Origin of the sequence: Ruegeria atlantica (assembly GCF_013032005.1) — a bacterium.
In the GTDB taxonomy this organism is placed as follows: Bacteria; Pseudomonadota; Alphaproteobacteria; order Rhodobacterales; family Rhodobacteraceae; genus Ruegeria; species Ruegeria atlantica_A.
On the sequence record NZ_WQBE01000001.1, the window covers coordinates 56,941 to 111,619 of the forward strand.

63 protein-coding genes and 1 tRNA gene (1 of these 64 cut by a window edge) are annotated in these 54,679 nt (G+C 57.9%); 29 read left to right on the forward strand and 35 right to left on the reverse strand.

Features of this window, described 5'->3' with window-relative positions; all coding sequences use genetic code 11:
- Positions 1–71: 71 nt before the first annotated feature.
- Entirely contained in the window at positions 72–1,076 is a 1,005-nt protein-coding gene (locus GOX21_RS00280) for a helix-turn-helix domain-containing protein (protein ID WP_170374717.1), read from the reverse strand.
- Positions 1,077–1,399: 323 nt separating this feature from the next.
- Between GOX21_RS00280 and GOX21_RS00285 the strand changes: the two genes are divergently transcribed.
- The 6 genes from GOX21_RS00285 (at position 1,400) to ribD (ending at position 4,987) form a co-directional block, all read left to right on the forward strand.
- A complete protein-coding gene (locus GOX21_RS00285; RefSeq protein ID WP_170374718.1) occupies positions 1,400–1,837 on the forward strand; it encodes a thiol-disulfide oxidoreductase DCC family protein in 438 nt (145 codons plus the stop codon).
- A gap of 45 nt (positions 1,838–1,882) precedes the next feature.
- Positions 1,883–2,386: a DUF4166 domain-containing protein gene (locus tag GOX21_RS00290; RefSeq protein ID WP_367647915.1), complete on the forward strand. Its 504-nt coding sequence runs from the start codon at positions 1,883–1,885 to the stop codon at positions 2,384–2,386.
- Positions 2,387–2,464: 78 nt separating this feature from the next.
- Complete coding sequence (locus tag GOX21_RS00295) at positions 2,465–2,866, forward strand: hypothetical protein (protein ID WP_170348256.1); 402 nt, start codon at positions 2,465–2,467, stop codon at positions 2,864–2,866.
- Between the two features lie 18 nt (positions 2,867–2,884).
- Positions 2,885–3,298 (forward strand): secondary thiamine-phosphate synthase enzyme YjbQ, encoded by a 414-nt coding sequence (locus GOX21_RS00300; protein WP_170357802.1) that lies wholly within the window; start codon positions 2,885–2,887, stop codon positions 3,296–3,298.
- A gap of 121 nt (positions 3,299–3,419) precedes the next feature.
- Positions 3,420–3,890: a transcriptional regulator NrdR gene (gene nrdR / locus GOX21_RS00305; protein ID WP_005983889.1), complete on the forward strand. Its 471-nt coding sequence runs from the start codon at positions 3,420–3,422 to the stop codon at positions 3,888–3,890.
- Entirely contained in the window at positions 3,887–4,987 is a 1,101-nt protein-coding gene (gene ribD / locus GOX21_RS00310) for a bifunctional diaminohydroxyphosphoribosylaminopyrimidine deaminase/5-amino-6-(5-phosphoribosylamino)uracil reductase RibD (RefSeq protein WP_170374721.1), read from the forward strand. The genes nrdR and ribD overlap by 4 nt, the downstream gene beginning before the upstream one ends.
- On the opposite strand, the gene GOX21_RS00315 is transcribed toward ribD, so the two are convergent.
- From GOX21_RS00315 to GOX21_RS00325, 3 genes are all read right to left on the reverse strand, one after another.
- Positions 4,984–6,984, reverse strand: coding sequence for a capsular polysaccharide biosynthesis protein (locus GOX21_RS00315; RefSeq protein WP_170374723.1), 2,001 nt, complete (start codon positions 6,982–6,984; stop codon positions 4,984–4,986). The genes ribD and GOX21_RS00315 overlap by 4 nt on opposite strands.
- Positions 6,984–8,072: a polysaccharide biosynthesis/export family protein gene (locus tag GOX21_RS00320; protein WP_368039971.1), complete on the reverse strand. Its 1,089-nt coding sequence runs from the start codon at positions 8,070–8,072 to the stop codon at positions 6,984–6,986. Before GOX21_RS00320 ends, GOX21_RS00315 begins: the two co-directional genes overlap by 1 nt.
- A 134-nt stretch (positions 8,073–8,206) precedes the next feature.
- Positions 8,207–9,505, reverse strand: coding sequence for a capsule biosynthesis protein (locus GOX21_RS00325; protein ID WP_170374725.1), 1,299 nt, complete (start codon positions 9,503–9,505; stop codon positions 8,207–8,209).
- Between the two features lie 138 nt (positions 9,506–9,643).
- On the opposite strand from GOX21_RS00325, the gene GOX21_RS00330 reads away from it, so the two are divergent.
- The 5 genes from GOX21_RS00330 (at position 9,644) to GOX21_RS00350 (ending at position 12,853) form a co-directional block, all read left to right on the forward strand.
- Positions 9,644–10,231 carry a riboflavin synthase gene (locus tag GOX21_RS00330; protein WP_170374727.1) on the forward strand — a complete coding sequence of 196 codons (588 nt, stop codon included), beginning with the start codon at positions 9,644–9,646 and terminating at the stop codon, positions 10,229–10,231.
- A gap of 102 nt (positions 10,232–10,333) precedes the next feature.
- Positions 10,334–11,455, forward strand: a complete 1,122-nt coding sequence (gene ribB / locus GOX21_RS00335) for a 3,4-dihydroxy-2-butanone-4-phosphate synthase (RefSeq protein ID WP_170374729.1) — start codon at positions 10,334–10,336, stop codon at positions 11,453–11,455.
- 2 nt (positions 11,456–11,457) lie between these two features.
- The gene (locus GOX21_RS00340; RefSeq protein WP_170348264.1) at positions 11,458–12,009 is read left to right on the forward strand and encodes a 6,7-dimethyl-8-ribityllumazine synthase; all 552 of its coding nucleotides are present in this window, start codon (positions 11,458–11,460) and stop codon (positions 12,007–12,009) included.
- Complete coding sequence (gene nusB / locus GOX21_RS00345; RefSeq protein WP_170348265.1) at positions 12,006–12,488, forward strand: transcription antitermination factor NusB; 483 nt, start codon at positions 12,006–12,008, stop codon at positions 12,486–12,488. The genes GOX21_RS00340 and nusB overlap by 4 nt, the downstream gene beginning before the upstream one ends.
- Before the next feature lie 59 nt (positions 12,489–12,547).
- On the forward strand, positions 12,548–12,853 hold the full coding sequence (locus GOX21_RS00350; protein ID WP_170348266.1) for a hypothetical protein: 306 nt from the start codon (positions 12,548–12,550) through the stop codon (positions 12,851–12,853).
- 216 nt (positions 12,854–13,069) lie between these two features.
- Here the strand turns inward: GOX21_RS00350 and GOX21_RS00355 are convergent, their stop codons facing one another.
- Positions 13,070–13,495, reverse strand: coding sequence for an SRPBCC family protein (locus tag GOX21_RS00355; protein WP_170374732.1), 426 nt, complete (start codon positions 13,493–13,495; stop codon positions 13,070–13,072).
- The gene (locus GOX21_RS00360; protein WP_170348268.1) at positions 13,492–13,812 is read right to left on the reverse strand and encodes an ArsR/SmtB family transcription factor; all 321 of its coding nucleotides are present in this window, start codon (positions 13,810–13,812) and stop codon (positions 13,492–13,494) included. Before GOX21_RS00360 ends, GOX21_RS00355 begins: the two co-directional genes overlap by 4 nt.
- Positions 13,813–13,927: 115 nt before the next feature.
- Here GOX21_RS00360 and GOX21_RS00365 point away from each other — a divergent pair, with 115 nt between their 5' ends.
- Entirely contained in the window at positions 13,928–14,359 is a 432-nt protein-coding gene (locus tag GOX21_RS00365; RefSeq protein WP_170348269.1) for an MmcB family DNA repair protein, read from the forward strand.
- 4 nt (positions 14,360–14,363) lie between these two features.
- Here the strand turns inward: GOX21_RS00365 and GOX21_RS00370 are convergent, their stop codons facing one another.
- On the reverse strand, positions 14,364–14,552 hold the full coding sequence (locus GOX21_RS00370; protein ID WP_170348270.1) for a DUF6324 family protein: 189 nt from the start codon (positions 14,550–14,552) through the stop codon (positions 14,364–14,366).
- A gap of 77 nt (positions 14,553–14,629) precedes the next feature.
- On the opposite strand from GOX21_RS00370, the gene GOX21_RS00375 reads away from it, so the two are divergent.
- Complete coding sequence (locus GOX21_RS00375) at positions 14,630–15,112, forward strand: GNAT family N-acetyltransferase (RefSeq protein WP_170374733.1); 483 nt, start codon at positions 14,630–14,632, stop codon at positions 15,110–15,112.
- 47 nt (positions 15,113–15,159) lie between these two features.
- A tRNA-His gene (locus GOX21_RS00380) sits at positions 15,160–15,236 on the forward strand.
- Positions 15,237–15,340: 104 nt separating this feature from the next.
- Here GOX21_RS00380 and GOX21_RS00385 read toward each other — a convergent pair.
- The 10 genes from GOX21_RS00385 to secG all read right to left on the reverse strand — a co-directional run bounded on the left by GOX21_RS00385 (position 15,341) and on the right by secG (position 23,575).
- Entirely contained in the window at positions 15,341–16,147 is an 807-nt protein-coding gene (locus tag GOX21_RS00385; RefSeq protein WP_170374735.1) for an ABC transporter permease, read from the reverse strand.
- A complete protein-coding gene (locus GOX21_RS00390) occupies positions 16,144–17,031 on the reverse strand; it encodes an ABC transporter permease (protein ID WP_170349373.1) in 888 nt (295 codons plus the stop codon). Before GOX21_RS00390 ends, GOX21_RS00385 begins: the two co-directional genes overlap by 4 nt.
- A gap of 72 nt (positions 17,032–17,103) precedes the next feature.
- Positions 17,104–17,817, reverse strand: coding sequence for a transporter substrate-binding domain-containing protein (locus GOX21_RS00395; protein ID WP_170374737.1), 714 nt, complete (start codon positions 17,815–17,817; stop codon positions 17,104–17,106).
- Positions 17,818–17,851: 34 nt separating this feature from the next.
- Positions 17,852–18,628, reverse strand: coding sequence for an ABC transporter ATP-binding protein (locus tag GOX21_RS00400; RefSeq protein WP_170357811.1), 777 nt, complete (start codon positions 18,626–18,628; stop codon positions 17,852–17,854).
- 137 nt (positions 18,629–18,765) lie between these two features.
- A complete protein-coding gene (locus GOX21_RS00405) occupies positions 18,766–19,506 on the reverse strand; it encodes a phosphate/phosphite/phosphonate ABC transporter substrate-binding protein (protein WP_170374739.1) in 741 nt (246 codons plus the stop codon).
- Entirely contained in the window at positions 19,503–19,940 is a 438-nt protein-coding gene (locus GOX21_RS00410; protein WP_170348276.1) for a TerB family tellurite resistance protein, read from the reverse strand. The genes GOX21_RS00405 and GOX21_RS00410 overlap by 4 nt, the downstream gene beginning before the upstream one ends.
- Positions 19,941–19,960: 20 nt before the next feature.
- Positions 19,961–20,410: a TerB family tellurite resistance protein gene (locus tag GOX21_RS00415; RefSeq protein ID WP_170348277.1), complete on the reverse strand. Its 450-nt coding sequence runs from the start codon at positions 20,408–20,410 to the stop codon at positions 19,961–19,963.
- A gap of 121 nt (positions 20,411–20,531) precedes the next feature.
- On the reverse strand, positions 20,532–21,305 hold the full coding sequence (locus GOX21_RS00420) for an isocitrate lyase/PEP mutase family protein (RefSeq protein ID WP_170374741.1): 774 nt from the start codon (positions 21,303–21,305) through the stop codon (positions 20,532–20,534).
- Positions 21,306–21,406: 101 nt separating this feature from the next.
- Positions 21,407–23,050, reverse strand: a complete 1,644-nt coding sequence (locus tag GOX21_RS00425) for a CTP synthase (RefSeq protein ID WP_170357814.1) — start codon at positions 23,048–23,050, stop codon at positions 21,407–21,409.
- Between the two features lie 159 nt (positions 23,051–23,209).
- On the reverse strand, positions 23,210–23,575 hold the full coding sequence (gene secG / locus GOX21_RS00430) for a preprotein translocase subunit SecG (RefSeq protein ID WP_058280875.1): 366 nt from the start codon (positions 23,573–23,575) through the stop codon (positions 23,210–23,212).
- Positions 23,576–23,725: 150 nt separating this feature from the next.
- Between secG and nthA the strand changes: the two genes are divergently transcribed.
- From nthA to GOX21_RS00455, 5 genes are all read left to right on the forward strand, one after another.
- Entirely contained in the window at positions 23,726–24,340 is a 615-nt protein-coding gene (gene nthA, locus GOX21_RS00435) for a nitrile hydratase subunit alpha (RefSeq protein ID WP_170374743.1), read from the forward strand.
- Positions 24,337–25,014: a nitrile hydratase subunit beta gene (gene nthB / locus GOX21_RS00440; protein WP_170374745.1), complete on the forward strand. Its 678-nt coding sequence runs from the start codon at positions 24,337–24,339 to the stop codon at positions 25,012–25,014. Before nthA ends, nthB begins: the two co-directional genes overlap by 4 nt.
- Positions 25,011–25,349, forward strand: a complete 339-nt coding sequence (locus tag GOX21_RS00445) for a nitrile hydratase accessory protein (protein WP_170348283.1) — start codon at positions 25,011–25,013, stop codon at positions 25,347–25,349. The genes nthB and GOX21_RS00445 overlap by 4 nt, the downstream gene beginning before the upstream one ends.
- Positions 25,350–25,563: 214 nt before the next feature.
- Positions 25,564–26,859, forward strand: a complete 1,296-nt coding sequence (locus GOX21_RS00450; RefSeq protein ID WP_170348284.1) for an adenylosuccinate synthase — start codon at positions 25,564–25,566, stop codon at positions 26,857–26,859.
- Positions 26,859–27,101: a DUF2842 domain-containing protein gene (locus GOX21_RS00455; protein WP_170357820.1), complete on the forward strand. Its 243-nt coding sequence runs from the start codon at positions 26,859–26,861 to the stop codon at positions 27,099–27,101. The genes GOX21_RS00450 and GOX21_RS00455 overlap by 1 nt, the downstream gene beginning before the upstream one ends.
- Positions 27,102–27,179: 78 nt before the next feature.
- Here GOX21_RS00455 and GOX21_RS00460 read toward each other — a convergent pair whose 3' ends face one another.
- Positions 27,180–28,796 (reverse strand): hypothetical protein, encoded by a 1,617-nt coding sequence (locus tag GOX21_RS00460; RefSeq protein WP_170374747.1) that lies wholly within the window; start codon positions 28,794–28,796, stop codon positions 27,180–27,182.
- 121 nt (positions 28,797–28,917) lie between these two features.
- On the opposite strand from GOX21_RS00460, the gene GOX21_RS00465 reads away from it, so the two are divergent.
- Complete coding sequence (locus tag GOX21_RS00465) at positions 28,918–29,625, forward strand: thiamine diphosphokinase (RefSeq protein ID WP_170374749.1); 708 nt, start codon at positions 28,918–28,920, stop codon at positions 29,623–29,625.
- On the opposite strand, the gene GOX21_RS00470 is transcribed toward GOX21_RS00465, so the two are convergent.
- Genes GOX21_RS00470 through GOX21_RS00485 form a run of 4 tightly spaced genes read right to left on the reverse strand, consistent with a single transcriptional unit; the run spans position 29,570 to position 33,033 of the window.
- Positions 29,570–30,484: a DMT family transporter gene (locus tag GOX21_RS00470; protein ID WP_170374751.1), complete on the reverse strand. Its 915-nt coding sequence runs from the start codon at positions 30,482–30,484 to the stop codon at positions 29,570–29,572. The genes GOX21_RS00465 and GOX21_RS00470 overlap by 56 nt on opposite strands.
- Before the next feature lie 40 nt (positions 30,485–30,524).
- Positions 30,525–30,935: a GFA family protein gene (locus GOX21_RS00475; protein WP_170374753.1), complete on the reverse strand. Its 411-nt coding sequence runs from the start codon at positions 30,933–30,935 to the stop codon at positions 30,525–30,527.
- Between the two features lie 21 nt (positions 30,936–30,956).
- Positions 30,957–32,330: an L-serine ammonia-lyase gene (locus GOX21_RS00480; protein WP_170374755.1), complete on the reverse strand. Its 1,374-nt coding sequence runs from the start codon at positions 32,328–32,330 to the stop codon at positions 30,957–30,959.
- Position 32,331: 1 nt separating this feature from the next.
- On the reverse strand, positions 32,332–33,033 hold the full coding sequence (locus GOX21_RS00485; protein ID WP_170374757.1) for a glutathione S-transferase family protein: 702 nt from the start codon (positions 33,031–33,033) through the stop codon (positions 32,332–32,334).
- A gap of 167 nt (positions 33,034–33,200) precedes the next feature.
- Between GOX21_RS00485 and rpiA the strand changes: the two genes are divergently transcribed.
- The 6 genes from rpiA (at position 33,201) to GOX21_RS00515 (ending at position 39,524) form a co-directional block, all read left to right on the forward strand.
- The gene (gene rpiA, locus GOX21_RS00490) at positions 33,201–33,986 is read left to right on the forward strand and encodes a ribose-5-phosphate isomerase RpiA (protein WP_170348292.1); all 786 of its coding nucleotides are present in this window, start codon (positions 33,201–33,203) and stop codon (positions 33,984–33,986) included.
- Positions 33,987–34,256: 270 nt separating this feature from the next.
- Positions 34,257–35,615 (forward strand): glutathione-disulfide reductase, encoded by a 1,359-nt coding sequence (gor, locus tag GOX21_RS00495; protein WP_170374759.1) that lies wholly within the window; start codon positions 34,257–34,259, stop codon positions 35,613–35,615.
- Between the two features lie 72 nt (positions 35,616–35,687).
- A complete protein-coding gene (gene hflK / locus GOX21_RS00500; RefSeq protein ID WP_170374761.1) occupies positions 35,688–36,830 on the forward strand; it encodes an FtsH protease activity modulator HflK in 1,143 nt (380 codons plus the stop codon).
- On the forward strand, positions 36,830–37,708 hold the full coding sequence (gene hflC / locus GOX21_RS00505; protein ID WP_170348295.1) for a protease modulator HflC: 879 nt from the start codon (positions 36,830–36,832) through the stop codon (positions 37,706–37,708). Before hflK ends, hflC begins: the two co-directional genes overlap by 1 nt.
- Positions 37,708–37,902 carry a DUF2065 domain-containing protein gene (locus tag GOX21_RS00510; protein WP_170374763.1) on the forward strand — a complete coding sequence of 65 codons (195 nt, stop codon included), beginning with the start codon at positions 37,708–37,710 and terminating at the stop codon, positions 37,900–37,902. The genes hflC and GOX21_RS00510 overlap by 1 nt, the downstream gene beginning before the upstream one ends.
- A 185-nt stretch (positions 37,903–38,087) precedes the next feature.
- Positions 38,088–39,524: a DegQ family serine endoprotease gene (locus GOX21_RS00515; protein WP_174818786.1), complete on the forward strand. Its 1,437-nt coding sequence runs from the start codon at positions 38,088–38,090 to the stop codon at positions 39,522–39,524.
- A 218-nt stretch (positions 39,525–39,742) separates the two neighbouring features.
- Here the strand turns inward: GOX21_RS00515 and GOX21_RS00520 are convergent, their stop codons facing one another.
- From GOX21_RS00520 to GOX21_RS00540, 5 genes are all read right to left on the reverse strand, one after another.
- Positions 39,743–40,411 (reverse strand): Crp/Fnr family transcriptional regulator, encoded by a 669-nt coding sequence (locus tag GOX21_RS00520; protein WP_170348298.1) that lies wholly within the window; start codon positions 40,409–40,411, stop codon positions 39,743–39,745.
- A 140-nt stretch (positions 40,412–40,551) separates the two neighbouring features.
- Positions 40,552–41,157 carry an inner membrane-spanning protein YciB gene (locus tag GOX21_RS00525; RefSeq protein ID WP_170357834.1) on the reverse strand — a complete coding sequence of 202 codons (606 nt, stop codon included), beginning with the start codon at positions 41,155–41,157 and terminating at the stop codon, positions 40,552–40,554.
- A 16-nt stretch (positions 41,158–41,173) separates the two neighbouring features.
- Positions 41,174–42,076, reverse strand: a complete 903-nt coding sequence (locus tag GOX21_RS00530; protein WP_170374767.1) for an EamA family transporter — start codon at positions 42,074–42,076, stop codon at positions 41,174–41,176.
- A gap of 85 nt (positions 42,077–42,161) precedes the next feature.
- Positions 42,162–43,325 (reverse strand): signal recognition particle-docking protein FtsY, encoded by a 1,164-nt coding sequence (ftsY, locus tag GOX21_RS00535; protein WP_170348301.1) that lies wholly within the window; start codon positions 43,323–43,325, stop codon positions 42,162–42,164.
- 58 nt (positions 43,326–43,383) lie between these two features.
- Positions 43,384–44,022 carry a lysoplasmalogenase gene (locus GOX21_RS00540; RefSeq protein ID WP_170374768.1) on the reverse strand — a complete coding sequence of 213 codons (639 nt, stop codon included), beginning with the start codon at positions 44,020–44,022 and terminating at the stop codon, positions 43,384–43,386.
- Between the two features lie 124 nt (positions 44,023–44,146).
- Here GOX21_RS00540 and GOX21_RS00545 point away from each other — a divergent pair, with 124 nt between their 5' ends.
- Positions 44,147–44,542: a hypothetical protein gene (locus GOX21_RS00545; protein ID WP_170374770.1), complete on the forward strand. Its 396-nt coding sequence runs from the start codon at positions 44,147–44,149 to the stop codon at positions 44,540–44,542.
- Positions 44,543–44,549: 7 nt separating this feature from the next.
- Here the strand turns inward: GOX21_RS00545 and xseA are convergent, their stop codons facing one another.
- On the reverse strand, positions 44,550–46,043 hold the full coding sequence (gene xseA / locus GOX21_RS00550) for an exodeoxyribonuclease VII large subunit (protein WP_170374772.1): 1,494 nt from the start codon (positions 46,041–46,043) through the stop codon (positions 44,550–44,552).
- 75 nt (positions 46,044–46,118) lie between these two features.
- Here xseA and purD point away from each other — a divergent pair, with 75 nt between their 5' ends.
- A complete protein-coding gene (gene purD, locus GOX21_RS00555) occupies positions 46,119–47,381 on the forward strand; it encodes a phosphoribosylamine--glycine ligase (protein ID WP_170374774.1) in 1,263 nt (420 codons plus the stop codon).
- A gap of 92 nt (positions 47,382–47,473) precedes the next feature.
- Here the strand turns inward: purD and GOX21_RS00560 are convergent, their stop codons facing one another.
- The gene (locus GOX21_RS00560) at positions 47,474–48,262 is read right to left on the reverse strand and encodes an FG-GAP repeat domain-containing protein (protein WP_170374776.1); all 789 of its coding nucleotides are present in this window, start codon (positions 48,260–48,262) and stop codon (positions 47,474–47,476) included.
- Positions 48,262–48,585, reverse strand: a complete 324-nt coding sequence (locus GOX21_RS00565) for a 2Fe-2S iron-sulfur cluster-binding protein (RefSeq protein WP_170348307.1) — start codon at positions 48,583–48,585, stop codon at positions 48,262–48,264. The genes GOX21_RS00560 and GOX21_RS00565 overlap by 1 nt, the downstream gene beginning before the upstream one ends.
- A gap of 127 nt (positions 48,586–48,712) precedes the next feature.
- Between GOX21_RS00565 and GOX21_RS00570 the strand changes: the two genes are divergently transcribed.
- Positions 48,713–49,084 (forward strand): OB-fold nucleic acid binding domain-containing protein, encoded by a 372-nt coding sequence (locus GOX21_RS00570; RefSeq protein ID WP_170348308.1) that lies wholly within the window; start codon positions 48,713–48,715, stop codon positions 49,082–49,084.
- A gap of 4 nt (positions 49,085–49,088) precedes the next feature.
- Here GOX21_RS00570 and GOX21_RS00575 read toward each other — a convergent pair whose 3' ends face one another.
- The 5 genes from GOX21_RS00575 to GOX21_RS00595 form a co-directional block, all read right to left on the reverse strand.
- Positions 49,089–49,823, reverse strand: coding sequence for an extensin-like domain-containing protein (locus GOX21_RS00575; RefSeq protein WP_254428434.1), 735 nt, complete (start codon positions 49,821–49,823; stop codon positions 49,089–49,091).
- Positions 49,824–50,433: 610 nt separating this feature from the next.
- Complete coding sequence (locus GOX21_RS00580) at positions 50,434–51,093, reverse strand: FMN-dependent NADH-azoreductase (RefSeq protein WP_170374780.1); 660 nt, start codon at positions 51,091–51,093, stop codon at positions 50,434–50,436.
- Between the two features lie 95 nt (positions 51,094–51,188).
- Positions 51,189–52,460, reverse strand: a complete 1,272-nt coding sequence (locus GOX21_RS00585) for an amidase family protein (protein ID WP_170348311.1) — start codon at positions 52,458–52,460, stop codon at positions 51,189–51,191.
- Positions 52,457–53,344, reverse strand: a complete 888-nt coding sequence (locus GOX21_RS00590) for a polysaccharide deacetylase family protein (protein ID WP_170348312.1) — start codon at positions 53,342–53,344, stop codon at positions 52,457–52,459. The genes GOX21_RS00585 and GOX21_RS00590 overlap by 4 nt, the downstream gene beginning before the upstream one ends.
- A gap of 15 nt (positions 53,345–53,359) precedes the next feature.
- Positions 53,360–54,679, reverse strand: the 3' portion of a protein-coding gene (locus tag GOX21_RS00595) for an amidohydrolase family protein (RefSeq protein WP_170374782.1). The gene runs 192 nt beyond the window's last position; only the last 1,320 of its 1,512 coding nucleotides appear in the window; the start codon falls outside the window, past its right edge; it ends in the stop codon at positions 53,360–53,362.

Below are 54,679 nucleotides of genomic sequence, written 5' to 3' on the forward strand. Positions count from 1 at the left end.
ACTCATGGGACAGGCCGGGGTGAGGCTTTGCGGCTGATGACCCCCGGCCACTAGCCATATAGCGCATCCGATTAATCCAGACGACTGCGGAAAGTGCTGGGGGCCTGACCGGTCCAGCGTTTGAAAGCGGTCGAGAAGGCCGGTTGATCGGCGTAGCCCAGCGAATAGGCAATCTCGGACAGCGCCATGCCGTTGGTGATAAAGGTTTGCGCCAGATCGCATCTAAGATCGTCGACGATATCGCGATAGGTTGCCCCTTCTTCCTTGAGCCGCCGTGTGAAGGTGCGCGGACTCATCCCCAGATTTGCGGCGGCCTCATCGGCGTGAATGACAGTGCCGGGCAGCGAGCGGGTAATCAGCCCTTCGACCTGCGCGCGCAGTTTTTGCTTGGGCGAGCGTCGCTCTGCCAGGACACGTTCACCATATTCCAGAAGGTGCGCGCGCAGGTTTGAATCGTAGGTCGGAACCGGCAAATCCAACGAGGATACGGCAAAGACGATTTCCAGTCTCTCTGCACCGAAAACAACGGGAAACCCTGCAAGTTTTTGAAATTTTTCTCTGCTTTTCCCAACCTCGTGCTGAAACCGTATCTCAATCGGACGGAAATTCGATTGCGTCAGGGTGCGCATGCGGGCCAATCCGGCGAACATGAGGAATTCGGTCCGGCGGTGATACCGGGCAAAACTGGCATCCTTCCATTCGGCCTCAATAGTGGCAAAGTTTCCGGCAAGGCGTAGTGCAAAGGCTATGGCCGGGTCGATGAACATATGAAAGCGCGAGGTATTCTCGATCACCTGCCGCAGGTCGCGCGAATACTTACTGATATACGCCGTCAGGCTAGAGGACGACGAAAACTGCAACCCGGTCTGCGCGGCAAAGGTAATATCTCCGACGGTATCGCAGGCATAGCGTGCAAACAGGGCTTCTTGATGGGCGCTGCACGTTGTTGTCGGCGCTGCAATTCTATCCCGTGAGAGTTTACACTTTTCCAGTATACGGTCAGATGCTTCGGCGCCGTTTGTTCGTTGATCAAGCGCTTTGGTCAATAACTGAATGCGGGCGATATCAACTTCCATGGCTGTTCCACCGTGTTTTCAATCGGGTTTAATGCCGTTGTTGCGTATTGGGCGTTTGTCGATCCCATGTATTGCTTCAATGTCTGGAATTCGAATGGTTTTGGCCGGCAAACACAAGACCCAAGGTCAGACATTTTGTATTTCCCGTCCGTTGTCGGGTCAGCACCTTGTGGGGATGAGGTCAGAGCCCTGGATAAAAAACCACCAAAACCGGTGGCTCCCCGGCACATTCACGCGTTTAAAACAGACGGCCTCATGTCGCATTGCCCGGTCCGGACCATGGTGAAAGGGTGCGGGTAGGAAAGCTAACGGGCGCAACAGATATGCCAAACTTTGCCGTCTCAGAATTGGTGGATGCTCAGGATGCCATTGTTTTTGATGGGGAATGTGTTCTGTGTTCAGGTTTTTTTCAATTCATGACGATGAGGGATAAAGCGCAGCGTTTTAAATTCGCAACGGCGCAATCGCCGCTAGGGCAAAGGCTGTACCAAGAGCTTGGATTGCCTATGCAGGATTTTGAAACCAACCTGGTGATCGTGAACGGCAATGTACATCAACGTCTGGATGCCTTCGCCGCGGCGATGGGCGCGCTGCCGGGGATTTGGCCGATCTTGTCTTTTTGTAGGTTCCTGCCCAGTTGGATCAAAGACCCGCTGTATCATGCCATTGCACGTAACAGGTACAAGATATTCGGACGCAATCCGACCTGTATGATCCCGGATGCCGCACTGCGATCCCGTTTTTTGCCCGAGGGATTTTGAGTGGAACCCGATCCGTTTTTGCAATCCCTTCCTGCCGGGGTAGAAGTGCCCTTGGCCCTTCAGCAGTTGCATTCCAACACAGGTCACTACGCGGGACGGTGCGATATTGTCGAGGGACGAGGGTGGTTGATCAGGCTTGCTTTGCACCTCGGACGGTTTCCTCGAAGCGCCAACGACATACCGGTGCAAGTTCGGATAGACCGTGACGATGACACATGGCAGTGGATACGTGATTTTGATGGCCACACGACTCGATCCCTCCTGACATTTGATCACGGCGCAGATTGCGTTCGTGAAAGGCTGGGCTGGCTGACGCTGTGGCTGGAGCCCGAAGTCGAAGCTGAACGCCTGTTGATCCACATCCGGGGCCTGAGCATTTTGGGTTTTCGTTGCCCGGCATTTTTGCTGCCACGCTCATCAACCGTAGAATGGCAGAGCGAAACAGGGGATTATTGCTTTGATGTCTCGGCCAAAGTGCCGGGCCTTGGGGTATTGATCCGGTATAGCGGCTGGTTGAAACTTGTTCACGTACAGATGGACCCGGATTGAATTCATCGTGAACCGGCTTTGTTTGAATTTAGAGTACACTAGGTCAATACCTACCTCGAAACAGGAAAGAGTGTGATTATGAAAAAGGTTATGACTTACGCGGTATTCGCGGCGTTGGTGTTGACCACGCCGGCGTCGGCGACGTTCGCTCGGTTTGGCTATCAGACCGTAGCGCTTAGCAACACAGTCTTTGAGGTGATCCCGCGCGGACGGACCGATATAGACGGGTATTGGTGTGCCGCCTCAGATTTTGCCCGCAGAACACTGGGCGCCAGTTGGCAACAGCGGATTTACGTCAAGCGTGGTTATGGTCCAAGCGAGGCCACGGGGCGCAGAACAGCCGTGCAGTTTTCGCTTACGGCACCGGAGACCGTTCAGCAGCAAAGCAGTGGTGTTTTCTCGGCGGGGTTTCAGCCGGGTTTCAGTATGTCAGTTTCGGCCGCCAATGGCCGGTGTACTGCTCGGCCAATCTTTGACTAATACAGGCCTGTCCACCTAATGAAGACCGAGTTTTTAATTTCAGCGCGGGGTCCCGGACTTTATGAGTTCACTCCGGATGTGCGTGACTGGCTGAACTCAGTCGGGGGGGATGGGTTGCTGACACTGTTCGTGCGGCACACCTCTTGTTCGCTGCTCATTCAGGAAAACGCGGACCCCGAAGTGCAGGCGGATTTGCGTGCGTTCTTCGATCGGCTGGTGCCGCCGTCGGATCACCCGTCGATGGCGTATCTGCGGCACACCTATGAAGGTCCCGATGATATGCCAGCCCATATCAAAGCCGCGCTTTTGCCGGTTTCCTTGTCGATTCCTGTGGTGTCGGGTCAACCCGTTCTGGGCACTTGGCAGGGTATCTATCTGTTCGAGCACCGCACTGCGCCGCATCACCGAAAGGTTGCGGCGCACTTCGCGTAGATTCATGATCTAGCGGTTAAAATTTCCGACTACCCAAATCCTAGCGGCTGCCCTATAGTTGTGGATAACTAAGCCACTGCGCTTACAATAAGAAGCGGAACAAGGGACGAGGAGAGGGCGAATGCGCTGCCCGTTTTGCGGTAATATCGACACTCAGGTCAAAGATTCACGCCCGGCAGAGGATCACGTCGCGATCCGCAGACGTCGGTTTTGTCCCGCTTGTGGGGGGCGTTTTACCACATATGAACGTGTACAACTGCGCGATCTGGTGGTGATCAAAACCAACGGAAAACGAGAGGATTTCGACCGGGATAAGCTGGAACGTTCGATCCGCATTTCGATGCAGAAACGCCCCATTGATCCTGACCGGATCGACCAGATGATTTCGGGCATTGTCCGCCGTCTGGAAAGCATGGGTGAAACCGATATCCCGTCCAGCAAGATCGGTGAGATCGTTATGGAAGCTCTGGCGCGGATCGACACCGTGGCTTATGTTCGCTTTGCGAGTGTATACAAGAATTTCCAGGCGGCCGATGACTTCGAGGAGTTTGTCCACGAACTGCGCCCGCCGCAGCCTTCGACGGACGAGTGAGCGAAACAGATAAGCGATATATGGCGCTGGCCTTGTCATTGGGGCAGCGCGGTCAGGGCACGTGTTGGCCCAATCCTGCGGTAGGGTGTGTTATCGTGCGCGACGGTCGGATCGTCGGGCGTGGCTGGACCCAACCCGGTGGTCGACCGCATGGTGAAACCCAAGCGTTGGCCCAAGCGGGCGAGGCCGCGCGAGGCGCAACTGCGTATGTCTCACTGGAACCTTGTTCTCATCACGGTCAAACACCGCCATGCGCCGAGGCGCTGATCAAGGCAGGTGTGTCGCGGGTGGTTTCCGCCATTGAGGACAGCGATCCGCGCGTGGCAGGACAGGGGTTCGCCATGCTGCGCGAGGCTGGGATTGAGGTCACCACCGGTGTTTTGGCTGAACAAGCTGCGCGCGACCATGCGGGGTTCTTCCTGAAGACAGAACAGGGGCGCCCGTTTGTGACGCTCAAACTGGCCAGCAGTTTTGACGGGCGCATTGCCACATCGACCGGTCACAGCAAGTGGATTACGGGACCGAAAGCGCGGCGAGCGGTCCACGCGATGCGTGCGCGTCATGATGCGGTGATAGTCGGAGCAGGGACAGCGAGGGCTGATGATCCGTCTCTGACTGTTCGCGATCTGGGGGTCGAGGCGCAGCCAGTGCGAGTGATAGTGTCACGCCACATGGATATTCCGCTGATGGGCCAATTGGCACGTACGGCTGCTGAGATACCGGTTTGGTTATGCCATGGTCCGTCCCCTGATGCCGATCGGGCCCGCGCGTGGGAGGGGCTGGGCGCACGTCTGATCCCCTGTGCGCTGCAGGAACATCACATAGATGCCGCTGACCTGTTACAACAACTTGGGCAGGCTGGGTTGACGCGCGTTTTCTGCGAAGGTGGGTCGGCGCTTGCGGCGTCCTTGCTGGCCGATGATCTGGTGGATGAGCTGGTGGGCTTTAGCGCGGGGCTGACAATTGGTGCCGAAGGCTTGCCCGCCATTGGGTCAATGGGGCTGGACAAGTTGGACGCGGCCCCCCGGTTTGACCTGATCGAAACCCGCGCCATTGGGCCGGATGTTTTGCATCGCTGGGCGAGGGCGCTGCGTTAGCGGCGACGCCATAGGCGAGCGTGCGTGGCAAGCGCGCCTTGCAGTTTCGATAACAAGCGCAGAGATATACTGCTCTTTCGTTCATTGCCCTCTGTCAGGCGTAGCAACGCGACTTCGACAGGGCAGGGCAAACTGGTAAGCGGATCATTGTATCGTGGATAATCGATCAACGCGGCATGAACCAAACCCAAGATGGACGGTCTTGCGCCACGTCGTGCCGGTACCGTTCCCAGATCGTTCGTCAACCCCCACCCAGCATAAAACGGGGCCCCAACCGTGGTCACTCGGATCCCGCGCAACAGGGCCTCGAATCCAAGCAAAGAGGTCATCGTCCAGACTTCTTGTGTTTGTGCAAGCAGCGCGGCTGGATCAGTGTCTGTGGCGATCACGTCGGCGAGACTTTCGTCGCCAATCGACCCTTCGCGCAGTCCGGCCTCGACATCAGGATGCGGCTTATAGATCAGGATCGCATTTGGGTTCGCCTCACGCGCGGCCCTCAGCAAGTCGGTGTTTGTGCGGACAGTCGTAGTGCCAAGCAGGATTGAGGCATCATCCTCGACCTGACCCGGAACCAGAATGCGATGCCCTTCGGGCAGTTCCGGGGGCGCTCCGCCGGTATTGTATTTGCTGAGTTGGCCCGAAACGATCTGCGCCACCAACCGTTCGGCTCGCAATTCCTGATCCGGGCGCAGGGTTTCACGTGCGGTGATCAATTCCTCCAACCGGCTTGGATGTGTCGGGTCGTAGTAGATGCCCAGATCGTCCGTTGCCAAAGACAGGGGCGGCACCAGATTGGCGCCAAGCCCGCGGGACCTCAGAAAACCGTCCTCGATCCTGATCGCGTCTTCTGCATCGCGGGCGTGGTTGGCCCAAACCATATGCGGGCAGTCGGGTGTATCGGGCGGGGTCGGAGTGAAGCGAATCTTCTTTTCGCGACCGAACATCTCTTGCAGGTGTTTGCGCTTCCACAGCCGCATGCCGGAGGCTGTCCACCCCTTATGATCCTGACGCCACGCCCTCGTTTGCGCCTCGAGCGTGTCCAGCACAGTTTCCAACTCGCACAGCTGATCCCGGTATGGGTCGTACCATGTAGGATAGAGGATCATTGCTGCGGCAAATAACTGTGCCCGGGTCAGGTTGCGCTGGCGGCGAGGGAAATAGACCTCATCCTGTGTCAGCCCCCATCCGGCATAGAAGGGCTGGCCAAAGACACGCGGCTTGTGGCCAGCCATTATAGCCTCAAAGCCCAACTGCGATGACAGGGTGTAGACGCCGACCGCACCCTCTAGCAGAGTCCATGGGCTGATGGGCTCGGTTACAAACGAAACCCGGTCGGTCATATCTTGATCCGAGTAATACCCGCTGCGATGTCCGGCAGCGGTTTCGGGATGTGTCTTGATCAGGACACGGGCACCTGGGTTTTCCTCTTGTGCCATGACCAGCATCTCGCGGAAGCGTGCGTCATCACCCGCGCTGGCCGTGACCGAGGCATCATCTCGCGCCTGATCGACCACTAGAACGTAACCCGGTTCAGGTGGGGGCAGGGTGGGATCGACGGCAGAATACTTGCTGAGGTGCAATTCGCGCATCCTTTCGGTCCCATATCGGGCCCGGTTCAGCAGGGCGGTATCGTCCAGCGGATGCGTGGCCAGAAGGGTTTCAAGATCCGAAGGCTGCGCAGGATCGAAATGAACGCCCGACCGATCAAGCAACAGACCCAGCGGCGGCTCACCCGTCCGCCCAGGATGTAACGAGCGCAAAAAGGCGTCTTCGACACGCAGAATCGGTGCGTTGTGTCGGGTCGCGATGCTAAAGCCGCGATGCGCAGTTGGGCTGTTGCCCCAAACCCCCACTACGTCTCCGTCGCGGGGAAGACCCAGCCGGATGTCGTAACCATTGAAGTGTAGGATGCGCCGTATGCGGCGTTGGGTCAGGAAACCACCGTTATAGACAAGCAACCGGGTCCGTTGTGCCCCGGCTGTTGGGTCAAGTTGCATCAGCCGCCCGTCAGCGTGGCGACGTTTGCAACCGGTGTCAGGCCACCGGCGATCAGAGAGATCGATTTGCTCCACTGTGCATACGGGGCTTCGGTCACATAGATCGTGTCGTCGTCACGGATGACGAAGTCCCTAGCGACGAACAATCCGTTGGGCGCGGTCAGGTTCAACAGATAGATCATACGCTGATCACCCTGCAGATCCTGGCGCCCCATGACGTTGCGCGCGATGTCCTGCCGTTCCTTACGTAGTACGAAAATACCGGTCGGGTCCGAGGACAGGGATTGCAAGCCGCCCACTTGCGCCAGAGCTTCAAGCGCCGAAAGGTCTTGTGTGTCGAATGCCACGCGCGACTGCCCGGTGGCCCCAAGCGCGATGTAGGAACGGCTGTCAGCTTCGACGAGAATGCGGTCTCCGCCGCGCAGCGCGACGTCCAACTGGGGATTACGCACCAGATCGTCATACCAGACCGTCCCGCGGTCATTTCCGCGGATCAGCGTCACCAGCGCGATGTCCGAACCTACGGCAACGCCGCCGGCCCGCGACAGCATTCCGGACAGGGTACGGCTTGGCCGCTCTATTGGATAAATGCCCGCTGCCCCGATTTCCCCGCTAAGCGAAACGGTTGCGCCATCCCCTGCGACACGGCGCACTTCGACTTGCGGATCAGGTGTTTGTTCCTGCAGTTCGCTGGTGATCAGTTGGCGCAGTTGCTCGGGCGTGTTGCCCGAGGCTCGGATGCGTCCGGCATACGGCACAAAGATAAAACCGTCGCTGTCGACCTGTATCTGTTCTAGGATAGTGGAGGAGCTTATTTCACCGGACAACAAGCCGTCATCGACGTTTTCCCAAACCGTCAAGCCAAGGACGTCACCGGGGCGAACAGTGTCTGCCGCTAGGCGTTGCGCACTGCGAAAAGAGGACGAAAACCCGTATTGAGGGATGGCCGAAGTGGCCTTTGCGACGCGGTCATCAACTTCGACCACAAAAGCATTGCCGCCTTTTTCCGTGGAGCCCGCCAAAATTTCGGACTTGTTGGGCCCTGATTTCGGAAGTTGACACCCGGCCAACAGGCCAATTGCGGTCACAAGGGATATCCCCCGTATCCATCGGATTGGAAAGCGCTGCACTGCCGGTAATCCTCGGTCGTTTTTGTTATGGTCTTTTGTTGGGCGCAGGCTACCCGGTTCGCGCGATAACTTCTAGCGCCAACCGGCCAGTTTTACTCAACAAGCTTTAACTGTGGCGTCTGCGCCTCTTTGTGGGACAGGACGGATTGATAGGGGTCTGCGACGTTCAGCATCATATCCGCCACGCCTCGCAAAAGCTGCCTGCGGCCCCGGCGGGAATAGAATCCTCCGGGCACCTGACTCGTTTTCAACAAAAACCGGCGATAGGTCTGATAGGCATCCTGATCCGGGGGCATCGGGTCCGCAAAGAACGCCGCCAATGGTTGGCGCGATACGAATTCGGGTTTGTCATAGACCGATTTGCCAAAGATGCGCAGCGGGATGCCACGCCACAAAACCTGCTGCCCGGCAGTAGAATTGATCGTCACGGCAGAACTCGCACCATCCAGAAGCTTGGCGAGCTTGCCGCCGGGCACATAATGCACGCGATCCGCAATTCCATGCGCTTGAGCCAGCGCATACACACGGTGGCGTAGTGGTTCGCGGTGGTTTTCCAGCGGATGTTCTTTCACCACCAACCGATGATGCGCGGGCGCGCCGTTGGCAAAACCACGGATTACATCCGCAAGAAAGTCGGACATGCAGGAATAGTCCGAATGGGATTGAACCGAGCTGTCATGCCCCAGTTGCAGCAGCGCCAGATGGTAAGGGTGACTGCTCCCCAGAACGCGCGCTGTGGCCCAGCGGCGCTGAAGCCGGTGAAACGGCATCAGTGCCAGCCGCTTGAAATACAAGCTAAATTCCTTTGATACAGGTAGGTCGCGATGCCGCCGGAAGTTTCGATAACGTCGGTTCCGAAACAATACAAACCAATGATAGAGCGCCCCATAAAAGATGTGCTGCCGCATATCCCCCCAATGCGAAGGTGGCGGTGGTGTCTGCGCTGTCGACTGATTCAGTGCATGTCGCATCTGATCGACGCCCAAAGACATCAGGCGTGAGTTTCCGTTTGAGCCGAACCGCTCATACGTTACCCACCAGGGGCGTAGGTAACCTTCCTCAAACACGTGAACCGTGACGCCGTTGGCTTGGGCAATCTTAACGGCGCTGGCGTGAATTGGGCGCGTGTCGCCGTACAGGACGATATCCGTGATTTCGCGATCTGCGATCAACTCAGACAACCTGTCCGGCCAAAGCTCGGGCGTGTCGAGAAATGGGATGTACGAGGCCTTGTCAAACCAGAACGCCTGATCCCCGGCGTTGAACCCCACGCGCCAAACCTCGGCCCCCGTAGAGCGCAGCATACGCCCGAGCCCGTTGAAAAACGGGCCATGCGGTCCCTGCAAAAACAGGAAAACACGGCGGTTCAGGCCTTTGGCGTCGGGTGACATCACTACTGCTCTTGCCTTTTGTTCAGGAAATTATGCCTGTTTCGACCTTTCCCGGCAAGGTGGGGCTTGCCCGTCACGCCGCTTGCGCTTACCTCGGCTTGGAACACTGGATCAGGTTAAGAGCTGAGGGTTAGCAGAATGTTTACAGGGATCGTCACCGATATCGGCACCGTCACCGAGCTGGATCAGCAGGGCGATCTGCGGGCCCGGATCAAAACGGATTACGACACGGCGGGAATTGATATCGGCGCCTCGATCGCCAGTGATGGCGTGTGCCTGACCGTGATCGCGCTGGGCGATGATTGGTATGACGTGCAGATCAGCGCTGAGACGGTTTCGAAAACCAATCTGGACAGTTGGCAGGTCGGTAAGCGCGTCAATCTGGAACGCGCCCTGAAAGTCGGGGATGAGCTGGGCGGTCATATCGTTTCAGGTCACGTGGACGGTGTGGCCGAGGTGGTCGCCGTGCAGGACGACGGCGACAGCACGCGCGTCACCCTGCGTGCCCCCAAAGAACTGGCCCGGTTTATCGCGCCAAAAGGTTCGGTTGCATTGAACGGAACCTCGCTGACCGTCAACGATGTGGATGATTGTGATTTCGGCATCAATTTCATCCCCCACACCAAGGAAGTCACAACCTGGGGTGATGTAGGGGTTGGTGACAAGGTGAACCTTGAGATCGACACACTGGCCCGCTACGTCGCGCGCCTGGCCGAAATGTCCTGAAACTACGTCGCGCCGGGATTGACTGGTGCCGCAAGTGCTCTGGCCTTTGACCGTCTGGTAGTCTATCCACCGGGTCAAACATGCTCTGTGAAAGGCTGCCTCATGAGCTTTGAAACCCCAGGACCCGTCGAAGCCCAGCTGCGCGACGCGATCAGCCCGATCGAAGACATCATCGACGAGGCGCGCAAGGGCCGGATGTATATTCTGGTCGACCACGAGGATCGTGAAAACGAAGGCGATCTGGTGATCCCCGCCGAGTTTGCCGATGCCGACGCGATCAACTTTATGGCCACACATGGGCGCGGGCTGATCTGCCTGCCGATGACGGCCGAACGGGTGGACGCCCTTGAACTGCCGATGATGGCGGTGAACAACTCATCCCGACACGAAACTGCATTCACCGTTTCGATTGAAGCGCGTGAGGGCGTGTCGACCGGCATTTCCGCCGCTGACAGGGCATTGACGGTCGCCACTGCGATTAACGAACAGAACACGATGGCGCATATCGCCACCCCCGGCCACATCTTTCCCCTGCGCGCCAAGCGCGGCGGGGTGCTGGTCCGTGCGGGCCACACCGAGGCCGCCGTGGATATCTCGCGTCTGGCTGGGCTGAACCCTTCGGGCGTGATCTGTGAGATCATGAAGACTGACGGCACCATGGCGCGTCTGCCTGATCTGGTCGAATTCGCCAAAGAACATGAAATGAAGATCGGCACGATCAGCGACCTGATTGCGTATCGGTCTCGCAATGACAATCTGGTGGTCGAAACATCGCGCGAGACTGTTACCTCGGAATATGGCGGAGAGTGGGAGCTGCGTATTTTCACCGATCAGACCCACGGCATCGAACATGTCGTCATGATCAAAGGTGACATCACCACACCCGACCCGGTGCTGACCCGCACACATGCCCTGCACGAAGCACCCGATATTCTGGGTCTGGGCCCGAAATCCTCTCGCGAACTGCCGCGGGCAATGGAAAAGATCGCCGAAGAGGGCCGCGGCGTGGTGTGCCTGTTCCGTCAGCCGCGCAACTCGCTTTACGCGGTCGAGGACGAAGGCCCGCGCACCATCAAGCAAACCGGCCTGGGCGCGCAGATCCTGTCCAAGATGGGTATCCAGGAGTTGGTACTGCTGACAGATTCGCCGGAAACCGTATATCTGGGGCTCGACGCTTTTGGCCTGTCCATCGTCGGCACCCGCTCAATCCTTAAGGATGACTGATCGTGGCTGAACAAGACAAACACGGCGTTCTGCCGACACCAACCTTCGACAAACCTGCGAAACTGCTGATAGTGGTCGCCCCGTTTTATCGCGCCATCGCCGACAATCTGGTAGCCGGTGCAAAAGCCGAGATCGAAGCGGCTGGTGGTACTTGTGACGTGGTCGAAGTACCCGGCGCGTTGGAAATCCCGACCGCCATCGCTATGGCGGACCGTCAGTGTAATTTCGACGGTTACGTCGCGCTGGGCTGCGTCATTCGTGGCGAGACCACGCATTATGAAACGGTGTGCAATGACTCCAGTCGCGCCATCCAACTGATGGGTTTGCAAGGTCTGCTCATCGGCAATGGTATTCTGACAGTGGAAAATGACGATCAGGCCGAAGTCCGCGCAAATCCAGAAAAGATGAATAAAGGTGGAGGGGCTGCCGCTGCGGCCTTGCATCTGATCGCGCTCAGCCGTAAGTGGGGCGCCTCACAAAAGGGCGTTGGCTTCAAGCCCCCGTCCGAGTCCATCCTTGTGGCGGGCGACAGCAACGGACCCACGACAGCATGACCCAGACAGATGCGCCGAAACCGGCCAACCAGAAACGCCTGATGAAATCCGCCGCCCGGCTTTATGCCGTGCAGGCTCTGTTCCAGATGGAGCAGTCGGGTCAGACGACCGAACAGGTTGTGAATGAGTTTCTGGATCACCGTTTCGGTGCTGTCTATGAGGGCGAAGAGATGTTGGACGGCGATATCCGCGTGTTCCGCAAACTGGTCGAGGACGCCGTGAACTATCAGGCGCCCATTGACCAGATGACCGACCGCGCGTTGGTCGCCAAATGGCCCATTGCGCGCATCGACCCGACTTTGCGCGCCACGTTCCGTGCCGCCGGGGCGGAGCTGACTCAGGGCGACACTCCGCCCAAAGTCGTCATTACCGAGTTCGTCGATGTAGCTCGTGCCTTTTTCCCGGAAGGCAAAGAGCCAAAATTCGTCAACGCCGTACTGGATCACATGGCGCGCGAGGCCCAGCCCGAGGCGTTCTGACGCCTTTACCATGGTCCGACACGCGCTAAACTAACTGTACAAGCGCAATGAGGTCCGCCATGCCCAAACTGATCCGATTGTACATCACTCAGGTTATCTGGGGATTTGTCATCTCGGCCATCTTTGTCGGGGTGCTGTTGGCGCTTAACGTGGCCAATTTGCGCGGTTTGATCAGCGGATCGGATATCGGTCTGATAGCGCTGTTCATGATCTGGTTCATGAACGGCATTGTCTTCGCAGGTGTTCAATTTGCCTATTCCATCATGAGCTTGGCAGAGAAACCGGGTGGTCCGCGTCGTGGCTCACCCGTCGTACACAGCTTTGAACCTGTTGCAGTTCAACAGAACGCGCCTGCGCCGAAGTAATTTTGCTTCAGAAAAATGTGGCGGGACCGCCAGTCAACCGTGCGGTGTGATTCCCGAGGACCTGTATGTACAGGTGGGCGCCAGGTAATCAGGCCAGGACCTGAACAGAGCCAGCCCCCTCGGAATTGCTTAAGGCCACCAGAATGCTACCTATCACAAGAAGGGCAGAACCCGCCACGCGCCTAAGTAGGGGTTGCGGCGGGTTTGCACAAGGGGTCAGGCATCGACTGTTTCGTGCAGGGCGGTGCGCATTTTGGCAAAATGCTCATCCCAGCCGCTATCGAGCGACAGGATCAGACCAAAGGCTTCGGCACTCTGAGGCAGCCCTTCGTGTTGCAACGCAAGCCGTGTACCGCCCGAAACGGGTTCGAGCGTCCATTTCACCACGCTGACGGCGTCCCCCATGGGTTTGACGGTGAATGTGTATTCCAGGTATTCCGGTGGGCGTGCAACGCGCACTTCTCCCCAGATCAACAGATCACCACTGGTTGTTCCGAACATCTCAAGCTTTTGTCCGGCGGCCAGCGGGCGTTCGGGTTTGTGAAACCATTCGGCCAGACGGTCCGGGTCCGTCAAATAGGCCCAGACGGTTGCGGGCTCGGCCCGTAGAAAGATCGTTTTTTGCAGAACGGTATGTGTCATGTGTCTTTCCTTTCAATGGCTTCTTTCAGTTTGTTCAGGCGGTCGTCCCAGAACTGGTCGAAGTAGCTGAACCAGTCGAGAACAGGGGCCATCCCCATTGGTTCCAGTCGGTTGATACGTTCCCGCCCGCGTGTCTCGACCGAGATCAGACCGCCATCCGACAAGACAGTCAGGTGCTTTTTGACAGCGGCGCGGGTCATGTCGAACCGTTCGGTCAATTGAGCGATGGTCATGTCCTGCGCGGCGAGCATCTGAACGATGTCCCTGCGGGTAGGGTCGGCCAGCGCACGAAATGCGTTTTGGGTTTGAGGCTGCATGTGCTTCACCATTCGTAATACCTTTTGGTATCATATTAAATGCAGTACCAAATGGTATTGTGTCAAGCCTGAAGTGGTTCTTGATTTTTGTTCACGAATTGTTCACATTTCTAAAATGACACTCGATCTGCAACCCGGACAAAAGCTGGCCCGCGGCGTGGCCCGCCATTTGTCGGCGCATGGTTTTGTTTCAGTTGAAGAATTCGTGCCGATGCGTGGACTGCGCGTCGATGTTATGGGGCTGGGCCCTAAGGGCGAGCTTTGGGTGATCGAATGTAAATCCAGCCGGGCGGATTATCAGTCCGATTCCAAATGGCAGGGCTATCTGGAGTGGTGTGATCGATTCTTCTGGGCCGTCGATATCGACTTTCCAACCGATCTGCTTCCTGCGGAAACCGGTCTGATCATCGCCGACGCTTATGACGCCGAGATTGTGCGCATGGCGCCGGAAGACAAGGTTGCACCGGCGCGGCGCAAGAAGATGATCCAGAAATTCGCAACGGACGCGGCGCGCAGGTTGCAAGCGCTACGTGATCCCAGGATTTAAGCGATTAGCTTTGGACAGCGCGGGCGGCCTGAGCAGCAGCGCGAATTTCATCCGCGATTTCCTCGGCCTCTTCGGGATCGAAATCCATTGGGATTTCGATGTTGTCTGCCTCGATGAATAGCCGCACCATGCCGTGATCAGTGGGCCCGATCTGCAGGTTTGCCTGAATGTCGCGTTCGGTATTGATGCCCATGTTCGCCTCCGGGACTAGGCGTTCGTGCTAACGCGCAAAGGGTTGAGAATCAAGCTGCCTTTGCGGTCTGATGAGGTATGGAGAATATTCAGATCAGACCCTTTCGCGCCACTGATGCAGCCTGGCTAGTAGAGCAGCATGGCCGGTATTATGCGCGCGACGAGGGGTTTGATTCCTCGTTCGGCGCTTTGGTGCAGAGCATTCTGGAGGATTTTGTAGCCAGCCATGATCCGACGTATGAACGCGGCTGGATAGCGGAAAGCGACGGCCACAGACTTGGCAGCATATTCTGCGTCGCATTGGACGAGCAAACTGCAAAACTACGGCTCTTTCTGTTGCTGCCCGAAGCACGGGGGAGGGGGTTGGGAAAGCGCATGCTGGACACATGCATGGGCTATGCGCGTGGTGCAGGGTACGCGGAAATGCGGCTTTGGACCCACGAAAGCCACAGGGCGGCCTGTACGCTGTATCGTGCGAATGGATGGCAGTTGCTGGACAGTAAGCCAGTGCACTCCTTTGGTGTCGATCTTGTCGAACAAAGCTGGAAAATTCGGCTTTAATCCCCTTGCATTCCTTGGACGCGTTCGGTACATCGCCCCTCACGAGTGCCGCCTTAGCTCAGTTGGTTAGAGCGCTGGATTGTGGATCCAGAGGTCCCCTGTTCAAGCCAGGGAGGCGGTACCATCTCCCTCAATATAGTCTGAAAAAAACGTGCAAAATGTGCTGCTTGGAGCAGTGACTGTTTTTGCTGTAGTTGTTGGCAGTTTTGACGGCTGGCGCGCCTGTGATTAGCGCGCCAGGTTCAGTTTCAGCTTCATTTTGCTCCGCTTTTCTGCGGGCAAATGTCGGTTCAAGTGCTTATTCACGCGACCAAAGCTCCAGATGACCACGAGGGTCAGCAGGATAAAGTAGAAGGCCAGAATCGGGTAGGGGATGAACGGGTTAAATGTTTTGTCCGCAAAATAGCCCGCGTAGTACAGTGCATCGCCACGTTGCTGCCAGACCGGGAAGGCCGAGAAGAACACCAGCGTAGTGGCATGAAAGAGGAAGATCGCCTCGTTCGTATAGGCAGGCCAGGCCAGCCGCAGCATGGTTGGCCACACGATGCGGCGGAACCGTGCCCAGCCTGTCATGCCATAGGCATCAGCAGCCTCGATATCACCCTTGGGGATCGACCGCAGCGCGCCATAGAAGATCTCGCCGGAATAAGCGGCGGTGTTGAAGAACAGCACGATCAGCGCGCCAAGCCAGGCCGAGGTGAGCGCGTCGAGGAACGGATAGCTCTGCTTCAGCGACAGGAAAAAGAAATAGGCGAAGAAGAACTGGATAAACAGCGGTGAGCCTCGGAACAAGAAGATGAACCACTCTGCCGGTTTGCGCAGCCACTTATTCGTGGAAGCCTTGCCCATGGCAAGCGCGGTGGCCAGAAAGTACCCGGTCACCAGCGCCATGATCCCGAAATAGATGTTCCAGATCATGCCCGAGCCGATCAGGGTAAACTGTTCGCACAGGGTGAAATCGTTTCGTGGCAACAAACGTTCGCCTATCCCGATCGAGCGCAGGCCGTAATCCTGGATCGTTTGCAAGCAGCTCATGCGGTGGTCTCCTTGCGCAGCAGCTCTCCGCCCGAGGTCGCCTGACCGTGGGACAGGCGGCGCATCAGCCGTTCAAGACCGATTTCCGAGACTCGGGTCATGCCAAGATAGAACACCAGCAGGGCTAGGAAGTACCACATGCGCCAGTCGCCATGCGGGTATTGGGTGAATTTCGGGTTCTTGTACCCACCCAGCTCGCGCGCCCAATAGACGATATCTTCGATGCCCAGCAGGAACAGCAGCGGTGTAGCCTTGATCAGCACCATCCATAGGTTTGACAGGCCGGGCAGGGCGTATACCCACATCTGCGGCACGAGAATACGCCAAAAAGTCTGGCGGCGGGTCATGCCATAGGCCTCGGCCGTTTCCAACTGAGCACGTGGGACAGCGCGCATACCGCCAAATAGTACGTTGGCGGCAAAGGCGCCGAAAACGATTGAGAATGTGATGACGGCCAGAAAGAAGCCGTAAGTTTCGTGTACCCATTCGGGGGCAGTGCCAAGCGGCAGCTTGGCGGCCTGACAGACGATAAAGTCATTGCCTTGTCGGATCGGATCAGTCCATTCCGGGCACAATATTTGATGACGAGTCCATTCGAACGCCTGATCCAGTGCGATCACGAAGAACATGAAGAAGGCAATATCCGGCACACCGCGCACGACGGCGATATAACCTTTGCCCAGCAGGCTGAGCGGCAAGAAATGCGACCGAGCCGCCATAGCGCCCAAAAACCCAAAACCCAGCGCGACCGGCGCCGTAATGGCCAGCAACAGCAAGACCTTGAAGAAGGACAGGTAGAACACCCAATGCACACCGTTGGTCAGATAACACGAGAACCAGCGGAACGTGCCGAGTGTTTCGGGATCAGTGCAGAACGAGAAAATGGCGGGCCTCTTTGACTGGCAAGGGCGCATGGGCGGCGCGCCCAAAGATCAGGCGCGCCGCTGAATGTAAGATCAGAAGGTCGAGGACACTTCCCACTTGGTGATCAGCTCGTTCAGGCTGCCGTCGTCCTTCATGGACTGGATGGCGGTGTTGAACTTTTCTTTCAACTCACCGTCGGATTCACGGATACCCATGCCGACGCCACCGCCCAGCGGAACTTCGTCGCCAACAAAGACTAGACCCGAGCCATCTTCGGTGAAAGGCACCAGGAAGGATTTGTCTGCCAGAACTGCATCCGCTTCACCACCGCGTACGGCGGCAATGGTTTCTTCCGGGCTTGCGAACTCAACCAGAGTTGCGCCGGAATCAGCAACGTAACCGGCCTGAATGGTACCGGTCTGCGCCGCGATCACGCCGCCTGCCAGATCAACGCCATCGGACAAGGCGATATAGGCCGACGGATCCGGCGGCGTGTAGTTGTGGGTGAAGTCGATGACTTCGTCACGCTCATCAGTGATCGACATACCCGCGATGATCGCATCGTAGTTGCCCGACACCAGGTTCGGAATGATCGAATCCCAATCGTTCTTGACCCATTCGCATTCCAGGTCGGCACGCTTGCACAGCTCATCGCCCAGCTCACGCTCGAACCCGTCGATCTCGCCCGCGTCATTGACGAAATTCCACGGTGCATAGGCACCCTCAGTGCCCAGGCGGATGGTGTCTGCCATGGCCATACCAGCGCCAAGCGCCAGTGCTGCAGTAGTCAGAATCAGTTTTTTCATTGGATACTCCCCAGTTTTGTTTTCTGTCCTGAAGTTAAGCCGCCTGAGTGGCGGAAAGAAAGCCCCGAAGCCGTTCGGATTCGGGGGACGTAAAGATATCTTCTGGCAGGCCCTCTTCTTCGATCAGGCCCTGATGCAGGAACACGACGTGGCTTGAGATGTCGGCCGCCATTTTCATGTCGTGGGTCACGATGATCATGGTGCGCCCTTCGGCGGCCAAATCCTTGATCACCTTGATCACTTCCTGTTCCAGTTCCGGGTCCAGTGCCGAAGTGGGTTCGTCGAACAACAGCGCCTCGGGCTCCATACACAGGCCGCGGGCGATGGCTGCGCGCTGTTGCTGACCGCCCGAAAGCTGCGCCGGGTAGACATCGCACTTATCGCCAATGCCAACCTTCGCCAGGTATTTTCGGGCGCTATCCTCGACCTCTTTCGGGTCGCGGCCCAGAACGGTTACCGGGGCCTCCATCACGTTTTGCAGGATGGTCATATGAGCCCAAAGGTTAAACTGTTGAAACACCATCGACAGGTTGGTGCGGATGCGCATCACCTGTTTTGGGTCGGCGGGGCGGCGATGGTGAAGGTCACCGGCCCAGCGTACGGGTTCACCCTTGAACAGAATCTCGCCCTGCTGGCTGTCTTCCAAAAGGTTACAGCAGCGTAACAGTGTGGATTTGCCTGACCCGGACGATCCGATAAGCGAAACCACATCCCCGCGTCTTGCCGTAATATCAACCCCTTTCAGCACCTCGAGATGGCCGAAACTTTTGTGGAGGTTTTTGATTTCGATAACGGGAGTGGAATCTGTCACGGGTGGCCCATGTGTTGTCGGTGTTGGTGCGGTAATAGGGCGCAAAAATCGGGGCAATGCAATGCGCAATTGACATCATCGGGTGCTGAAACCGTCAAATTGACCAAACGTACTGACCAAAATGATCACCGATTGGGTCAGATGGCATAATCCCGGACCGGATTGGGGACTGACAAATAGTTCTCGGCAGGGATGGTTATCAGGCCGCGAAGATGCAGCAGGTCGCGATCTTGTGGGTTCAGGTCGTCAATTGCTGCGCGAACAGCGCGGGCGATACCTGGTGCATCCTGCCCGATGGCCGTGATATAGGGCAGGGCGGGCGTCGGCGGCGTCGTTCCAACCTCGCGTAGGGACGCGTCAAGGTCGGAATGCGTCTTGAGCAATTCCCAGGTCAATGCATCCAACGCCGCGTAATCAGCCTGTCCATCGGCCACAGCGTCGGCAGAAAGCGCATGCCCACCGGTTTCAAGTATGGTTTTGGGGCACAGGTTGAGCGCCTCTAGATGAACCATTGGCGCAGCCCACCCCGATTGTGACAGGCCCTCGTTATAGGCAAACGTGCCGTTCGAAAGCCCGTGCAGATCGCGCGGGTCATTTTTTCGGGCCACAAAAACGGAGTGATAATAACCGGGCGGGCACCCCTCAAGCCCATAGTCCGGGGTGCCGACCAGCTGTACGTTGCCATGTAGGCGGGTGCGGTAAGGCATGCCGCAGGTCTGCGCAAAGGTCAGGTCGGGGTGTTGCCAGACATCCCAGAAATCGGTGTCTCGCGTTAGCTGATCCGGGCCAAAGCCCAGGTGATCGCGAATCAACGCCCATAACCGATCATTCGCAGGCTGTAATGCGGGCATGTCATACATGCCCAGCATCGCGATCACGACTTGGCGGCCTTTTGACGTGCCAGGGCGGAATCTACGTCACTGACGCCCAGCAGGCTGACCACCAGCCGCAACAGCGAATCCTCTTCGCCCGAGCGCTGTCCGTCGGCCAAAGCGACGGACCACATCGCCTGCACCACGGCCAGACGGTCGTCATAGGCTACGGCCTCTTTGATCGCGCGGGTAAAACGGACCGTGTCGGGGGCCTCAGACTCTAGGTCTTCGGCCCGGGCGCGCAGGGCGGCGGCCTCGAACGGGGACAGGCCATAACGTTCGGCTGAAATCTTGTCGATTCGGGCCATCTCGGTATCGGCATAGTCGTTGTCGGACCTGGCGATGCGCACCAGCAGGGCCGTCAAGGCGAGACGGGCATCATCATCGGCAAGCGGGTCGGGGGCGGGCTGTGTCAGCCGGGACAGGAAATCACTAAACATGGGTTAGATATAGATGGGGCTTAATGCTCTTCCAAGCTTCTTTGAACACGCTCGCGGGCGGTCTGGCTGTCATTGAAGCTAAGGCCCATGGCGATGCGTGCCTCTTCCACGATCTTAATCTCACCTTCGTCTGTATCGCCATCGGCCAGAACGACCTCCCACAGGGCGTCCAACGCGGCAAGGCGTTCGTGAAGGTCAGTGGTTTCGCGGATCAGCTTGCCGAATGTGTCCGTCTCAGGTGCGGCGGCGTGCAGCTTTTCGCAGGTCGCGCGAACCTTGGCAGCTTCGATCGCATTGTGTTGATAGAGCCGCGCAAGGATGCGGTCGATCAGGCTGATTTCCTCAAGCTTATAGTCACGATCCGCCTGCGCCACACGCACCATAAGCGCACCCAGAGCCAGCTCGGCATCCGGGTCGGGCAGTTTATCGTGCTGCGGTGGGCGAAAAGCCTGAAAGAACTTCTTCAACATGCGCTCAGGTTATTCCATATTTTGTGGGCCGCCAAGCACAGACCACCCGTCATAGGCAGAATGGTCGCAAGACTGTCGGATTTGGCAGAAACACGCTGAGCGCGATCCACCTGCGGATGGATCAACCCGCCTGAAGCGCCTGTTTTGCCTGCTCTTGCAGCCAGCCCAGCATCTGCCGATAGGGAACAGGGCCATAGCTGACCCGCGCCACGCCCAGTGACGCCAGAGTGGCCGTATCGGGGGTGCCGGGAAGGGCAATAATGTTGACGGGCAACTCGGTCGATTCGCAGAGCCGAGCGATCAGCCCTTCGTCTTTGAGACCCGGCGCAAAGAACCCGCTGGCCCCGGCATCGGCATAGGCCTTGGCCCGTGCGATCGCATCGTCCAGCATCGAATTATCATGAGTGTCGGGCTTGGCTTTCAAGAAGATATCCGTGCGGGCATTGATGAAGGCCGGGATGCCGGCAGCATCGCAGCCTTCGCGCATTGCCTGGACGCGTGCTTCCTGCGTTTCGATGTCGTAGAGGTCGCTGGTGCCAACGATTTGGTCTTCAAAGTTAAAGCCGATGACACCGGTCTGTAGCGCAAGTTGAACATTGGCGGCGACGCTTAGCACATCCTCAGCATAGGCGCCTTCGAAATCCAGCGTCACGGGAAGATCCATCGCGGCAACGATCCGGCGTGCATTGTCCAGGGCAGCATCCAGTGAGATCTTCTGTCCGTCCCCGAACCCCTGCGCCATCGCAACCGGCGCACTGCCGGTCGCAATTGCCTTGGCGCCCGCATCGCGGACAGCCCCGGCGCTGCCCGGATCCCAGATATTGTATAGGATGACCGGCTCGCCCTTTTTGTGTAGGGCGGCGAACTCTTCTGCTTGGGTAATCTGGTTGGTCATGCCGGTCTCCTGTCGCTGCTATGGCGGCAGTTAACCGTGCAAATAGTCGGCGCGTAAAGATCTTTCGCGCCGACCAACACAATACAGTGATTTGTCCGAGGTCAAACCAGCCGCGAGCTGTCCTTGGCTGCGCGCACAAAGTCGCGGAACAAGGGGTGCGGGTCAAACGGTTTGGATTTCAGTTCGGGGTGATATTGCACGCCGATGAACCAAGGGTGATCTGACCATTCAACGATCTCGGGCAAACGTCCGTCCGGTGACATGCCCGAAAAGTTCAGGCCCGCCTTTTCCAGCTTTTCGCGGTATTTGATGTCTACTTCGTAACGGTGGCGGTGGCGTTCTTCGATATTGGTGCCACCGTACACCTCGGCCACTTTAGAGCCCTCGGCCAGTACCGCGTCATAGGCGCCCAAACGCATGGTGCCGCCTTTATCGTCGCCGACTTTACGTTCGACTTTGTGATTGCCCTGCACCCATTCTTTCAGGTGATAAACTACCGGCTCGAAACGCTTTTTCCCGGCCTCGTGGTCGAATTCCTCGGACCCGGCTTCGGTGATCCCTGCCGCATTTCGCGCAGCCTCGATCACGGCCATCTGCATGCCCAGACAGATGCCCAGATACGGCACTTTGTGTTCGCGCGCATATTGCGCTGCCTTGATTTTGCCTTCGGTGCCGCGCTCGCCAAATCCGCCTGGCACAAGGATCGCGTGGAAGCCCTCCAGATGGGGGGCGGCGTCTTCTGTATCGAAAACTTCGGCATCCACCCATTCGACTTGGACCTTGACCCGGTTCGCCATGCCGCCGTGGGTCAGCGCCTCGGCAATCGACTTATAGGCGTCTTCCAGTTGAGTGTATTTGCCCACGATGGCAACCTTAACTTCGCCCTCGGCGTTGTGGATGCGGTCGCTGACGTCTTCCCATTTGGTCAGATCGGGTTTAGGGGCCGGGCTGATCTGGAACGCGTCCAGTACGGCCTGATCCAAACCTTCGCGGTGATAAGCCAGCGGGGCGTCGTAAATGGTGGAAAGGTCCTGCGCCGCAATTACGCTGTCGGGGCGCACGTTGCAGAACAACGCCAGCTTTTCGCGTTCCTTGGTCGGGATCGGGCCCTCGGATCGGCAGACCAGAATATCAGGTGCCAAACCGATCGAGCGCAGCTCTTTGACCGAGTGTTGCGTCGGTTTGGTTTTCAATTCGCCAGACGCCTTGATGTAGGGCAGCAAGGTCAGGTGCATGAACAGGCACTGACCACGGGGCTTGTCCTGGCTAAACTGACGAATGGCTTCAAAAAAGGGCAGACCCTCGATATCGCCGACGGTGCCACCGATTTCACACAGCATGAAATCAACTTCATCCTCGCCGATCGCGATGAAATCCTTGATCTCGTTAGTGACGTGGGGGATCACCTGAATGGTCTTGCCAAGGTAGTCGCCGCGACGTTCCTTTTCCAGCACGTTGGAATAAATCCGGCCCGAGCTGACCGAGTCGGTTTTGCGGGCCGCCACGCCAGTGAAACGCTCATAGTGGCCCAGGTCCAGATCAGTCTCAGCCCCGTCATCAGTGACGAATACTTCGCCATGTTCGAAGGGCGACATCGTGCCAGGGTCAACGTTCAGATAGGGGTCCAACTTGCGTAAACGCACCGAGTATCCCCGGGCTTGCAACAGGGCACCCAGAGCCGCCGAAGCCAGCCCTTTGCCCAAGGACGAAACCACACCACCAGTGATGAAAATAAAACGCGCCATGTTTTTCGGCTGCTCCCGTGAGACGTCTAAATCAGCTGCCCGACGGTTCCGAAAAACCGCTGCATCACGGGACTTCACGTATAAAGGATTCGCGCCAATAGCGCAAGAGAACCGCAAGATGCTGTTGCAGCTCTCTTTCAGATTTCTAGGTTTTGTGGATCAGTTGGCCTGAGGAATCAGAGGCGCGTTGTCGCCCTGCGCCGGGGGCAGCAGATCATCCGCCGACGGAACCGCCGGGGTGCTTTCTTCAGTTGCCGCAGGTGCCGGAACGCCCAAACGGTCGATAACCGAGCTGCCCGAAGACTTCTGAGCCGCCAAAATGGTCAGCGTGATTGAGGTCACGATAAAGCAGGCTGCCAGAATCCAGGTCACCTTGCCCAAAGCAGTCGCTGCCGCGCGACCTGTCATGGCGCCACCGCCACCACCGCCCATACCAAGGCCACCGCCTTCGGACCGCTGCATCAGAACAACGGCAATCAGGCCCAGGGCCAAGAGGAGGTGGATGATGAGAACGACGTTTTCCATGGTGTTCCTGTACAGCGTGGCGTGTATCGCGTGGTACTTATGCAAGTTTGCCTTCGGGGGCAAGGGATGAGTTGGCATCACGAACGGTGATATTCCAGATCACAGCAAAGGGACTGGACAGGCGGATGATACGTAACGCAGGCTGCGGCCATGCCTCATGACGATCACGACCACCCGCACGCCCTGTTGCCACCCGATCCCGCGCTTCGAGTTAAAGCGCTTGAGACGATTCTGACCCGTAAGGGTCTGATCGACCCGGTGGCGCTGGATGAGATAATCGACACGTATCAAAACAAGATCGGTCCACAGAACGGCGCGCGCGTTGTCGCCAAGGCGTGGGGCGATTCTGCGTTCAAGCAAGCCCTGCTTGCAGACGCGACGTCTGTTGTCGCTGATCTTGGGTTTTACGGGCGGCAGGGCGAACATATCGTAGTGGTCGAGAATACGCCGGAACAGCACAACATGGTCGTTTGTACCCTATGCAGCTGCTACCCGTGGCCTTTGCTGGGTATTCCACCGGGTTGGTACAAGTCCGACGCCTACCGCGCTCGAGCGGTACGTGAGCCGCGCAAGGTCTTGGCCGAATTCGGTGTCGAATTGACGCCAGAATCATCCGTGCGGGTATGGGATTCGACCGCAGAGATTCGCTACCTCGTGCTTCCCATGCGCCCGGAAGGCTCAGAAGGGCTGGGAGAAGAGGACCTTGCTGCGCTTGTTACCCGTGACAGCATGATTGGCACGGGCCTGCCCAAGGTGCCGTCATGACCCGTGTTCACGATATGGGTGGTCGGTTTGGGGACGGTCCGGTTACGCCCGAGGCCGAAAGCGCCCCGGTCTTTGCCGAGGACTGGCATGGTCGTGCCTTGGCCGTGACGCTGGCGGCCGGGTTTCTGGGGCAATGGAATATTGACGTCTCGCGCCACGCGCGCGAAAGGCTGTCGCCCAAGGACTACGCACGGTTCTCTTACTATGAAAAGTGGATATCCGGTCTGGCCGACCTGCTGGTCGAAAAGGGGGTGCTGACCTTGGATGATTTGTCGGGCGCAGGCACCGACGACCCACACCCGTTGGCAGCCCGTGTTCTGAAAGCCGGGACCGTCTCGGGAGCCTTGGCCAAAGGCGGGCCAGCAGATCGGGCTTCGGACGTGCCGATACAGTTTGAAGTCGGGCAGAATGTCCGAACTGTGGATCCGGCAGCCAATCGCCTGGTGAGTGGCGGCCATACGCGACTGCCAATCTATGCATCGGGTGCAAATGGCCGAATTTTGCGGCTGCACGGTACGCATGTGTTGCCAGATTCAAATGCACATGGTTTGGGCGAGGCACCAGAGCCCCTTTATGCGGTGGCGTTTGCCGCGTCCGAGTTGTGGGCTGACCCGGAGCATCCCAAGGACGAGGTCGTTCTGGACTTGTGGCAAAGCTATCTGGAGCCCGTATGAGCACCTGTACCACCCATTCCGCACCAGAGCCGGTTTTTGCCGAACCCTGGCATGCGCAGGTCTTCGCCCTGACAGTTGCATTGAACGAAGCTGGACAATTCGAGTGGTCAGATTGGGCCGATCGATTTTCGCATACTTTGAAATTGCACGGGTTGGACAAGGAACTGGATGGCGGGAATGATTATTTTCACGCGTGGCTGGAGAACTTGGAGCAATTGTTGGTCGAACAAGGTTCGACGTTACCAGGTGACATTCAACGCATGAGAAATGCTTGGGAAGAGGCTTATTTGACGACGCCACACGGTCAACCGGTGCATTTGGCGGCAGGCGAATAGGAGGGGCGCTGCCCCCGCCGCCTGTTCTGGGCGACTCCTCCAAGATTTTTGAGGCCGGATGAACAGGGGAGCCATACTTCATCTGGCCGAAACTATCCCCGCCGGAGGCACCGCACATTGCGCGGTTCTGAACTGCGGCGAATTACCGGTTTCCCTGCCGCTTTGACCCCGCTATATGAGCCGAGTTTGATAATTCAGCGCAAAAGGACCGGATATGGCCAATGTGGTTGTTGTCGGCGCCCAGTGGGGCGACGAAGGAAAAGGCAAGATCGTCGACTGGCTCAGCGAACGGGCAGACGTGATCGCGCGTTTTCAAGGCGGGCATAATGCCGGTCATACGCTGGTCATTGATGGTGAAGTTTACAAGCTGCATGCGTTGCCTTCAGGCGTCGTGCGGGGCGGCAAGCTGAGTGTCATTGGCAATGGTGTTGTGCTGGACCCGTGGCACCTGATCAAGGAAATCGGAACCATTCGGGCGCAAGGTGTCGATATCTCGCCCGAGACTCTGATGATTGCTGAGAACACGCCGCTGATCCTGCCTATCCATGGCGAACTGGACCGTGCGCGCGAAGAAGCTGCCAGCAAGGGCACCAAGATCGGGACCACTGGTCGCGGCATCGGGCCGGCTTACGAAGACAAAGTGGGCCGCCGCTCTGTTCGTGTTGCCGATCTTGCTGATGAAGCCACGCTTGAGGCGCGTGTGGATCGTGCGCTGCAACACCACGACCCGCTGCGCAAGGGGCTTGGGATCGAGCCCGTTGACCGGGACGCGCTGATCGCCCAATTGAAAGAGATCGCGCCGCAAATTCTTCCGTTTGCCGCTCCGGTCTGGAAGGTGCTGAACGAAAAGCGCAAGGCTGGTAAACGCATCCTTTTCGAAGGGGCGCAGGGCGCGTTGCTGGATATCGATTTCGGCACATATCCCTTTGTGACCTCGTCCAACGTGATCGCGGGGCAGGCGGCGACTGGTGTGGGTATCGGTCCAGGGTCGATTGATTTCGTTCTCGGTATCGTCAAAGCCTATACGACACGCGTGGGTGAAGGCCCGTTCCCGACTGAATTGGATGACGCGGACGGTCAACGCCTTGGCGAACGTGGACACGAATTCGGCACAACCACCGGGCGTAAGCGTCGCTGTGGCTGGTTCGATGCCTGCCTAGTACGCCAGACTTGTGCGACCAGCGGTGTGAACGGCATCTCGCTGACCAAGCTGGACGTGCTGGACGGGTTTGAGACACTGAAAATCTGCGTGGGGTATGAGCTGGATGGCGAACGTCTGGACTATCTGCCTACCGCAGCTGATCAACAAGCGCGCTGCAAACCCATCTACGAAGAAATGCCGGGGTGGAGTGAATCCACCGAAGGCGCACGCAGCTGGGCCGATCTGCCTGCCAACGCGATCAAATACGTACGTCGCGTTGAAGAGCTGATCGAGTGTCCCGTGGCCCTTCTGTCCACTAGCCCGGAGCGGGACGACACCATTTTGGTGACCGACCCGTTTGCCGACTGATGAGCGATCACGGCAAATCCGGTCTGAGCTACAAGGCCCGGCGGCGTTGGTCGCTGGTGCTGCTGTTGATTGGGCTTCCCATCTATATTGTGGCGGTTGTAACGGTGGTGAGCTGGCTCGACCGTCCGCCCATCTGGTTGGAACTGCTGGTCTATGTTGGTTTGGGCATCGTGTGGGCGCTGCCGTTCAAATTTGTCTTCAAAGGTGTTGGCAAAGAAGATCCAGAGCAAAACTCGGATTGATCACTGGCAATTCAGGTGATGAAGAGAAAAGGGCCAGAGTAACCTCTGGCCCTTTTTCTATTGTACTGGTTGGGGGGATTATCCCGCGGCGCGCTCGTCATCCGGGCGGAACCCGATCTGGGTCGAGGCCGCGAAACGCCCGCCGCCCGCTTTTTCAATCTTTCCATCGCGCAGCAACTGACCGAAGGACCGCAGGCTTTCTTCGCGGTTGAAGTCATTTTGCTTGAGTGAGCGGATTTTGTTCATCAACTGCGGGCGCGAAAACTGTTCCTGACCTTCGATGAACGACAGGTACGCGGCGGCAGCCTCAAGCAAGTCGGGTAGGGACTGCGCGCCCTGTTCCTGCGCAAACAGAGCAAAGCCACCTTCCTCGGGTGTTTCGTCTTCGGCTTCAGTTTCGGATTTGACGCGGCGAGGGGTAACTGGTCCGGCGTCCACGGTTTGATTATCGATGCGCTGTTCAGCGACCAGCTTAAGCGGGGCTGCATCGTCACTGCTGGGGCGCATGCTGGTGACCTGAATTTCCGGGCGGCGCGGGCTGACAACCGAGGAAAGATCTCCACGATAGCCCTGTTCCTCACTGTCCTGTGCTGTGGCCTTACCGTCGCCACGTTCAGCTTCGGTTGCGGCGACGGCCGCCCGCAGATGCGTGTAGGCCTCGCGCTGATCGCTGGTGTCCGGGTCGTTCAACTGTTCGCCGGCCTTATCCATCAGGCGCGATACGTCCCGATCCAGATCTGACGTTTCAGTGTCTGTATTGGCCGAGCGTTTTGCCAGTACAGCTTCCACGCTTGAAATCTCTTCCAGCAGGTCGACTTCATCCTCTTCCGTCAACACACCTTCGTCGGTGGCTTCGACGACGTCTTCATCTGCACCGGCGTCGTCGAGAATGTTAGCCTCCTCTTCAGAACCGCTATTCGCAATGTCTTCAAGGTCCGAGAACAGCACGTCGGATGTGTCTTCCTCTTCCGCTTCGGTCTGGTCTTCCGATGTCGCGTCCAACACCTCTGAATCCAGATCCTCGGCTTCGACTTCCAGTGCAGGGGCTTCGGATTCTTCGATCTGAGGCATCTCAGCCTCGGCTACTTCTGTTTCCGGTGCTTCGTCTTGCGTTTCGACGTGCGCGCTGGCCTCTTCAGTGTCGTCCAGATCAGCGGGGTCAAGCGAACCAGCTGCGAAGGCCGCAGCCACTGCATCAGACGGAGCGGCGCTTTTCATCAAGGTCGTGTCTTCGTCTTCCGTGTAGATGACCGAGTTTTCTTCGGAGTGAGAGACAACGGCCCGGATGCGCTGCAACTTGGCGGCAATACTGTCAGCGGCAGGCGCCGGGGCATCTTCTACGGTTTCCGCGTCAGAAAAAACGGGCTGAGAAGAGGGCGGCGTGTCGATAACATTCGAACCCTGAGCGCTGGCGGCGGATTGGGGGGATGGGGCGTTTTCTTCGGTTGCGCGGATCAGCAGGCCAGAGTCGTTCTGACTGGCTTCGACCCTGCGGGATGCGTCACGCTGCGCGATCCGTGTCAGCATTTCGGTGTCAGGCTGTGGGGGTTCAGAACCAAAGTAGCGATCATCAGCCGCGAGATCGCGGAAGTATTCGGCAATCGCTTTCATCGTTTCAAAGGAATCATCAAAGCCTTCCAAAGTGCACGAGAAGGTTCCATAAGAAACGGTCAAAACCTTGTTATTCTGTACCATCAGACGCACGTCCTCTACAAACTACAAGAGCCACCCACCCAATAGAGGGCACACCTATGGCTCGAAACTCTCTGCATGAACCTACCATTTTGTGGTCTCAATGTGTCCAAATCCGGGAAAAATGATCAATCTTAAAAAAAATCAGTCGATTGTACGGTCTGAGGAGCCAATCGCAGTGGTCGGAGGCGGAGAAATCGGTCCCGAAGACCTAAATTTGGTGCTGATTCGCGTCAATACCGTCGTTGCCGCAGATGGCGGAGCCATCCCGCTGATGGATTCGGGGCGGATGCCGGATGCGGTTATTGGTGATTTTGATTCGCTCAGCAGCGCCTATCGCGACCGGATTCCGGCAGAGCGATTGTTTCCGATCCGCGAGCAGGACAGCACGGATTTCGACAAGACCCTGCGCAGTGTCGAGGCGCCGCTAGTGCTAGGGGTTGGGTTTCTGGGCGGGCGGCTGGATCACCAATTGGCGGTGCTGAGCGCGTTGATCCGACTTCAGGATCGTCCGTGCATTTTGCTAGGGGAGCATGAAGTCGTATTCCACGCCCCACCGCGGATCGCTTTTGACCTTTCACCCGGCGATGTGGTTTCGCTGTTTCCGTTTCAGAGGGTAACGGGGCGCAGCCGTGGATTGGAATGGCCGATTGATGATCTGGTGTTAGAGCCGAGCGGTCGCGTCGGGACCTCCAATCGCGCGTTGGCTGATGTAGAACTGGAGGTGGACAGGCCCGGCCTTTTGGTCATGGTTCCGCGCAACGCCTTGGATCAGATCATGCAGGCGTTTCTGTCGGAGCAGACCGGGCGTTGGCCCGCTCGTGCAGAATAACGTAAAGGCCCGCGGCGATGGTGATGGCTATGCCGATGGCCGCAACCCCGTTGGGCAGGTCGTGAAAGACGAGCCAGCCGAATAGGGTGGCCATTGGAATTTCCAGATATTGCATCGGGGCCAGCGTTGCCGACGGCGCAAAGCGCAGCGACCATGTCATCAACAGATGCGCGACGGTTCCCAGCAGCCCGATTGCGATCAGCAAAAGGTGAATGTCCGGGGGCGGTAAGATTAGCGATACGGCCCAACTGCCGCCGATTGTTCCGGCCAACAGAACTGGCAGCATTAGGATTATAGCCATCATGCCCGATGCCGCTTGTAGGGTGATTGGGTCTGTTTCTTTGGCGATCTGGCGCGTCACCAGCATGAACAGGGAAAAGAGCAAAGCGACCACAAGCGGTAGCAGGGCTGCGGCCCCCACTTGTACAAAGCTGGGCTGAATGACCAGCAAGGTCCCAACAAAGCCAACGGCGCAGGCTATCAGGCGGCGTGGGCCAACGGTTTCCTTCAGTATGTATTTGCCCAGGATCAACATGATGAACGGCATGACAAAGACGATGGCGATCGCGTCGGCCAGCGGCAGGAAAAGCAGAGAGCTGAACATGGCTGAAAGGGCGAGGATATGCAGAACCGTGCGAATAAATGTCAGCCACAGGATACGGCCACGCATGCGCAGGGATCGCCCGGTCAATACGGCCAGTGGGACCAGCACCAGCGCCTGAACGGCGAAGCGGACAAAGACAAGCATGCCGACAGGTGTGGTTTCGGCCAACAGCTTTGCCATCGCGTCGCCCATCGGCGCGATGATGCAAAAGCCAAGCATCAGGATGATGCCAAAGACCGGACGATCCTGTGTCATACGGGCGACGCTACGGGGTTTGGGGCCCGGTGGGAAGCGTCTAGGGCAGGGGTTGAACCTTGGTATAGTCTGGACCGATGCAAGTGGGCAGGCCGTCACCCAGTATCAGCCAGTTCAGCTTTTCCTCATGCGCCACGTGCAACGTTGGCTCCAACTGGTTTGGGTCTTCCAGTGTTGCCACGTACAGATGCAGCACGTCCGACATGGCTTGTGATCGGAATGATATCGGAGTGCCGCAATTGGGGCAGAAACTGCGGGTGACTCCGGGCGAAGAGGCAAAGGTTTTCGGCTCGTCCCCGGTCCAGCGCCACTGGCCGTCGCGCACGCCGAAATAGGTGGTCATCGGCGCGGCGCATTGCCGTCTGCAACTGTCGCAATGGCAGGTAACGCAGGACAGGACCGGAGGCGTAACCTCGTACCGGATGGTGCCGCACAGACAATGTCCCCGCATGATATCCCCCTTACTGCGGCATCAGCAGTTGGGTACGTTCACCGCCAGGCCGCCCAGTGACGTTTCCTTGTATTTCTCGTGCATATCATGGCCGGTCTGGCGCATAGTCTCGATCACGGAATCCAGCGGTACGAAGTGTTTTCCATCGCCACGCAACGCCAGCGATGCTGCGGAAACGGCTTTGATCGCCGCCAGTCCGTTGCGTTCGATACACGGAACCTGCACCAACCCGGCAACCGGGTCACAGGTCATGCCCAGATGATGCTCCAGCGCGATTTCAGCTGCGTTTTCAACCTGTTCCGGTGTTCCACCCATGACGGCACACAGACCTGCCGCAGCCATGGCTGATGCGCTTCCGACTTCGGCCTGACAGCCCGCTTCGGCGCCAGAGATCGAGGCGTTATATTTCACCAGTCCGCCAATGGCGGCAGCGGTCAGAAGGAAATCCTCGATATGGCTTTCCGACGCGCCGGGCACGTGATCAAGGTAATAGCGCAGCACCGAAGGCATCGTACCTGCCGCGCCATTGGTCGGGGCGGTCACGACTTGCCCACCAGCGGCGTTTTCCTCGTTCACCGCCATGGCATAGACACTCATCCAGTCATTGATGGTGTGCGGCGCGTTCAGGTTCATGCCCCGCTCGGCCAGCAGAGCATCGTGAATGCCTTTGGCGCGGCGTCGCACGTTCAGGCCACCGGGCAAAATGCCGTCAGTATTCAGGCCGCGCTCGATGCAATTGTTCATAACTTCCCACAGACGCGCAGTGCCTTTGGCAAAGCTATCGGCACAGCCGCGCGCGATTTCATTATCGCGCTTCATCTGAGCGATGCTTTTGCCGCTGGTCTTTGCCATCTCAAGCATTTCGGCGGCGGATTTGAACGGGAACGGGACCGGGTCGCCCTCGTCGGTTGCCTTGCCTTCGGCCAGTTCCTCTTCGGTCAGGACAAAGCCACCGCCGACCGAGTAGTAAACCTGCCGCAGGATCACATCGCCTTGTGCGTCGGTGGCCATCAGGATCATGCCATTGGCGTGGCCGGGCAGGTTGTTGTCATAGTCAAAGATCAGGTCAGTCTTTGGGTTGAACTGAAGCGTCGGCAACCCTTCGGGCGTCACCGAGTGCGTCTTGGAAATTTCCGCCAGCGCGGCCTCGGCCTTATCGTTGTCGTAGGTGTCGGGCACAAACCCGGCCAGTCCCAGAATGGTGGCACGGTCGGTGGCGTGTCCGACCCCAGTAAAAGCCAGCGAGCCGTGCAGCGATCCGCGCAGCCCCGCAAATTCGAACGGGGACGCGCGCATCATGTCCAGAAAACGCGCGGCGGCCACCATCGGCCCCATGGTATGAGACGATGACGGGCCGATGCCCACTTTGAACATATCGAAGACAGATAGAAACATATCAGGTAGCTGAGCCTTCTTCAGGTGTAGCGTAACGTGGTGAGGTGAACGGCGTAACCCCCAACCCCTCGGCCGCGATGGCGGCTTGGGTTGCAGGTCGGGAATCCAGCCGCGTCAGGATGTCCTGCAGATGGGGCGTGTCCCTGAGCTGAAACCAGCTGCGATCCGCGCTGGCGGGGTACAGCGCCATCCAACGCATTTGGCACGCCAGATAAAAGCTTAAAACCGATGGGGTGTCGGCCTGCAGCCAATCCGGCGCTTTCTGGGCTTCGGCATCCAGTACCCGCAAATGTTGGCGCAGGCGCGGGCGGATGCCTTCACGCAGGGTCTCGGCCTGCACGGGGTCGATGTACTTTTCAGCATAGAAAAGAATGCGCAGATCGGCGTGCAGCGTGTTGGACGCAAAAAACAGCCATTTCAGAAACGCCACCCGATCCGGGCTGTTGGGGGCAGGGGCCAGTTGCTTGTGCGTATCCGCCAGCCACAACAAAATGGCTGCCGTTTCAAAGATCGGTCCTTGCGGGGTGTCCAGCACCGGGATCAATCCATTCGGGTTCAAGGCCCGATAGGCCGCGCTGTCCTGTTCGTTCCGGCGGCGGTCCACCAGTACGGTCTCAAAAGGAAGGCCCATCTCTTCCAACACCAGTCTGATCACCAGCGAGGCGTTGTCGGGGGCATAATGAAGGCGATAGGGCGCGGTCATGGCCCCTATGTAACTTGCGGGGCGAATGCCGGAAGCCTCGATTGCGACGTTTCCCTTCGGAAACGCGTATTTTCCACGCATGTTTACGCGTGATGGCGGCGATTTGGCACTCGCGGTTGGTTGCCGCATTTCGTATAAGTCTGGCAGTAATAAAGGGAAACGCTGCCATGACCCGTGATCTGTCACCCATCGATAACGCCAAATATGTCGCCGCTCGTCGCGCTGCTGACATGGTGCAAGACGGAATGCGTGTAGGTCTGGGGACAGGGTCAACAGCCGCTTGGATGGTGCGTCGCATCGGTGAGCGGGTCAAAAAAGAAGGGCTGCGGATCAAGGGTGTTCCGACGTCGATCCGCACCGCGCAACTGGCCTGCGAAGTCGGGATCGAAGTGGTCTCATTGGATCAGGCGGGGTGGTTGGATCTGACCATTGATGGCGCGGATGAATTCGATGGCGAGCTGAACCTGATCAAAGGTGGCGGTGGCGCGCATCTGCAGGAGAAGATCGTCGCCACGGCCAGCGACCAGATGGTCGTCATCGCCGATGCCGGCAAAGAGGTCGAAACCCTGGGCGCCTTCCCTTTGCCGGTCGAGGTGATCCCCTTTGGTTGGCAAACCACCCGCACTTTGATCCAAGAGGTGCTGGACACGATGGATGTTCTGGGCACTTCGGCCATGCTTCGGATGGATGGTGAAGCCCCTTTTGTGACAGATGAAGGCAACCACGTTTTGGATTTGCACCTGCAGCGCATCGGCAATGCGCGCCAGTTGGCGCTGGTGCTTAATCAGGTGCCAGGTGTGGTCGAGAACGGGTTGTTCATCGACATCTGTGACAAGGTCGTGATCGGCCACGGGGACGGCCGGGTCGAACTGCGCGACATCAACGCGGGTACCACCGAGCTGGACGAATTGGTGGACAGTGGTGAAAACCTGTTCTCGGATTTGGCTGACTGACGAATGTCAGAGCTTTCGGCATTACAATTCGGCGAAGTCAGTTTCCAAAAACCGGACGGCACATTCGAGAGCATGCCCCTCCAGTTGCAATCTATGGCGAAACCCATATCTGAGCGGTTCGTAAGGACGGTTGAGCATTACTGGCCGATTTTTTTGCGTCCTGGCAAGATCAACTGTCTCACCAGAACGGTCTGGACTGTGGTGAGCAATAAGATACACCCGTGGCGTCGCTTTGATGGCGCTTGCTGAAAACTGAAAGAGGCACGGTAAATGAGCTTTGATTATGATCTGTTCGTCATCGGAGGCGGCTCGGGCGGGGTTCGCGCAGCGCGTGTGGCTGCTGGTGAGAATGGTGCCAAGGTGGCGCTGGCCGAAGAGGATCGTTATGGCGGGACCTGTGTCATCCGAGGCTGTGTTCCGAAAAAGCTGATGGTCTTTGCCAGTGAGTTCTCAGGGACAATGCAGGACGCGCAAGCCTATGGTTGGGATGTTAAACCCGGCGGGCTTGATTGGAACATGTTCCACGACAAGCTGGTCGCGGAACTGGATCGGCTTGAAGGTGTTTATCGCAATATCCTGAAAAACAACGGTGTCGAAAGCTTTGATCAGCGTGCCCATGTGGTTGATGCGCATACGGTTGAGCTGGCCGATGGCACGCGTAAGACGGCCAAGCACATCCTGATCGCCACCGGCGGTCGTCCGGTCGTGCCCGAGTTTCCGGGCTCAGATCTGGCCATCACCTCAAACGAAATCTTCCATCTTGAGAAATTGCCTCAATCCATCTTGATCGTCGGTGGCGGCTACATAGCCAGCGAGTTCGCAGGGATCATGAACGGGATGGGTGTGAAGACCACTCAGTTCTACCGCGGCGCGCAAATTCTGCGCGGCTTTGATGAGGAAGCACGCGGCCTGATCTGCGAGGAAATGCGCCAGAACGGTATTGATGTACGTCTGGGCACCAATGTGTTGGAGATGACCAAGGAAGGTGACCAAATTCGCGTCAAAGCCACCGACGGCACCGAGGATCAATTCGATGTTGTCATGTACGCCACTGGTCGTGCGCCCAATGCCGACAACCTAGGGCTTGAGGCAGTGGGCGTTGAACGGGGTCGTAAGGGCGAGATCGTTGTGGACGAATACAGCCAGACGGGCGTGCCTTCGATCTTTGCAATTGGGGATGTGACAGATCGGGTGAATTTGACACCGGTTGCGATCCGCGAGGGCATGGCTTTTGTCGAAACAGTGTTCAAAGGCAACCCGACGCCGGTCGATCACGAGCTGATCCCGACCGCGATCTTCACCCAACCGGAGTTCGGTACCGTGGGATTGAGCGAGGAAGACGCTGCCGCGCAAGAACCGGTCGAGGTATATACAACCTCGTTCAAGCCGATGCAAAAGGCGTTTGCGGGTGGAACGCAGCGGGTGCTGATGAAGCTGATCGTCAGTCAGGCGACCCGCAAGGTGTTGGGTTGCCATATCGTGGCACCGGGCGCGGGCGAGATGATCCAGCTGGCAGGAATCGCCGTTAAAATGGGTGCAACCAAGGAAGATTTCGACCGCACGGTTGCCGTTCACCCGGTTATGGCCGAAGAACTGGTGACAATGCGGCAACCTGTTCGCACTGCTTGATTTGCAAGCGCGCGCACACAAGTTACAAGGGACACCGTGATCACACGGTCCAACACGAAGGAACAGATACATATGGCGGGCAACAGCGGTGGCCCCTGGGGGGGCGGAGGCTCTTCTGGAGGCGGAGGAAATCGGGGTAATAATGGGGACGGACGCAAGCCTCCCGAAGGCGACGGCCCGCAGATCCCCGAGATCGATGAGCTGATGAAAAAAGGCCAAGAGCAGCTGCGCGTTCTGATGGGCGGTCGCGGCGGCGGTGGCCGCGGCGGCGGTCAGGGAACGGGCGGCGGTGGTCCGGTTTTCACCAAAGGCACGGTAGTAATTGGTTTGCTGGTTGCCGCGGGTCTGTGGGGAGCTGCAAGCTTCTACACGGTCAAACCGGAAGAACAGTCGGTTGAGTTGTTCTTGGGTGAATTTTCGGCCGTTGGGAATCCGGGTCTGAACTTTGCGCCTTGGCCGTTTGTGACCGCCGAGGTGATCCCGGTAACCCGTGAACAGAATGAAGACATGGGCGGTGCGCGCGGCAGTGACGATGGTCTGATGCTGACCGGCGACGAAAATGTGGTCGACATCGACTATCAGGTTGTCTGGAACATCAACGATCCGGCTAAATATCTGTTTAACTTGCGCGATCCGCGTCAGACGATTCGGGCCGTTTCTGAATCGGCGATGCGCGAGATCATCGCACAGAGCGAGTTGGCACCGATTCTGAACAGGGACCGGGGCATTATCGCAGACCGGTTGCAGGAATTGATTCAGCTGACAATGGACAGCTACGATTCTGGTGTGAACATCGTCCGCGTAAACTTTGACAAGGCTGACCCTCCACAGGACGTGATCGCAGCGTTCCGTGATGTTCAGGCTGCGGCGCAAGAACGTGACCGCCTGCAAAACGTGGCCGACGCTTATGCGAACCGTGTTCTGGCTGAGGCCCGTGGTGAAGCCGCGCAGGTTCTGGAAGAGGCCGAAGCCTATCGCGCCCAGCAGATCAATGGCGCGCAGGGTGAGGCCAGCCGCTTTAGCGCGGTTCTGGAAGAATACTCCAAGGCACCTGATGTGACGCGCAAGCGTCTGTATCTGGAGCGAATGGAGCAGGTTCTGGGCGACGTAGACAAAATCATCCTCGACGAGAACTCGACAGGGTCGGGGCAGGGCGTCGTGCCTTATCTTCCGCTGAACGAGCTGCGCCGCAATCAGACTGAGGAGAGCAACTGATGCGTAAGTCACCTATAATCCTCATTTTGGTTGTGATCCTGGGTGTAATCGGCCTGTCCTCGATTTTCATCGTGGACGAACGTGAACGTGCGCTGGTTCTGCAATTTGGCCGCGTCGTTGCCGTGAAGGAAGAGCCCGGTTTGGCGTTCAAGATTCCGCTGATTCAGGAAGTTGTGCGCTATGACGACCGTATCCTGTCGATCGACGTGCAGCCGCTTGAAGTAACGCCACTGGATGACCGTCGTTTGGTTGTTGATGCGTTTGCACGTTATCGGATTTCCGATCTGAACCGCTTCCGTCAGGCCGTCGGTGTTGGCGGTATCCCGGTCGCCGAGGATCGTCTGGATCGCATCTTGCGCGCCGAAACCCGCGAAGTGCTGGGTTCGGTTTCGTCCCGCGATATCCTGAGTTCCGACCGTGCCGCCTTGATGCTGCGTATCCGCAACAGCGCGATCGCCGAAGCGCAGGCGCTGGGCGTTAACGTCATCGACGTGCGCTTGAAAGCAACTGACCTGCCGCAAGCCAACCTAGAGGCCACCTTTGACCGGATGAAGGCCGAGCGTGAACGCGAGGCGACCGATGAACGCGCCCGTGGTAACGAGGCGGCCCAGCGAGTGCGCGCCCAGGCGGATCGTACTGTGGTTGAACTGGTGTCGGATGCTCGTCGTGAGGCCGAGATCATCCGCGGTGAAGCAGATGCCGAACGTAACGCGATCTTTGCCGAAGCTTACGGCGCGGACCCTGAGTTCTTTGAATTCTACCGCTCTTTGTCGGCCTATGAAAATGCGTTGGGCGGTAGCAACAGTTCGATGGTTCTGAGCCCGGATTCCGAGTTCTTCAATTACCTGAAATCGCCCACCGGGCAGGCTGGTCGGTAATGGGCCTGATCCTTCTGGCCTTCGGGCTGGTACTGATTGTCGAGGGGCTGGCCTATGCGCTGGCCCCTTCGCTTATTGAACGTATGCTTGAGGCGCTTCGATCACTGCCTGAACAGGCCCGTCGTCTGACCGGTCTGCTATGTGTTGTCAGCGGTCTGGTGTTGTTGTGGGGTGCATTTCAGCTCGGGTTTTGACACGTTGATTTCAATTGCCGGTGAATTCCCCGCGATCCCGAGTTGCGGGCTTGGGTAAACTGACTACATTGGTTTCCAAGAGGGGTTGCTATGCGGCACCCTTATGACGTTGTTCGACAAGGAGTTCCCAAGTGCAGGCACAAGCGCGCAGTATTTCCGTCCAAAGGGACGACAGTGTTGGTTTCATGCGGCTGATGTGGTTGGCCTTTGCGGGGATGTTGCTTGTTCTGGCCCAATCCGTAGCCGCGCAGGCGCGGAGCGAAAGCCTGGCGCCGCTGGCCGAAAAGATCAGCCCAGCAGTGGTGAACATCACCACATCGACCCTGATCGAAGGGCAAACTGGCCCGCAAGGGATCGTGCCCGAAGGTTCTCCGTTCGAGGATTTCTTTCGCGAGTTTCAGGACCGAGATGGTGAAGAGGGCGACCGCCCACGCCGCAGCAATGCGCTGGGATCGGGTTTTGTGATTTCCGAGGACGGTTATATCGTCACCAACAACCACGTCATTGCGGAAGCTGATGAAATCCTTGTGGAATTCTTTCCAGGCGACGGCCAGCCCAAGAAAGAGTTGCCCGCCAAGGTGATTGGCACAGATGAAAAAACAGACATCGCGCTGCTCAAGGTCGAAGCCTCGGGTCCGCTGCAATATGTGCAATTCGGTGACAGCGACATTGCGCGTGTGGGGGATTGGGTGATTGCCATGGGTAACCCGCTGGGACAGGGCTTTTCTGTTTCGGCTGGTATCGTGTCGGCCCGCAACCGGGCGCTGAGCGGTTCTTATGACGACTATATTCAGACGGACGCAGCCATTAACCGGGGGAACTCGGGCGGGCCGCTGTTTAATATGAACGGCGAGGTGATCGGCGTGAACACCGCGATCCTGTCGCCCAATGGCGGCTCCATCGGGATCGGGTTCTCGATGGCGTCCAACGTGGTCGTTAAGGTCGTTGACCAACTGCGCGAATTCGGTGAAACCCGCCGTGGCTGGCTGGGCGTGCGCATTCAAGACGTGACCGAGGACATGGCCGAGGCGATGGGGCTGGACAAACCCGGCGGCGCGCTGATCAGCGATGTACCGGACGGTCCGGCCAAAGATGCGGGCCTGCTTGCGGGTGACGTTATCCTCAGCTTTGACGGGGTCGAGGTCGAAGATACGCGCGGTCTGGTGCGTCAGGTGGGCGAGACTACGGTTGGCAAGTCGGTTCGTGTTGTGGTGCATCGCGACGGGGGCACTCAGACCGTTCTGGTCACGCTGGGCCGTCGTGAGGATGCGGAACGCGCGGATAGCGAGGAAGAGGACACACCAGAGGCCGCGCCTGAGGAAAACGCCGATATTCTGGGCCTGACGATTTCACCCCTGACAGATACGTTGCGCACCGATCTTGATTTGGATGCGGAGGCAGAAGGGCTGGTTGTGACTGCGGTGGACGAAGCGTCCGAAGCTTTTTCCAAGGGGCTGCGCGCCGGTGATCTGATTACCGAAGCCGGTCAGCAGAAGGTCAGTTCGATTGAAGATCTTGAGGCCCGTATGGAAGAAGCGCGTGAGGCAGGCCGCAAGTCGTTGTTGTTGCTGGTACGCCGTGGCGGTGAACCGCGCTTTGTGGCGCTGAGCCTGGGCGAGTAACTGACACCTAAATAAACCAAAAGGCCGGGGTCATCGCTCCGGCTTTTTTGCGTTTTTGGGGACAGAAAAAAGGTGAGCCACACGCCGGGGAGGCGCATGGCTCTGATACAGGGAGAGGTCAGTGGACAGATATCGGGGATGATTCTCTGACCTCCTACGGTAACAACTAAGAGATTAGTCTTGATGTTGTAAAAGGTCTGTGAAGCAGGTCACAGGGGTCAGATCAGGTCGGATTCTGCCAGTTCTCGCAGGGCCTGGAAATCCTGAATCATCAACCCGCCACGCGAAGCTTCGACCACGTTGTCGCGTTTCCAGGTCGAGATCGTCTTGGACACCGCCTCGCGCGTGGCGCCAACGAATTCGGCAAGTTCGCTTTGCGACAGGGTGATCCGGGTCGAAGGGTCATCCTGAAGTCCGGACAGGTGTAACAGCTTGCGGGCCAACCGGATTGGCATCGGCAGGAACACCTGCTCATTCAGCTGCGACCCCATCCACCGCATGCGCAGACCGGCCAATCGGATCAAGTCGACCGCCAGATCGGGATGCTGGCGAATTTGCTCCATCACGTCCCCCTGCCGGACACGCAGAATGCGCGAGGATTCTGCCGCAGCGATGGTGGCTGTGCGAGGGCCGCTGTCGAACAGTGCAATCTCTCCGAACACCTCACCAGGGCGCATAAGGGTCAGCGACAGTTTGCGGCCGCTCATGGCCAGAAAGGACACCTCAAGCGTACCTTCGAGAATGGCGTACAATGCGTCACCCTCGTCACCCTGTTCAAACAGGACGTCACCACGTTCCAGTGCGATTTCAGTCGCCTGGGCGGAAAGCATGGCTTTCAACCCGTCGGATGCCTCGGACAGGAAGCCGCTGTCTGGGAAAGCCGTCATGAGTTCCAGATTCTCCGGCTGTGAGTGTTTTGGTGGTGACACAACTTTCCACAGGTTCGGCCTTAAGCCAAGGTTTTTGTCGGCATCGGCCGACAAACCATCGCAAACGTATGAGGCGAACGCCTTCCCAGCCGGTTCATCTACTGGTGGTCGGGGTCATCCATATAGCTTTGCAGCAGATTGAATTGCAGCATCAGAAACACCATCAGCGCTATCGGAAAGCCGAATGTTTCGATCTTGACCCAAAGGTCGGTGGACATCGTCCGCCAGACAAATTCGTTAGCTACGGCCAGAACGGCGAAGCAACCGCACAGACGTCGGGTCAGGATCATCCACCCCTCGTGGCGCATGGGCAGCATTTCGTCCAGAACATAGGCGAGGTAGGATTTGCCCTGCAGCAGACCGATGCCAAGCATGATTGAAAAGAAGCCGTAGACCAGCGTGGTTTTCATTTTAAAAAACCGCTCGTCATTGAACCAGGCGGTCAGGCCGCCAAAGAAGATGACCATGAATGCGGTGAAAATCTGTATCCGGCTGAGCTTACCGGTCAGGAACCAAAGAACCCCCATCGCGGCCAGCATCAGCGGCACGAAAAGGATGGTGGCAATGATAAAGCCGGAATACTCGATGCCGCCGATCAGGAAGCTGTCGTCGCGCAGGCGTAGGTAGATGAAGAAAAATGCCAGTGGAGGCCCAAGCTCCAGCACTTGTTTCAGAAACGGGTTGATCTCTTTTTTGCCTGACATAGTGGTTTCCTGCTGCTTACCCGCCCATTTCAACTATTACGGCGCCGAGTGCAATCAATGCCATCAGCGCAATCCGCCGTGGCCCCACGGTTTCCTTCAACACCAGCCATCCGATCAGGGCCGCAAAGACGGTTGAGGTTTCACGTAGGACTGCCGCTTCGCCGACCTTGTCGAGCCTTGTGGCCAGCATGATGGCTCCGAAAGACATTGGGGCGATAATGCCGCCTGCAAGGCCGCGCAGCATCAAAGGCCCAATGGTAGGCCGATTGATCATCGCGCGCCATCTCAGAAAGGCATAGATCGGCATGGTCGCACCGTCGATCATGAAGAACCAGGCCAGAAAGGTGAACGGATCGGCAGTGGCGCGGATGCCATAGGCGTCATAGGTGGTGTAAAACGCCACGAACAAGCCGGTCGAAACGGCCAATACCAGCGCTATGCCCAGCGTGTCGCGGTTGGTTTCGAGAAACCGAAAGTTATAGGCGGCCAATCCAAAGATACCAGCCAGCAGGACAGCCACGCCGAACCACTGGGTACCGGTGAAGGTTTCTCCGAACAGCAGATAGGCACCGATGACGGTGAACAGGGGGCCTGTGCCGCGGACAACCGGGTAGACGACAGTGTAAGAGCCCTTGGTATAGGCCATCGCCTGCAGAACTTTGTAGGCGACATGGATCAGCCAGACGGTGGCAAAGATTGGCCACATATAGGGTTCAGGCCACGGTACTACAAAAAAAGCGAACGGGGCGGCCATCAGGCAATAGCTAGCGTCGATCGCACCGCGTGATAGCCATGGATCGTGGCGGCCTTTTTGCAGGGCGCCGAACACTGCGTGCAGGAAGGCGGCCATCAAAGCAAGCCCCAGGGCAAGTTGATGGCCTGCTTCCGTGCCTTCGAGAGAGATCAGCCAGTCGCTCAAGTGTCAGATCATTTCGCTGGGAGGGGGCGGGGATTTTCCATCCCCAGCCCCCCCGAGGGTATTTGAGGCCAGATAAAGCTGCGGTTCAGGACTGATCCAGACCAGTGAGCGCGGCGGCGAATTCTTCGGGGTCGAAAGCGGCGAGGTCATCAATCTGCTCTCCGACGCCGATGGCGTGAATGGGCAGGCCGAACTTGTCAGCCAGTGCGACCAGAACGCCGCCCTTGGCCGTGCCGTCCAGTTTGGTCATCACCAGGCCCGAGACATCGGCTAGATTGCGGAAAGTTTCCACCTGACTCAGCGCGTTCTGACCGGTCGTGGCGTCCAGCACCAGCAAAGTGTTGTGCGGCGCGGTTTCGTCTTTCTTGCGGATAACACGGACGATCTTGGCCAGTTCTTCCATCAGGTCGGCGCGGTTTTGCAGCCGACCGGCGGTGTCGATCATCAGCAAGTCGGCACCGTCCTCTTGCGCCTTGGTCAGCGCGTCGAAGGCAAGGCTGGCCGGATCGGACCCTTCAGGGGCGGTCAGGACGGGCACGCCCGCGCGTTCGCCCCAGACTTGCAGCTGTTCGACAGCGGCAGCGCGGAAGGTATCTCCTGCAGCGATCACGACCTTTTTGCCGGCAGCTTTGAACTGGCTGGCCAGTTTGCCGATCGTTGTGGTTTTACCTGAGCCGTTCACGCCGACGACCAGCACCACTTGCGGACGTTTGGCATAGATGGGCAGGGGTTTGGCGACTGGCTCCATTACGCGGGCCACTTCCTGCGCCAAAAGCTGTTTGATTTCCTGGGTCGAGAGTTTGCGACCAAAACGCCCTTCGGCCATGTTGGCGGTGACACGTAAGGCAGTATCTACGCCCATATCCGAGGCGATCAGCAGCTCCTCGAGCTGTTCCAGCATGTCATCGTCCAGCGTACGGCGCACGGCGGTTTTGGCCTCGCTGCGCCCGAACAATCGACCCAATACGCCTTTGGAAGGTGTCGCCTCGGGGGGCGGGGGGGCAGGTGTCGGATCAACAGGCGCGGGCTCGGGTACCTCAACCGGTTGCGGCGCTGGCGTAGGTTCGGGCACCTCTGGGACTGGTTGGGGAACTTCCGGCACGGGTTCCGGCTGCGGCTCGGGGTCCGGGATGATCGGGTCGGGTGCGACCGTTTCCTCGCCCCCATCTTCAACAATGGCCTCAAGCCCTTGTTCGAGGCGGGACGAGGATTTGAACAACTTGTCCTTGAGCTTTGAGAAAAACGCCATTTTTGGTCTCCGCAGGTGTTCCCCTCACCTAATGCGGATTTGCGGCAGTTGCAAAGGGTCAGAGGAACGCAATCAGCAGACCCGCCTGAGCACCCCAATAAAGTGGCCAGACCAGATAAGGCGTGATCTTCAGGGCGGGGTGGCCCTTGGGCAGCAGGAACTTCTCGGTTGCCAAGATAAGATCCGAGGCAATGAAGGCCAGAGCTGCAGGCAAGGCCCATCTCAGGGCGCCGGTTTCGGGCAGGGTCAGTACGGCGACGCCCATCCCCAGAATGATCGGAATATAGCCCAGAACAGGACCTTTGAGGTCCCCGGCCCGTGGGGCCAACAGGGTGGCGGCGACAATGCCTAGAATGATAAGGGACCAGAAATATCCAGGCTGGTCGAAAATCAGGGCAAGATTGCTTGAAGGATGAGTAAGAAACAGGGCGATATATGCAAGGTGACCTGCGGCAAAGGCCCCAATCCCGGCCATGAAAGTGCTGTCAGTTTCGCGCGACAACAGCGCGTCGCCAATGGCGCACAATAAGAGGGCGACCACCAGAAGAAGCGGACCTGCACCCAACAAGGCAGTCACGGCCAGCAGTGCGACGGATGCAGTTTTCAACACGGATCGCAATGTGCTGGCCGGACGCGGCGACAGCGGCAGGTAGGCCAAAGCACAAGCAGCCGCGAGCCAGAACAGTACAGTTGTCATAGATACCTCTCCGTTTTCAGCAGCTTGTGACGGGTTGTTGATTCACCTCAACCGTGACGTTGAGGCAGGGATCCTGCGGAAATGGTGATTGGCGCCGGACAATTGCTTCTGACACAATGTGGCTATGCTCAGATATCTTGTGATTCTTTTTCTGCTGCCCGCGTATTCAGCGACGGCTCAATCAGCCCTGTCGGGTGCGGATTTTGACGACTACACGCGGGGGAAAACCCTGTTCTACGGTTTTCAGGGGCAGGTATATGGCGTTGAGCGGTACTTGCCCAATCGCCGTGTCATCTGGTCGTTTCTGGATGGCGATTGCAAGCATGGCGTCTGGTATGAAAAGGATGCCCAGATCTGTTTCATCTACGAAGACCGTCTGGACCCACAATGCTGGGTGTTCACCCGATCAGGGGGTGGTCTGATCGCGCAATTCGAAGGCGACCCGGAAGAAACCGAGCTTTATGAGGCCGAGGATGTTGACGAAGAGATGATCTGCCATGGGCCGGATGTTGGCGTCTGAGACCGGCTCAGAACAATGAACCCTGATCTGGCGCGTCTTTTTTGGGCGTTTTTTTCGTAGCTGATCGTGGGGCAGCTGTTTGACCGGTGGTCAGCACGCCATCGGCGAACTCTATCTCAAGTGAGCCATGCTTTGCAGCCTGAGCTTTTGTCGTGACAACCTGATCCTCGGCGCGGACCACAGCATAACCCCGTTGCAACGTTGCCTTGTAGCTGAGCGTTTCGCGTAGGCGGTCGGTGGCGTCCAGCTGTTGTCGCATCCGGTCCAGACGCGTTGTTTGGGCGGCGTTCATACGCTCAGCTAATCGGGTGATGGATTGGCGCTGTATCTCGATCTCACGCTGAATGGGACGCAAGGACAGGCGTGACGACAGGTTGCGCACCGCTTCTTGTCGGCTTGAAACAAGGTTGCGCAGAGTCGAGGGGCGTAGGTGGGAGGAAAGTTTAACCACTTGTAGGCGGCGGTTCTGCACACCGCGCTCAAGCGCCGGGGTCAGGCGATCTGCAATCAAATCAAGCCGTTGACGCGGGGTATTCAACAAGCTGTCCGGTCGCGGTAGCGCACGCGATAGGTCGCGCAGGCGCTGCAACCGCCGTTGGACCGCATCGGTTGCGGCACGCGACAGACGTGCGCCTTGTTCGCCGGTCCAGGCCAGGAGCTCTATCCGTACAGGTACGGCCAGTTCGGCGGCGGCGGTCGGGGTGGGCGCGCGACGGTCTGAGACGTAGTCAATCAGCGTCGTGTCCGTCTCGTGCCCCACGGCCGAGATCAGCGGGATATCTGATCCCGCAGCGGCGCGCGCCACGATTTCCTCATTAAAGCCCCACAGGTCTTCGATCGATCCGCCGCCTCGGGCGACGATGATCAGGTCGGGGCGCGGCAGAGCCCCGCCGGGTGTTAATTTGTTGAACCCGTTGATCGCATTTGCAACTTCGGGGGCACAGTTCGACCCCTGCACGGCGACTGGCCAGATCAGAACCTTACGCGGGAACCGATCCCGCAGGCGGTGCAGTATGTCCCGGATCACCGCCCCTGAGGGAGAGGTCACAACACCGATGACCTGTGGCAGATAGGGCAGCGGTTTTTTACGCTCGGGGGCAAACAGCCCTTCGGCCTCAAGCTGTTTCTTGCGTTTCTCCAGCAACGCCATCAGCGCGCCTTGTCCGGCAACGGCGACCTCATCGACGTTCAAGTTGTATTTCGACTGCGCGCCAAATGCGGTCAGTCGACCGGTGACCACAACCTCCAACCCTTCTTCGGGGACAACGGACAAGCCCGAGATCTGGCCTTTCCATGTGGTGCAGGCCAGCACATTCCGGTCATCCTTGATGTCGTAATAGAGATGACCCGAGCGCGCCTTGAACACGCGCCCGACCTCGCCGCGCACACGGATTCGGCCGAACGTGCCTTCTAGCGTGCGTTTCACCTCGCCCGAGATGTCCGAGACAGTGTATTCAGGGGTGTTTTGGCCGGGAATGGGGTCGTCAAGCAGGTCGGACATTTCAGCGCCTTGTGTCAAATGCCCGGCCAGCTTAGAACGCGCGCAAGGCGAGGCCAAGCAGATCGGAGAGCATTCATGAATATCCTCATTCTCGGCAGTGGTGGGCGGGAACACAGCCTGGCTTGGGCGGTGATGCAGAACCCTAAATGTGACCGTCTGATCGTGGCGCCGGGAAATGCCGGGATCGCGCAGATCGCGGATTGTGCCGCGCTGAATATTGAGAACGGTGGGGACGTCGTTAGTTTTGCTGAGGAAAACGCGATTGACTTCGTGATTGTAGGCCCCGAGGCACCCTTGGCTGCCGGCGTGGCGGATCGCCTGCGCGAAGCAGGCGTGCTGGTTTTTGGGCCTTCTGCGGCGGCAGCCCAGTTGGAGGCGTCGAAAAGTTTTACCAAGGAAATCTGCGATGCGTCGGGCGCACCGACCGCAGCCTATGCGCGGTTTACCGAGGCTGAACCAGCCAAAGCCTATATTCGCGAACAAGGGGCTCCGATTGTCGTCAAGGCCGATGGATTGGCCGCAGGCAAGGGCGTGATCGTGGCGATGGATGACCAAACCGCTCTGGACGCCATCGACGACATGTTCGGCGGTGCTTTTGGCGGGGCAGGGGCCGAGGTTGTCATCGAAGAGTTCATGGATGGAGAAGAGGCGTCACTGTTCGTGCTGTGCGATGGCGAGAACATCCTGTCCGTCGGCACCGCACAAGACCACAAGCGCGTGGGCGAGGGTGATACCGGACTGAATACTGGCGGTATGGGCGCCTATTCACCGGCACCGGTTCTGAGTGCTGAGATCGAAGAACGCGCGATGGAAGAGATTATCAAGCCCACCGTGGCTGAAATGAAGCGTCGTGGTATGCCGTTTCAGGGCGTCCTTTATGCTGGTCTGATGATCAAGGACGGTCAGTCTCGGTTGGTAGAATACAATGTGCGCTTTGGTGATCCCGAGTGTCAGGTTCTTATGATGCGCCTCGGTGCGCAGGCGATGGACCTGATGCATGCCGCTGCCGAGGGCCGGTTGGGCGAGGCGCGGGTGAACTGGGCGGATGATCATGCCCTGACCGTGGTGATGGCGGCGAATGGATATCCGGGTGCGTACGAAAAGGGCAGTGTGATCAATGGTCTGGAGGGCCTTCCCGAGGATAGCGGGAATATGGTGTTCCACGCCGGAACCAAGGCTTCGGAGGGTCAGATCGTGGCCTCTGGCGGTCGCGTACTGAATGTCACTGCCCGTGGAGGCACATTGCAAGAGGCACGGGACCGGGCCTATGCGGCGGTCGACGGGATTGACTGGCCTGATGGGTTCTACCGTCGCGACATCGGCTGGCGGGCGCTCTGATCCAAAACGCTCCCGCGTCCTGACGCTGCATCAAAGATGCACCGCCAAAGGCCTTGGGCCGGGCAGCCCGCTGGCGCGGGCTGCGGTCGGTTCTATTTTGGACAGGCCAGTGCCCCTTTCATTGCGGATGGGGTAAAGGGCAGCAGTTCCCGTTTTTTCCAGCCATCATCGTAGTTGATGCTGACAATGCTGCTCCAGTCAGCGTTGACCACAATAATTTCACGGTTTCCTCCGCATTTGCGAATGCCACCGGTGATGAAGTCCTCTCCAATCTGGTGATTGGTCAAACCGGGTAGGGTTGCGATCTCGGTCAGTTCGCTGTTCTGGAATCGCCAAATGCGCAGGGTTTTGGCTAGATGCGGGCGGTCGATGTAAGCAATCTCGACTAGCCCGTCATCATCCAGATCTGCTGCGCCAATTGGAGCGAGCCAGCGAAAGCGGGTCCCAATGTGGGGCGTGGCTGCGATCTTTTCTCCGCGTGCATCATAGATTGCGAGTTGTGCACCGGCATGGACGTTGGACTCCACGACGATCACTTCGTTTGATCCATCTAGATTGATATCGACTAGACGGGGACTGAGGTCTTCAAAGACGCGATCAAGCGGCAACTTGATGGTCAGAACCGAGCGTTTGTATACCGGCTGGATGAAGAGCGTTTTAGTTGACGTATTCGAAACTTTGAGTTCAAGCGCGCCATATTCGATGTCGTCGCCCAGTACGCCGTGGGCATAGCGTGTCGTTGGCTCAGTGAAGCGGGCGCTTGTGATGGTGTCTGCAGCTGCTGGTCCCATCCCCGTCAGCCACACACTCAACGCCAGCACCGCGCCGCGTGCCCGATGTTGCCACAGACGGGCGGGCAGACGCGGCGCTTTGAAAAGCATCAGATCTGCTTTTCGGGCATCTGTACCACCAGACCGTCCAACTCATCCGTGACCTTGATCTGGCAGGTCAGGCGCGAACGGGTCGGGTCGGGCTCATAGGCAAAATCCAGCATGTCTTCTTCCATGTCATCCTTGCCTGGGACTTTCTCGACCCAGTCGGGGTGGATGTAGACGTGGCAGGTCGAGCAGGCGCACGCGCCGCCGCAGTCGGCCTCGATGCCGGGGATGTTGTTGTCGCGGGCTCCTTCCATGACTGTCAGCCCGTTGGCGACCTCGACTGTGTGTTCGGTACCGCCATGCTCGACATAGGTGATCTTTGCCATTGCGTGCGTCTTCCTTTTTCGGTTGTCGAATTCTTCCTTAGTGAAGGCGTTTAGGTCTTTCCAGTACCATTTGCGACTCAACACGCCGTGTCTGGACTTTCCTGCAGTTTGTTCTATTTTTGTTCTCATGCTTGTTGCCCCTGTTCATCCTGCGGTTTCAAACCGGAACTGGCCGCGCCCGCCGACCTGTTTGCCAGCCAACCGGCTGGACGACCCGCCCGAAGGCGCGCGCGTGGCTGTCGCCGGGCTGGTGATTCTGCGGCAGAGACCGGGGACAGCCAAGGGGGTGATCTTTGTCACGCTTGAGGATGAGACCGGTATCGTGAACGTGGTCGTCTGGCGGAAAATCTACGAACAATTCCGCCGCGCGGTGATTTCCGGGCGCCTGTTGCGGGTCACGGGCCGGATGCAGCGGGCGCATTCGGTGACCCATGTGATCGCGGAAGAGATCGAGGATATCTCATCCATGCTGGATGTATTGGTACGGGGGGAGGGTTAGGCCTCTAGCGACAAACAGATCCGCTGCGGCGGCGCGCTGTGTCAAAATGGAAATGCCCTTTGTGATAGCGGTCGGCGTCCGGACCCAGAACTGTGCCGAACAGACCGCAAGCACCTGCATGAAGCTCACGCATGGCGTCGCTTGTATCTTCAGCTGTCCACCCGTCGCGTACCGTGATCACAGTGCCATCCATGAGTACGAAAGATGAGATATCAATCGCGCGACCGCGGGCGTGTTCCGACATTCGCGCGCGCGGCTGATTGTTCTGTGTCTTGCACGCATAATGGCCGGCCAGACGAATTCCTTTCAAACCGCCACCCTGATCCGCAAAGGTCGGTTTAGCCGTGTTCTCCAGCCAAGTCTTGAGCGTGATGGCGGTTTCGCAATCCATCAGCGCCAATTGGCTGAGAAAGACATCAGACACCACGCGGATACGCACGGGATCGGCAATGCCGCATCCCCTGTACTTTCCTCTAAAGGGTTTTCGGCTCTCGCCGAGAATGGTCCAGTCACCACACACCGCACCGCGATCGCGCATCCGTTCGCGGCCAACCTCGATCTGACGGAATTTGCAGGGTCGCAGTCGCGGTCTGGGGGATACAGTCAGTTCGCGCTTGGCGGGGGCTGCGACGGCGTCTTCCTCCAACAGGACGTCCAATTCAGCGGACGGGTCATAGGCCACCAGTTCATGCGGTTGAGCCTGCGCAGGCTCCTCGCAATCTGGCGCGGCACTCGCCATACCTACGCATAAAAAAAACAGAGGGGTTAAAACTCGCATAAAACAACTCGTTCATTTTCCGGCCCGACCAATGGTCGCCTGACCAGCCTCAAAGCAGGTGTCGCGGCGTGGACCAGTCTGGGCTTTGCAAAATCCTTTTCCTATTCAAAGCCAGAGTATAGCAGGGATTTCTCATCGCTTGAACAAATTGCTCTGTGCTGGCTTTCCCTTGTTGCCTCAGCGCATGTCGAAATGCTGTGCGCATTTGGTGCCTAATTTGAACGCAGAGATGTTGAGGATATCTCGCGGAGCTGGATGTGATGGTGCGGGCGGGGGGATAGGTCTGCAATGCGGACAAATCTGCCGTTCAAGCGCAGCGTAGCAAAGTCCCCTTTAGAGCCAAGAGTTCGAATACGGGGATGTCGATTCAAGAAATTGGCTAAAACTGTCTACCAATCCAAAAAGAAGGTTTACTACTACATTCGCTGTCGTTTCGTATCTTTAGCGACTTGAGCCACTCAAGTAAGCGCAGGACACAACCACCTGTCTAACACACCTTGAGCTGTGACAAGTTGGAAATGTAGAACCTGTTCATTTCATCAGGTTCTACTTTCCATAAATTGGCTAACGGTCAGGCAAGCTCACGCGCAATGTGGCGTGCTTGGGCCTGAGCTGAGGCGACCGAAGCTTTGTGACGCTCGTCAGCGAATTCCTGGTACTCGGCCGCAGCTTCGAACATGCGTTCTGCGCCCAGGTACTTGCGCAATGTGCTGATATGCGCAGAAAGGTGACCCGAGTCATTGCGAATCCCACCGTCCTCAAAGCCGAATTCGCCAGCCGATGTCAGCAGCACCAGGGTTTTGCCGGACATGATCGGTTCCAGAGGGAAGTCGCCGCGCGCCAAATCAAACGTAAACGTCTTGTTGATCCGGATGATCTGATCAAACCAAGCCTTCAGCGCTGCGGGCATGCCGTAGTTGTACATGGGCGTCGAAATCAGCAGGATGTCGGAGCGGTCGAGCTCGTCAATCAGCGTGTCAGACAACCTGACCAAAGCGCTCTGTTCAGGAGTACGTTCCTCTTCTGCTGTAAAGACGGACGCGATCCAATCGTTGGAAATGAAATCTGGCGGGGTCATTCCGACGTCACGCACAATAATTTCAACGTCGGGATCAACCGTTTTCCACTCTTCCACGAAACTGTCCGCCAAAGCGCGGGAAATGGAGTTATAGGCCGCAACAGGGTTGTCGGTGTGGCGCACGCTGGCGTCAATTCTCAGGATTGTGGTCATCTTGTCACCTAGTCAGTTTGCAATGGACCATTCAAAGGTGAAGCCAGTGACGCGCAGGTACAAATGAAGAGAATTCTGAATGGAGTGAAATGACCTCAGCCATCTCTAATCGCTGAAAAAATCTTCTCCAGATAAGACGCCGTCGCAAGTACATCCGCGTCCCTGTTTGCGCCGCCGCTCAAGGATAGGCTGACCCCCGGTCTCCGTTCTCCAAATGGAATGGAAATTGTTGGCGCATTGAGGAAAGCAGCTTTCATCGATACCGACAGGATAAGGGCGTTTTCCCGTGCAAAGACCCCTTTATCGAGGGTCACGGCCTGAACAGACGGCGGGTACGACGGCAATGTCGGGTAAAGCAGCATCTTCCCTGCCAGTTCCCTGCCAAAGTCCGGGATGAGGGCCCGCCGGATTTCGAGCAATGCCTGCAGATCTTTGCCAAGGATTGAAGCCGCCTGAGCAAGCCGATCCTGCACATTTGGGTCCAGTCTGGCCTGCTGGTCTCCGACCAAACTTGGCAGAAGACGAAAGGCTTCGGCACTCACCAGCGTTCCGCAGGTTTGGAAGACCTCCGTGACACGAGTGAAACTTCGGATATCAACTCTTTCCAATTCGATGCCATGCTCGGACAAATGCTGCTGAGCCTGTTCGTACATAGCCTTGATTTCCGGGGTGAATCCCACCAGGGCATCTTCCCTCAGGCACAGAATTTGACGGCGGGCGTGCCCGGTTTCTTTGCAATCCGACAAAGCGCGATCCACAGCGCAAATCTGACTGACGTTTAAAGCGAGTGAGCCTGGCGTATCCATAGAAGGCGCCAGAGGTAAAATCCCGGCGCTTTCATAGCGGTCCATAGTTGGGCGAAACCCCACCAGGCCCTGACAGGCGGCCGGAATGCGCACGGAGCCGGAGGTATCTGTGCCCAATGCGATGTCGGCCAAGCCCATGGCAACGGCTGACGCCGATCCGCTCGAGGACCCTCCAGGCACCATTGTGCTGTCCAACACATTCAGAGGGGTGCCGAAATGCGGATTAACTCCGAGCCCCGAGAAGGCGAACTCTGACATGTTCACATGGCCTAAGACGATCGCGCCCGCAGAACGGAGCCTGGCGACGATCGGGGCGTCATTGTCTGCTGGTTGAGGATCGATGGCCAAGGATCCCGCATGGCTTCGGAACGTTTGCACGTCGATATTGGCCTTGACCGCAAGAAACTGGCCGTCCAACGGGCCAAGCAGCCTTCCTTCGGCCTGCCGCGCGGCGGCGGATCGGGCATCCTGCAACAGTCTATCTGGCGCAACGCTAAGGAATATCTCGCGATGCGCGTCGAGCGAATCCAGAAAGTCGCGCGTCCGTTGAAGGATATTCATGCCGTCAGAACCGGAGTCTGATAATAAGGCAGTTCTTCAACCCGTACGCTTTGCCGGTCTGCCTCATATTGCATGCGCACGTGCTGTGCGATCTCTCCGAGAGTAGCGAACCAGACGTCACCCCTGTTCAAGACAGAATCCATCCAGTCTTCCACCTGCCGCCACCGCGCCAAACGCCCGGTCAGGAAGGGATGCCAGATGCCAATCCAGAAGCCACCTTCTTCGTATTGGGCTTCGAATTCCTCCCAAAATGGGGTCAGCCCGGCGCGTGGCCCGGCGACGGGCATCATGTAACCAATTTCCTCATAGTGGGCGAATTGCGGCCAGTCGTCGGTCCCCCAATGCGATGGAAGTTCGACCAAAGTCCGGCCGCCTGATCGCATGAGGTATGGCACATCATCCGCCATCAGCGAACTGTCATAGTCGAATTCATGCTTGTTCAGCAGGTCGATGACGGCTTGCGTCACATTGTAAACCGGTGCGCGATAGCCTTTTGGAACATTGCCCAGAACCCGCTTATGCGACTCCAGCGCGCGTTCGAACCAATAGGCTTGTTCAGACGCGCTGTGGTTTGTCGGGTCTTCGTGCAAATAGCCATGATGGCCGATTTCATGACCATCTTTCAGGATGGCTTGCATTGCATCTGGATATTGCTCCACGACCCATCCGGGGGCGAAGAAGGACTGTTTCAGCCCGAGACGTTTGTAAGTTTCTAGAATCCGAGGGATGGCAACCGTCGGCCCGTAGCGCCCCATGGAGATCGGATAGAGGCGATCATGCCCATCGACCGGCCTTGCGATATGGATCAGGCTGTCCGCATCGATATCAAAGGTGATCGCACAGGCGCATCGCGCGCCGTTTGGCCAGATTATTTTCTTCTGCATGGTCTTGCTCCTCTGTCACAATTGCTGGGCGTTGTTCGTCAGCCAATCGTCATACCAGCGCTGCAATGCGGATTTGACGGCGGCATATTCACTAGCGCTCAGCCTTTGATCCGCGGCGCGCTGCATGCCGTCGGTGATGTTTTGAAGAATTATCTTTTCGTCGCACTTTTTGGTCTCGCCGTGCGAAACGGCCAGTTGTCCGCCGGTGAAGACGCTCTGGATATCCGTAGATTTTGCCGAGCTGACCAACAGCTCAACCGGATCAATGCCGGGGTCCAACCAGGGACCTTCAAGACGGTCCAGGCGCAGGATCACAAAGTCGGCGCGCTTGCCGACGGACAGGCTTCCGATGCTGTGATCCATTCCCATCAAACGCGCGCCACCCATAGTGGCCATGTCGAAAACATCCTTCGCGGTCAGGCTAGGGTTCGCCCGATCACTTGACCAATAAAGGCTTTGCGCCAGACGCATTTCGGCGAACATGTCGTCATCACCTGCCAGGCTGGTCCCATCCATCCCCAGTGCAAGGTTGATGCCCATCCGCTTCATCAATGGCGCGGGTGCAATGCCGGAACGCAGCCGCAAATTGGAGCTGGGATTACACACGATATGCGCCCGCACCTCGGCCACTCGCGCCAGATCTTTTTCGTCCGCCCAGACCATATGCACCAAAGACAAGCCGTCAGTGAGCAGGCCAACTTTGCCCAATTCTGCAATGGCACCCTGAAAACTCCAGGCTGTAGCCGACAGGTGTTGCAGTCGAGACTCCTCGGCATGGGTGTGAATGCGCTGGCCGCTTTCGCGAACCTCCCTGGCGATGTTGCGCAGGGTCTCTCGGCCCGACCAATGCGGTGCCGTGGGGCCAAACCACACATCAGCGCATTCAGAAGCCGCGTATTCGCCATGCATCCGGGACAGAAGCCGCACAAAGCTTTGCGGTTCAATACGTGCGCGCGCAACGTGCTGGCGCTGCAGTTTGCATCGCAGAACCTCGGGCAAGGTAGTCAGAAACGACTGGCTTTGCCCATATGGATGTACAAGCTGGTTGTGCCATCTCTCGCCCGGCGCGATGGCACAAGACAGGCCAAGCCCATTATATACGGCGATTTTGTCCCTTATCTTCGCTTCGGCAATGGCCGCTGTCTGACCCGCGGTGCAGGCATCCACAACAGCCGTTACCCCATTCTTCAGCAAGCGCATTGCCGCGTATTCGGTGGCGAGGCGCGGCGCAACGTCGGCTGCGCCAGCGGAGGCGAAAATCCAAGGCTCTAACAGGTCATCCCGTATCCCTTGGTTGATAAGGTTCACCCCATAGCAATGGTGATGCGCATTCAC

Bases quoted from the DNA above. Each gene is read 5' to 3' on its own strand.
- hflC (WP_170348295.1), top strand. From the start codon at position 36,830: ATGCGTAAGTCACCTATAATCCTCATTTTGGTTGTGATCCTGGGTGTA.
- GOX21_RS00565 (WP_170348307.1), bottom strand. From the start codon at position 48,585: ATGGCAAAGATCACCTATGTCGAGCATGGCGGTACCGAACACACAGTC.
- rpiA (WP_170348292.1), top strand. From the start codon at position 33,201: ATGACCCGTGATCTGTCACCCATCGATAACGCCAAATATGTCGCCGCT.
- GOX21_RS00460 (WP_170374747.1), bottom strand. From the start codon at position 28,796: ATGGTACAGAATAACAAGGTTTTGACCGTTTCTTATGGAACCTTCTCG.
- gor (WP_170374759.1), top strand. From the start codon at position 34,257: ATGAGCTTTGATTATGATCTGTTCGTCATCGGAGGCGGCTCGGGCGGG.
- GOX21_RS00330 (WP_170374727.1), top strand. From the start codon at position 9,644: ATGTTTACAGGGATCGTCACCGATATCGGCACCGTCACCGAGCTGGAT.
- nthA (WP_170374743.1), top strand. From the start codon at position 23,726: ATGCCTCATGACGATCACGACCACCCGCACGCCCTGTTGCCACCCGAT.
- GOX21_RS00560 (WP_170374776.1), bottom strand. From the start codon at position 48,262: ATGCTTTTCAAAGCGCCGCGTCTGCCCGCCCGTCTGTGGCAACATCGG.
- GOX21_RS00575 (WP_254428434.1), bottom strand. From the start codon at position 49,823: ATGGCGAGTGCCGCGCCAGATTGCGAGGAGCCTGCGCAGGCTCAACCG.
- GOX21_RS00570 (WP_170348308.1), top strand. From the start codon at position 48,713: ATGCTTGTTGCCCCTGTTCATCCTGCGGTTTCAAACCGGAACTGGCCG.
- GOX21_RS00365 (WP_170348269.1), top strand. From the start codon at position 13,928: ATGACACTCGATCTGCAACCCGGACAAAAGCTGGCCCGCGGCGTGGCC.
- GOX21_RS00350 (WP_170348266.1), top strand. From the start codon at position 12,548: ATGCCCAAACTGATCCGATTGTACATCACTCAGGTTATCTGGGGATTT.
- GOX21_RS00585 (WP_170348311.1), bottom strand. From the start codon at position 52,460: ATGAATATCCTTCAACGGACGCGCGACTTTCTGGATTCGCTCGACGCG.
- GOX21_RS00455 (WP_170357820.1), top strand. From the start codon at position 26,859: ATGAGCGATCACGGCAAATCCGGTCTGAGCTACAAGGCCCGGCGGCGT.
- ribB (WP_170374729.1), top strand. From the start codon at position 10,334: ATGAGCTTTGAAACCCCAGGACCCGTCGAAGCCCAGCTGCGCGACGCG.
- GOX21_RS00285 (WP_170374718.1), top strand. From the start codon at position 1,400: ATGCCAAACTTTGCCGTCTCAGAATTGGTGGATGCTCAGGATGCCATT.
- nusB (WP_170348265.1), top strand. From the start codon at position 12,006: ATGACCCAGACAGATGCGCCGAAACCGGCCAACCAGAAACGCCTGATG.
- secG (WP_058280875.1), bottom strand. From the start codon at position 23,575: ATGGAAAACGTCGTTCTCATCATCCACCTCCTCTTGGCCCTGGGCCTG.
- GOX21_RS00410 (WP_170348276.1), bottom strand. From the start codon at position 19,940: ATGTTTAGTGATTTCCTGTCCCGGCTGACACAGCCCGCCCCCGACCCG.
- GOX21_RS00370 (WP_170348270.1), bottom strand. From the start codon at position 14,552: ATGGGCATCAATACCGAACGCGACATTCAGGCAAACCTGCAGATCGGG.
- GOX21_RS00425 (WP_170357814.1), bottom strand. From the start codon at position 23,050: ATGGCGCGTTTTATTTTCATCACTGGTGGTGTGGTTTCGTCCTTGGGC.
- GOX21_RS00545 (WP_170374770.1), top strand. From the start codon at position 44,147: ATGCTCAGATATCTTGTGATTCTTTTTCTGCTGCCCGCGTATTCAGCG.
- GOX21_RS00590 (WP_170348312.1), bottom strand. From the start codon at position 53,344: ATGCAGAAGAAAATAATCTGGCCAAACGGCGCGCGATGCGCCTGTGCG.
- nthB (WP_170374745.1), top strand. From the start codon at position 24,337: ATGACCCGTGTTCACGATATGGGTGGTCGGTTTGGGGACGGTCCGGTT.
- GOX21_RS00510 (WP_170374763.1), top strand. From the start codon at position 37,708: ATGGGCCTGATCCTTCTGGCCTTCGGGCTGGTACTGATTGTCGAGGGG.
- GOX21_RS00480 (WP_170374755.1), bottom strand. From the start codon at position 32,330: ATGTTTCTATCTGTCTTCGATATGTTCAAAGTGGGCATCGGCCCGTCA.
- GOX21_RS00485 (WP_170374757.1), bottom strand. From the start codon at position 33,033: ATGACCGCGCCCTATCGCCTTCATTATGCCCCCGACAACGCCTCGCTG.
- GOX21_RS00520 (WP_170348298.1), bottom strand. From the start codon at position 40,411: ATGACGGCTTTCCCAGACAGCGGCTTCCTGTCCGAGGCATCCGACGGG.
- GOX21_RS00325 (WP_170374725.1), bottom strand. From the start codon at position 9,505: ATGTCACCCGACGCCAAAGGCCTGAACCGCCGTGTTTTCCTGTTTTTG.
- GOX21_RS00295 (WP_170348256.1), top strand. From the start codon at position 2,465: ATGAAAAAGGTTATGACTTACGCGGTATTCGCGGCGTTGGTGTTGACC.
- GOX21_RS00515 (WP_174818786.1), top strand. From the start codon at position 38,088: ATGCGGCTGATGTGGTTGGCCTTTGCGGGGATGTTGCTTGTTCTGGCC.
- GOX21_RS00385 (WP_170374735.1), bottom strand. From the start codon at position 16,147: ATGAGCTGCTTGCAAACGATCCAGGATTACGGCCTGCGCTCGATCGGG.
- GOX21_RS00420 (WP_170374741.1), bottom strand. From the start codon at position 21,305: ATGACCAACCAGATTACCCAAGCAGAAGAGTTCGCCGCCCTACACAAA.
- GOX21_RS00355 (WP_170374732.1), bottom strand. From the start codon at position 13,495: ATGACACATACCGTTCTGCAAAAAACGATCTTTCTACGGGCCGAGCCC.
- GOX21_RS00465 (WP_170374749.1), top strand. From the start codon at position 28,918: ATGATCAATCTTAAAAAAAATCAGTCGATTGTACGGTCTGAGGAGCCA.
- GOX21_RS00300 (WP_170357802.1), top strand. From the start codon at position 2,885: ATGAAGACCGAGTTTTTAATTTCAGCGCGGGGTCCCGGACTTTATGAG.
- GOX21_RS00475 (WP_170374753.1), bottom strand. From the start codon at position 30,935: ATGCGGGGACATTGTCTGTGCGGCACCATCCGGTACGAGGTTACGCCT.
- GOX21_RS00315 (WP_170374723.1), bottom strand. From the start codon at position 6,984: ATGCAACTTGACCCAACAGCCGGGGCACAACGGACCCGGTTGCTTGTC.
- GOX21_RS00360 (WP_170348268.1), bottom strand. From the start codon at position 13,812: ATGCAGCCTCAAACCCAAAACGCATTTCGTGCGCTGGCCGACCCTACC.
- GOX21_RS00525 (WP_170357834.1), bottom strand. From the start codon at position 41,157: ATGTCAGGCAAAAAAGAGATCAACCCGTTTCTGAAACAAGTGCTGGAG.
- hflK (WP_170374761.1), top strand. From the start codon at position 35,688: ATGGCGGGCAACAGCGGTGGCCCCTGGGGGGGCGGAGGCTCTTCTGGA.
- xseA (WP_170374772.1), bottom strand. From the start codon at position 46,043: ATGTCCGACCTGCTTGACGACCCCATTCCCGGCCAAAACACCCCTGAA.
- nrdR (WP_005983889.1), top strand. From the start codon at position 3,420: ATGCGCTGCCCGTTTTGCGGTAATATCGACACTCAGGTCAAAGATTCA.
- GOX21_RS00280 (WP_170374717.1), bottom strand. From the start codon at position 1,076: ATGGAAGTTGATATCGCCCGCATTCAGTTATTGACCAAAGCGCTTGAT.
- GOX21_RS00415 (WP_170348277.1), bottom strand. From the start codon at position 20,410: ATGTTGAAGAAGTTCTTTCAGGCTTTTCGCCCACCGCAGCACGATAAA.
- GOX21_RS00375 (WP_170374733.1), top strand. From the start codon at position 14,630: ATGGAGAATATTCAGATCAGACCCTTTCGCGCCACTGATGCAGCCTGG.
- GOX21_RS00395 (WP_170374737.1), bottom strand. From the start codon at position 17,817: ATGAAAAAACTGATTCTGACTACTGCAGCACTGGCGCTTGGCGCTGGT.
- GOX21_RS00450 (WP_170348284.1), top strand. From the start codon at position 25,564: ATGGCCAATGTGGTTGTTGTCGGCGCCCAGTGGGGCGACGAAGGAAAA.
- GOX21_RS00470 (WP_170374751.1), bottom strand. From the start codon at position 30,484: ATGACACAGGATCGTCCGGTCTTTGGCATCATCCTGATGCTTGGCTTT.
- GOX21_RS00445 (WP_170348283.1), top strand. From the start codon at position 25,011: ATGAGCACCTGTACCACCCATTCCGCACCAGAGCCGGTTTTTGCCGAA.
- purD (WP_170374774.1), top strand. From the start codon at position 46,119: ATGAATATCCTCATTCTCGGCAGTGGTGGGCGGGAACACAGCCTGGCT.
- GOX21_RS00540 (WP_170374768.1), bottom strand. From the start codon at position 44,022: ATGACAACTGTACTGTTCTGGCTCGCGGCTGCTTGTGCTTTGGCCTAC.
- ftsY (WP_170348301.1), bottom strand. From the start codon at position 43,325: ATGGCGTTTTTCTCAAAGCTCAAGGACAAGTTGTTCAAATCCTCGTCC.
- GOX21_RS00580 (WP_170374780.1), bottom strand. From the start codon at position 51,093: ATGACCACAATCCTGAGAATTGACGCCAGCGTGCGCCACACCGACAAC.